This window comes from Limosilactobacillus secundus (assembly GCF_020784695.1).
GTDB classification, from domain to species: domain Bacteria; phylum Bacillota; class Bacilli; order Lactobacillales; family Lactobacillaceae; genus Limosilactobacillus; species Limosilactobacillus reuteri_F.
Window position 1 is genome coordinate 1 of sequence record NZ_JAJGUA010000029.1, and the last position, 57,671, is coordinate 57,671.

General features: G+C 37.7%; 47 protein-coding genes, 1 other RNA gene, 2 pseudogenes and 2 other annotated features (1 of these 52 running past the window's edge). Of the genes and pseudogenes, 33 read left to right on the top strand and 17 right to left on the bottom strand.

From position 1 onward, the window contains the following. Positions 1 to 206 (bottom strand): annotated as a pseudogene (locus LMB57_RS03850) (ISL3 family transposase); the annotation flags it as partial. 256 nt (positions 207 to 462) lie between these two features. On the opposite strand from LMB57_RS03850, the gene LMB57_RS03855 reads away from it, so the two are divergent. Further along, positions 463 to 1,599: a D-alanine--D-alanine ligase family protein gene (locus tag LMB57_RS03855; RefSeq protein WP_003676132.1), complete on the top strand. Its 1,137-nt coding sequence runs from the start codon at positions 463 to 465 to the stop codon at positions 1,597 to 1,599. A gap of 435 nt (positions 1,600 to 2,034) precedes the next feature. Continuing rightward, positions 2,035 to 2,880 carry a helix-turn-helix domain-containing protein gene (locus LMB57_RS03860; protein ID WP_229271244.1) on the top strand — a complete coding sequence of 282 codons (846 nt, stop codon included), beginning with the start codon at positions 2,035 to 2,037 and terminating at the stop codon, positions 2,878 to 2,880. Between the two features lie 74 nt (positions 2,881 to 2,954). Here the strand turns inward: LMB57_RS03860 and LMB57_RS03865 are convergent, their stop codons facing one another. Further along, positions 2,955 to 4,226 (bottom strand): oligosaccharide MFS transporter, encoded by a 1,272-nt coding sequence (locus LMB57_RS03865; protein ID WP_229271245.1) that lies wholly within the window; start codon positions 4,224 to 4,226, stop codon positions 2,955 to 2,957. Between the two features lie 23 nt (positions 4,227 to 4,249). Then, entirely contained in the window at positions 4,250 to 5,221 is a 972-nt protein-coding gene (locus LMB57_RS03870) for a glycoside hydrolase family 43 protein (protein WP_229271246.1), read from the bottom strand. A 282-nt stretch (positions 5,222 to 5,503) separates the two neighbouring features. On the opposite strand from LMB57_RS03870, the gene LMB57_RS03875 reads away from it, so the two are divergent. The 6 genes and pseudogenes from LMB57_RS03875 to LMB57_RS03900 form a co-directional block, all read left to right on the top strand. Further along, the gene (locus LMB57_RS03875) at positions 5,504 to 6,394 is read left to right on the top strand and encodes an ArsR/SmtB family transcription factor (protein ID WP_229271247.1); all 891 of its coding nucleotides are present in this window, start codon (positions 5,504 to 5,506) and stop codon (positions 6,392 to 6,394) included. A gap of 315 nt (positions 6,395 to 6,709) precedes the next feature. Continuing rightward, positions 6,710 to 8,134 (top strand): sugar porter family MFS transporter, encoded by a 1,425-nt coding sequence (locus LMB57_RS03880; RefSeq protein ID WP_418887470.1) that lies wholly within the window; start codon positions 6,710 to 6,712, stop codon positions 8,132 to 8,134. Between the two features lie 12 nt (positions 8,135 to 8,146). Next, positions 8,147 to 9,769 carry a xylulokinase gene (locus tag LMB57_RS03885; RefSeq protein WP_229271249.1) on the top strand — a complete coding sequence of 541 codons (1,623 nt, stop codon included), beginning with the start codon at positions 8,147 to 8,149 and terminating at the stop codon, positions 9,767 to 9,769. A 3-nt stretch (positions 9,770 to 9,772) separates the two neighbouring features. After that, on the top strand, positions 9,773 to 10,501 hold the full coding sequence (locus LMB57_RS03890; RefSeq protein WP_153702654.1) for an L-ribulose-5-phosphate 4-epimerase: 729 nt from the start codon (positions 9,773 to 9,775) through the stop codon (positions 10,499 to 10,501). Positions 10,502 to 10,554: 53 nt separating this feature from the next. Next, the gene (araA, locus tag LMB57_RS03895) at positions 10,555 to 11,976 is read left to right on the top strand and encodes an L-arabinose isomerase (RefSeq protein WP_229271250.1); all 1,422 of its coding nucleotides are present in this window, start codon (positions 10,555 to 10,557) and stop codon (positions 11,974 to 11,976) included. Between the two features lie 84 nt (positions 11,977 to 12,060). Beyond that, positions 12,061 to 12,498 (top strand): annotated as a pseudogene (locus LMB57_RS03900) (sugar O-acetyltransferase); the annotation flags it as partial. Positions 12,499 to 12,548: 50 nt separating this feature from the next. Here the strand turns inward: LMB57_RS03900 and LMB57_RS03905 are convergent. From LMB57_RS03905 to LMB57_RS03935, 8 genes are all read right to left on the bottom strand, one after another. Next, on the bottom strand, positions 12,549 to 13,721 hold the full coding sequence (locus LMB57_RS03905) for an AEC family transporter (protein WP_229271252.1): 1,173 nt from the start codon (positions 13,719 to 13,721) through the stop codon (positions 12,549 to 12,551). Between the two features lie 183 nt (positions 13,722 to 13,904). Further along, the gene (locus LMB57_RS03910; protein ID WP_229271253.1) at positions 13,905 to 14,747 is read right to left on the bottom strand and encodes an aldo/keto reductase; all 843 of its coding nucleotides are present in this window, start codon (positions 14,745 to 14,747) and stop codon (positions 13,905 to 13,907) included. Beyond that, positions 14,740 to 15,837, bottom strand: coding sequence for a GntR family transcriptional regulator (locus LMB57_RS03915; protein WP_229271254.1), 1,098 nt, complete (start codon positions 15,835 to 15,837; stop codon positions 14,740 to 14,742). Before LMB57_RS03915 ends, LMB57_RS03910 begins: the two co-directional genes overlap by 8 nt. Before the next feature lie 111 nt (positions 15,838 to 15,948). Further along, positions 15,949 to 16,437 (bottom strand): universal stress protein, encoded by a 489-nt coding sequence (locus LMB57_RS03920; protein WP_003666602.1) that lies wholly within the window; start codon positions 16,435 to 16,437, stop codon positions 15,949 to 15,951. Positions 16,438 to 16,520: 83 nt separating this feature from the next. Next, positions 16,521 to 16,817, bottom strand: coding sequence for a hypothetical protein (locus LMB57_RS03925; RefSeq protein WP_229271255.1), 297 nt, complete (start codon positions 16,815 to 16,817; stop codon positions 16,521 to 16,523). A 93-nt stretch (positions 16,818 to 16,910) separates the two neighbouring features. Next, positions 16,911 to 17,098: non-coding RNA, 6S RNA (ssrS, locus tag LMB57_RS09925), on the bottom strand. Positions 17,099 to 17,134: 36 nt separating this feature from the next. Next, a complete protein-coding gene (locus LMB57_RS03930; RefSeq protein WP_229271326.1) occupies positions 17,135 to 18,439 on the bottom strand; it encodes a replication-associated recombination protein A in 1,305 nt (434 codons plus the stop codon). Between the two features lie 6 nt (positions 18,440 to 18,445). Beyond that, entirely contained in the window at positions 18,446 to 18,934 is a 489-nt protein-coding gene (locus tag LMB57_RS03935) for a YueI family protein (RefSeq protein ID WP_229271256.1), read from the bottom strand. A 133-nt stretch (positions 18,935 to 19,067) separates the two neighbouring features. Here LMB57_RS03935 and LMB57_RS03940 point away from each other — a divergent pair, with 133 nt between their 5' ends. After that, positions 19,068 to 19,340 carry a hypothetical protein gene (locus LMB57_RS03940; protein WP_094501857.1) on the top strand — a complete coding sequence of 91 codons (273 nt, stop codon included), beginning with the start codon at positions 19,068 to 19,070 and terminating at the stop codon, positions 19,338 to 19,340. A gap of 67 nt (positions 19,341 to 19,407) precedes the next feature. Here LMB57_RS03940 and LMB57_RS03945 read toward each other — a convergent pair whose 3' ends face one another. Beyond that, positions 19,408 to 19,815 carry a VOC family protein gene (locus LMB57_RS03945; protein ID WP_229271257.1) on the bottom strand — a complete coding sequence of 136 codons (408 nt, stop codon included), beginning with the start codon at positions 19,813 to 19,815 and terminating at the stop codon, positions 19,408 to 19,410. Positions 19,816 to 19,838: 23 nt separating this feature from the next. Further along, the gene (locus LMB57_RS03950; RefSeq protein WP_229271258.1) at positions 19,839 to 20,582 is read right to left on the bottom strand and encodes a DUF6198 family protein; all 744 of its coding nucleotides are present in this window, start codon (positions 20,580 to 20,582) and stop codon (positions 19,839 to 19,841) included. Between the two features lie 251 nt (positions 20,583 to 20,833). On the opposite strand from LMB57_RS03950, the gene yaaA reads away from it, so the two are divergent. The 3 genes from yaaA (at position 20,834) to frc (ending at position 24,747) form a co-directional block, all read left to right on the top strand. Then, positions 20,834 to 21,583 (top strand): peroxide stress protein YaaA, encoded by a 750-nt coding sequence (gene yaaA / locus LMB57_RS03955; protein ID WP_229271259.1) that lies wholly within the window; start codon positions 20,834 to 20,836, stop codon positions 21,581 to 21,583. A gap of 109 nt (positions 21,584 to 21,692) precedes the next feature. Next, a complete protein-coding gene (oxc, locus tag LMB57_RS03960) occupies positions 21,693 to 23,423 on the top strand; it encodes an oxalyl-CoA decarboxylase (protein ID WP_229271260.1) in 1,731 nt (576 codons plus the stop codon). Continuing rightward, positions 23,416 to 24,747 carry a formyl-CoA transferase gene (gene frc, locus LMB57_RS03965; protein ID WP_229271261.1) on the top strand — a complete coding sequence of 444 codons (1,332 nt, stop codon included), beginning with the start codon at positions 23,416 to 23,418 and terminating at the stop codon, positions 24,745 to 24,747. The genes oxc and frc overlap by 8 nt, the downstream gene beginning before the upstream one ends. A gap of 95 nt (positions 24,748 to 24,842) precedes the next feature. Here the strand turns inward: frc and murI are convergent, their stop codons facing one another. The 3 genes from murI to gad all read right to left on the bottom strand — a co-directional run bounded on the left by murI (position 24,843) and on the right by gad (position 28,620). Further along, positions 24,843 to 25,631: a glutamate racemase gene (murI, locus tag LMB57_RS03970; protein WP_229271262.1), complete on the bottom strand. Its 789-nt coding sequence runs from the start codon at positions 25,629 to 25,631 to the stop codon at positions 24,843 to 24,845. Between the two features lie 14 nt (positions 25,632 to 25,645). After that, complete coding sequence (gene gadC, locus LMB57_RS03975) at positions 25,646 to 27,106, bottom strand: glutamate/gamma-aminobutyrate antiporter (RefSeq protein WP_229271263.1); 1,461 nt, start codon at positions 27,104 to 27,106, stop codon at positions 25,646 to 25,648. Positions 27,107 to 27,213: 107 nt separating this feature from the next. Continuing rightward, positions 27,214 to 28,620: a glutamate decarboxylase gene (gad, locus tag LMB57_RS03980; protein ID WP_229271264.1), complete on the bottom strand. Its 1,407-nt coding sequence runs from the start codon at positions 28,618 to 28,620 to the stop codon at positions 27,214 to 27,216. A 445-nt stretch (positions 28,621 to 29,065) separates the two neighbouring features. Here gad and LMB57_RS03985 point away from each other — a divergent pair, with 445 nt between their 5' ends. Then, positions 29,066 to 30,400: an NCS2 family permease gene (locus LMB57_RS03985; RefSeq protein WP_418887471.1), complete on the top strand. Its 1,335-nt coding sequence runs from the start codon at positions 29,066 to 29,068 to the stop codon at positions 30,398 to 30,400. 131 nt (positions 30,401 to 30,531) lie between these two features. On the opposite strand, the gene rpsD is transcribed toward LMB57_RS03985, so the two are convergent. After that, positions 30,532 to 31,137 (bottom strand): 30S ribosomal protein S4, encoded by a 606-nt coding sequence (gene rpsD / locus LMB57_RS03990; protein ID WP_003666632.1) that lies wholly within the window; start codon positions 31,135 to 31,137, stop codon positions 30,532 to 30,534. A gap of 390 nt (positions 31,138 to 31,527) precedes the next feature. Here rpsD and ezrA point away from each other — a divergent pair, with 390 nt between their 5' ends. The 20 genes from ezrA to LMB57_RS04090 all read left to right on the top strand — a co-directional run. After that, positions 31,528 to 33,231, top strand: coding sequence for a septation ring formation regulator EzrA (gene ezrA, locus LMB57_RS03995; protein WP_324255225.1), 1,704 nt, complete (start codon positions 31,528 to 31,530; stop codon positions 33,229 to 33,231). Positions 33,232 to 33,498: 267 nt separating this feature from the next. Beyond that, the gene (locus LMB57_RS04000) at positions 33,499 to 34,647 is read left to right on the top strand and encodes a cysteine desulfurase family protein (protein WP_229271267.1); all 1,149 of its coding nucleotides are present in this window, start codon (positions 33,499 to 33,501) and stop codon (positions 34,645 to 34,647) included. 21 nt (positions 34,648 to 34,668) lie between these two features. Further along, a complete protein-coding gene (thiI, locus tag LMB57_RS04005) occupies positions 34,669 to 35,889 on the top strand; it encodes a tRNA uracil 4-sulfurtransferase ThiI (RefSeq protein WP_003666641.1) in 1,221 nt (406 codons plus the stop codon). Positions 35,890 to 35,931: 42 nt separating this feature from the next. Then, positions 35,932 to 36,142: a binding site (T-box leader), on the top strand. A 72-nt stretch (positions 36,143 to 36,214) separates the two neighbouring features. Further along, positions 36,215 to 38,869 carry a valine--tRNA ligase gene (locus tag LMB57_RS04010; protein ID WP_229271268.1) on the top strand — a complete coding sequence of 885 codons (2,655 nt, stop codon included), beginning with the start codon at positions 36,215 to 36,217 and terminating at the stop codon, positions 38,867 to 38,869. Positions 38,870 to 39,249: 380 nt separating this feature from the next. Continuing rightward, entirely contained in the window at positions 39,250 to 40,668 is a 1,419-nt protein-coding gene (locus tag LMB57_RS04015) for a cytochrome ubiquinol oxidase subunit I (RefSeq protein WP_229271269.1), read from the top strand. Then, complete coding sequence (gene cydB, locus LMB57_RS04020) at positions 40,669 to 41,685, top strand: cytochrome d ubiquinol oxidase subunit II (protein WP_229271270.1); 1,017 nt, start codon at positions 40,669 to 40,671, stop codon at positions 41,683 to 41,685. A gap of 6 nt (positions 41,686 to 41,691) precedes the next feature. Continuing rightward, complete coding sequence (gene cydD / locus LMB57_RS04025) at positions 41,692 to 43,422, top strand: thiol reductant ABC exporter subunit CydD (protein ID WP_229271271.1); 1,731 nt, start codon at positions 41,692 to 41,694, stop codon at positions 43,420 to 43,422. Continuing rightward, entirely contained in the window at positions 43,415 to 45,160 is a 1,746-nt protein-coding gene (cydC, locus tag LMB57_RS04030; RefSeq protein ID WP_229271272.1) for a thiol reductant ABC exporter subunit CydC, read from the top strand. The genes cydD and cydC overlap by 8 nt, the downstream gene beginning before the upstream one ends. A gap of 53 nt (positions 45,161 to 45,213) precedes the next feature. Beyond that, positions 45,214 to 46,428 carry an NAD(P)/FAD-dependent oxidoreductase gene (locus LMB57_RS04035; protein WP_229271273.1) on the top strand — a complete coding sequence of 405 codons (1,215 nt, stop codon included), beginning with the start codon at positions 45,214 to 45,216 and terminating at the stop codon, positions 46,426 to 46,428. Between the two features lie 102 nt (positions 46,429 to 46,530). Further along, complete coding sequence (locus LMB57_RS04040; protein ID WP_229271274.1) at positions 46,531 to 47,844, top strand: bifunctional folylpolyglutamate synthase/dihydrofolate synthase; 1,314 nt, start codon at positions 46,531 to 46,533, stop codon at positions 47,842 to 47,844. A 66-nt stretch (positions 47,845 to 47,910) separates the two neighbouring features. Next, positions 47,911 to 48,543 carry a JAB domain-containing protein gene (locus LMB57_RS04045; RefSeq protein ID WP_229271275.1) on the top strand — a complete coding sequence of 211 codons (633 nt, stop codon included), beginning with the start codon at positions 47,911 to 47,913 and terminating at the stop codon, positions 48,541 to 48,543. Positions 48,544 to 48,678: 135 nt separating this feature from the next. Then, positions 48,679 to 49,680: a rod shape-determining protein gene (locus LMB57_RS04050; RefSeq protein WP_003666650.1), complete on the top strand. Its 1,002-nt coding sequence runs from the start codon at positions 48,679 to 48,681 to the stop codon at positions 49,678 to 49,680. A gap of 133 nt (positions 49,681 to 49,813) precedes the next feature. Next, positions 49,814 to 50,671, top strand: coding sequence for a rod shape-determining protein MreC (gene mreC, locus LMB57_RS04055; protein WP_229271276.1), 858 nt, complete (start codon positions 49,814 to 49,816; stop codon positions 50,669 to 50,671). A gap of 6 nt (positions 50,672 to 50,677) precedes the next feature. Continuing rightward, a complete protein-coding gene (mreD, locus tag LMB57_RS04060) occupies positions 50,678 to 51,214 on the top strand; it encodes a rod shape-determining protein MreD (RefSeq protein ID WP_229271277.1) in 537 nt (178 codons plus the stop codon). A gap of 51 nt (positions 51,215 to 51,265) precedes the next feature. Beyond that, positions 51,266 to 51,499, top strand: a binding site (T-box leader). A gap of 183 nt (positions 51,500 to 51,682) precedes the next feature. Further along, positions 51,683 to 52,330, top strand: a complete 648-nt coding sequence (locus tag LMB57_RS04065; RefSeq protein ID WP_003666654.1) for an amino acid ABC transporter permease — start codon at positions 51,683 to 51,685, stop codon at positions 52,328 to 52,330. Between the two features lie 14 nt (positions 52,331 to 52,344). Further along, positions 52,345 to 52,995 carry an amino acid ABC transporter ATP-binding protein gene (locus LMB57_RS04070; protein ID WP_229271278.1) on the top strand — a complete coding sequence of 217 codons (651 nt, stop codon included), beginning with the start codon at positions 52,345 to 52,347 and terminating at the stop codon, positions 52,993 to 52,995. A gap of 17 nt (positions 52,996 to 53,012) precedes the next feature. Further along, on the top strand, positions 53,013 to 53,864 hold the full coding sequence (locus LMB57_RS04075; protein WP_229271279.1) for an amino acid ABC transporter substrate-binding protein: 852 nt from the start codon (positions 53,013 to 53,015) through the stop codon (positions 53,862 to 53,864). A gap of 203 nt (positions 53,865 to 54,067) precedes the next feature. Then, positions 54,068 to 55,315, top strand: coding sequence for an EF-P 5-aminopentanol modification-associated protein YfmF (gene yfmF, locus LMB57_RS04080; RefSeq protein WP_229271280.1), 1,248 nt, complete (start codon positions 54,068 to 54,070; stop codon positions 55,313 to 55,315). A 4-nt stretch (positions 55,316 to 55,319) separates the two neighbouring features. Then, positions 55,320 to 56,618 carry an EF-P 5-aminopentanol modification-associated protein YfmH gene (yfmH, locus tag LMB57_RS04085; protein WP_229271281.1) on the top strand — a complete coding sequence of 433 codons (1,299 nt, stop codon included), beginning with the start codon at positions 55,320 to 55,322 and terminating at the stop codon, positions 56,616 to 56,618. 98 nt (positions 56,619 to 56,716) lie between these two features. Continuing rightward, positions 56,717 to 57,671: the 5' portion of a helix-turn-helix domain-containing protein gene (locus LMB57_RS04090; RefSeq protein WP_229271282.1), read on the top strand. 83 nt of this gene lie beyond the right edge of the window; the window shows 955 of its 1,038 coding nt (coding positions 1–955); it begins with the start codon at positions 56,717 to 56,719; its stop codon lies off the right edge, out of view.

The following is a 57,671-nucleotide window of genomic DNA, read 5'->3' on the forward strand; positions in this document are numbered from 1 at the left end:
ACATGAGTTTTGCGAAAGCCATCCTTATTAACTGTGGGAAAGCCACAGTTACGACAACGATTAATCGGATAAGAAAGAGTAGCTGTTATTAGCGTTATATACTCTTTAACAGAATCATCGTTATGTTCAGCTTCTTCAACAGAAATGATTTTAATATTTTTATCTTTAATTCCAAGAATATTTAAGATAGAATCATTATGGGACATTTGTTTAACCTTCTTTCATGATTTTTGTGGTGAATTGATTGTATAACGAGGGAACAGCAAATGTCCTCTTTTTTGTATAAAAAAATCTGGCATGGAATCTCTATCCATACCAGAAAGTGTATACCCCTTTTTATGAAAGTAACTTAACTCATGTCACAGTCCCTCTTATTTAGTATTAGCGGATCTTTCTAATTCATGTTATACTTAAGGTTCTAGGAAAACGGCTAAGATAAAAATATTTAAGGTGGTATTTATTATGACCAAAAAATTACACATCGCTTTATTATTTGGTGGCAACTCCTCTGAACATGATGTGTCAAAGCGATCAGCACATAATATCTATGATGCTCTTGATAAAGAAAAGTATGATGTAAGTCTTTTTATGTTTACAAAGGATGGAATTCTATTAGGCAATGAGGATTCCCAAAAGATCTTTGATGGCGAACCTGAAGACCAAGTGGTAGCGGAAGCATATCAAAAGATGGATATGAGTAGTCCATTAGCACCAATTATGGCCTTAAACGAACAAAAGGAAATTGATTTCTTCTTCCCTGTTATCCATGGTAATTTAGGTGAAGATGGTACAATTCAAGGTCTCTTTAAGCTTCTTAATAAACCATACGTTGGTTCAAATATTGCAGCTAGTGCAATGTCTTTTGACAAGGATCTTACTAAGAAGATTATTAGTCAAGCTGGTATTCGCAACACCCCTTATGTAGTAGTTACGCCAGAAAACCGGGCTGACTATTCATGGGGACGGATTGAAGAAAAATTAGGCAATCTCACTTTTGTAAAGCCAGCTAAGCAAGGTTCCTCCGTTGGAATTCACCGAGTTACTAACGCCGAAGAATACGAAAAAGCGTTAGACGATGCTTTTAAGTATGACTACAAGATCTTAGTAGAACAAGGAATCGCTAATCCTCAAGAAATTGAGATTTCAATCTTAGGAAATGAACACCCAATTGCCTCTAAGTTAGGAGCTGTTCGTGTACCTAAGGATGATCCATTCTATGATTACGAAAACAAGTTTGTGGATGCCAGTGGGGTTGTTTTTGAACTTCCTGTTAAATTACCACAATACTTGGTTGATGAAATTACAGATATGGCTTTGAAGGCATACAAGGCATTAGGAATGAAGGGAATGGCTCGGATTGACTTTTTAGTTGACAGCAATAATGTCCCTTATCTTGGTGAACCAAACACTTTACCAGGCTTTACTAACATTAGTTTGTATCCTCAAATGTGGGAAGTTTCTGGTATTTCATATTCCGACTTAATTGATCGGTTAATTCAATTAGGATTACAAGAATTTGAACGAAACAGCAAGATTAAATATGATTTCCGTAAGCTTGGTACTGAACGGGTTGGTCAAAAGAAATATAACGAAGACTAAAGAATAGTTATTTAATAGTTAGGATGTTGTGAGGACAATGTGCTAACTATTTTTATTATTAGAATTGTAACAGAAAGTAAATATTATCATAATGGTATAAAATCCGTGGTTTAGTATTGCAGTAAGAAAAATTTATAATATAATGAAGATACGTAGTTTTTGTAAGCGTTAGAGTAACCTACAGTCACGCTACTTATAATACTTTATAACCATTGCGGGGGTGACTGTGAAGATGGTTATAAGCATTTATTTTTTATAAAATTTATTGCATTTTAAGCATAAAAATAGTATTGATTTATTTTTGGTCTATAATAAAAGGCCTAGATAAAACCAAAGTAATTTTTGTTGCTAATGGTGGTATAATACGATTGGCAATGGTACAGTTCATAGAGTACATATTTTATATTCAACAATTATGATTAAGGAAGGTAAACAATGAGACTCCGAGGAGACGTATTAAAACAAATTCGTCGCAAGCGTGGATTGTCCCAAACGGCTTTAGCTGAAGGGATTTGTACTCAAGCGACAATCAGCCTAATGGAAAAACAAAATCGCTTACCCAAAATGGATATTTTAACGGCAATATGTGAACGCTTAAATATTTCTTCTGATCGAATTGTCGAAAATGAAGTTAGTGGAATTAATGAAACATTCAACCAAATTGTTGATAATTTGATTTCCCGCAACTTTGAAGATGCTTCAGCGCTTTTGAAGAAGGTTCATGTAAAAAATCTAGAAAGTGATTTTGATAAACAACGTTACTACTATCTAGTAGGAATGGTTCAAGTTGAAAATAATCAAATTGATGAAGCCATTTTTAATTTTGAACTTGTTTTAACTCAATTTGCTACTACTAGTGCTAATATTTATTTAGCCATGACAACTGCAGGAATGGCGCTTGCTTACTTAAAACGTGGTGATAAAGAACGGGCAGCACGGTTAACTAACCGGTCTGTAAAACTGATTGATAATAAAAAATTAATTGGAAGCCTTCGTCAATGGGCATCAATTGATTGTCAAATTGCAGAATTATATCTTCAACTTGAAGATCCGGATAACGCTATTGAAGTTGCTAATAAAGGAGTTGAACTTTGTCGAGAACATGATTCATTATTTTTATTAGATGAACTATATCTTTGTATAGGTCGTAGCTATATCTTAAAGAACAACAAAGAAGAAGCTAAAAAAGCTTTAAAGATTGCTGAAAGCCTTAGTATTGCTCGTAATGGATCAGTAGTCGAAAATACAATTTTACTAGAGTTAAAGAATCTAGAAATTTAATTAAAATATGTATAACTAAAAAACGAAGTTGAGAGATGGTTGATATATCTCAACTTCGTTTTTTAGTATGAATTTCAATTAGATTTTTCTTTAATTTCACCTGCTTGAACAGGATCTTCTTTAGTAAGTGTAAAGGCACAAATAAGGGTAACAATTCCAACTATAATTCCTAAAATCAAATATGTATGTTGAAAACCAATTTGGTCGTATAATTTTCCTGCAAAAGATGAGAAGAAGAAAACAGAAATTTGTTTAGCAAAGTTTGAGGAAAGCGCATAAACAGTAGCGTAAAGACGAAGGTCAAAAGCTCCAGCAATGTATTTCATAATAGAAACAAGTAAAATAGGCATTTCTAGACCAGCTAATAAACGTAGGATAATAACAAACGTTAAACTAGGTACTAAAGCAGATCCTACAATACGGATTGTTAAGATAACCCCATAGCAAAGTAAGCCGTTACGTGAACCGATTTTATTAATAAGCCATGGCATGGGGATCATTAGTAGAAATTCTAAAGCAGTCTGAGCACTAGTCATATAACTATAAGCAATAGTTCCTTGAGCAGCTGCATGGAAAAATGATTTGAAAAAGATAATAAATTGTTGATCAAAAACATCATAGATAGCAGAAGTTCCCATATAAAATAGGGAAAGAATCCAAAAGTTTCGAAGCTTAAAAATTGATCCAATTTGCTTAACGTTTAATTTATTAGATGTATCTTCTCCGGCAGCTTGAACATTATCTAAATGAATTTTGTCACTAAAAACAAAGCAACAAGTTAAAATAATAGCTGCAATTGTACAAGCCCAAAAGATTGAATTTGGACTCCAAAGGAATAATCGACCACCAACTAATGCAGCAACTGCTCCGGCTAATGAGCCTCCCATTCGTGAATGACCATATTCGAAACCATTAGTTAAACTTGCACGTTGAACGTATTGTTCAATTACAGATACACCACCGTTTAAAATAAAGCTCAAGTAAATCCCAGTGATAAGAGCTGCGAAGAACCGACTAACTGATAGAAAGGGGTTAAATAACCATTGAAAATAAGGTCCAATTAAGATCATTCCAACAGAAATTGTAATGACTAAGTTCTTTTTCATTACTAGTCGGTCTGAAATGATACCAAAAACAGGTTGAAAAATTAGCGAAATTCCAGACATCATTGAGAAAACTAATCCGGCTTCAATTCCATTAAAGTGAGCTTGTTGTTCAAGCCAAAGCGTTAGATATCCAAACACAATTGCCCATGTGAAGAAATAACTAAAGTGGGTAACTGGAAATCCCCAAAAATCTTTACTACGACTTTCAGTAACAACTGCTGAATTTTCTGTTTTATCCATAAATATATACATTCCTTTCTTTATTAAAGATTGCTATATGGAACAGGTTTGCCAAAATTAGGGGTACCATCATTGTTATAGGTAAATGATTTAACGATCGTATGCCGATTAGGATCATATAAGGGGTCACCTTTAATATCTGTATAATTACGGCAGTGATAAACCATTAAATCGGTTTTACCATCTTCTGCAACTGTAAATGAATTATGACCAGGGCCATATTGATGATGAGTAATATCACTTTGGAAGACAGGAGTAGAAGATTTATGCCAATTTTGTGGATTAAGGACATCCTCATTTTCGTCACAGGTTAACATACCCATTGCATAATTTTCATCTGTAGCACTTGCAGAATAAGTGAGAAACAGTTTTCCATTTCGATGTAAAATCGCTGGGCCTTCATTAACCCAGAATACTTTTGTTTCCCAATCATATTCAGGTTTACTAAGCATTACTGGAATAGTTTTTAGTGTCCAAGGATTTTGCATTTCTGCGATATAGAGATTGGAGTTACCTTTAATGTTAGGATCCTTCTGTGCCCAAACATAATATAATTTGCCATTAAGCTTAAAACAGGTTGCATCAAGTGAAAATGAATCTATAGGTGTGTGAACTTGACCATGCTCTATCCAGTCATCTTCACTTTCCATTGGGTTTTCTTTATCACATTCGATACAAAACATTCGATGTTGAAACATTCCGTTTTTATCGAAGGCAGTTGTTTCAGCAGCAGCAAAGTAAATAAACCACTTTCCATTTATAAAGTGTAATTCAGGAGCCCAAATTAATTGACTCATTGGCCCTTGGTCATGCTTACGCCAAATTGTTCGTGGAGCGGCATGAGCTAAGCCTTCTATTGTGCGAGCTCTTCGAATTTCAATTCGATTATAGGATGGGACAGAGGCAGTAAAATAATAATAACCGTCACTATGACGATAAATATAAGGATCTGCACGTTGAATAATTAATGGTGCAGTATAGGTAAGTTTGCTCAAAATCATTCCTCCTTGATAAGAAATATCTTACAATGCAAAGATACTTCCTCCGGAAAGGGCTTTCAATGTAGTGTGTGAAATTTATTCAATAAATTTAGTGAAAATCAACAAATTTATTTATTGTTATTCTTTTGTGAAAGCGATACCATTTGGTTGATGAACAAAAATGTTTAATTTGATGTATAAATGATCAACTAAAAAGTTGTTCTAATTGAATTAAATCATTTTATTTTTAAAACAATTAATGAATATGTTGATGAGAAGAAAGGAACGAATAAAAGGATGGAAACTATGATTTCAGTAGATTATCTTGATGTCTATAAAGCACTAGCTTCACCAGTGCGTTTAAAGTTGATTAAATTATTATCTAAAAAACAGTTGAGTATTATGGAACTTGCAAGTGAAGTTGGATTAAGTTCTACAATCATTTCAAAACATCTGGATAAATTAGCAGATGTACATATTATTGAATTTCATCGTGTTGGACACCATAAAGTTGCTAAATTACGAGTTGATCAAATTAATATTCACTTTCCAAAGACAATTTATGAAAAATATAAAATTCATAAAACAGAAGTGCCGGTAGGACAATTTACTAATTTTTCTGTAAAACCTTCTTGTGGCTTAGCGGGTTCAACTGGATATATTGGCAAGGTAGATAATCCATCTTATTTTGCAGATCCACATCGAATGGAGGCGGGGATGGTTTGGTGGAATGACGGGTATATTGAATATCAACTTCCTAATCATTTACAAAAAAATGATGAGTTAAAAATGCTTGATATTGTGGCAGAATTAGGAAGCGAATTTCCATTTTCTAACAATAATTGGCCTTCTGATATCACTATTTCATTAAATGGAACAGAATTAGGATTTTGGACGAGTCCAGGAGATTTTTCAGATGTTAGAGGAAAATATACGCCATCATGGGTACCTAATAATGTTAACCAATATGGTTTACAAAAAACTTTTAGAATTACTGATCACGGAACATATCTTGATGGTCAACCGTGGTCAGATATATCTCTTAGTGATTTAACATATGACCCTGACAGATTTATTTTACGGTTTGAAGTAAAAAAGACAGCTACTCATAAAGGAGGCTGTACAATTTATGGCCATAATTTTGGAAATTTTCATGAAAGTGTTCAAATGAAGCTATTTTATAAATGACATTAAGATTTATACGTATAAATAATTAATGAAAATTTAATTGATTATTAAAGACTAATTCCAGTTTTTTTACATTAAACGAGAATTAGTCTTTTTTAGTAGTAAAAAATAAAAATATTTTTCACATGCATAACTGCTTCTAACTACAAGATAGACATGAAATTGTTAAATGTATAAAACGCTTTTTCACAATTGGTTATGATCAATTTTAAATAATTCACTTGATTTATACGTACAAATATTTTATAGTAATAATTGTTCAATGAAAGCGCGTTCATGTTCATGAAAAACTATTATTTTTTATTTTTAAGGAGGATGAATGTAATGGCTAAAGCCGAGAAGAAAATATCAAGTGCATTTATCTACTTCTTCGGATCATTTGGGGGCATCCTATTTGGTTACGATATCGGTGTTATGACTGGTGCTTTGCCTTTCTTACAAGCTGATTGGCACCTTGAAAATGCGGCTTCTCTAGTTGGATGGATTACTTCAGCAGTTATGTTTGGGGCGATCTTCGGAGGCGCATTAGCTGGACAACTTTCTGACAAGTTTGGTCGGCGGAAAATGATTTTAATGTCTGCGATTGTATTCATGGTATTCTCCGTTTTATCTGGTGTTTCACCAGACATGGGCGAAGCAAGTGCCTACTATCTGATTATTGTTCGGATGCTTTTAGGTTTAGCGGTAGGGGCTGCATCGGCCTTGGTACCGGCCTATATGTCTGAAATGGCACCAGCTAAAGCGCGTGGACGTTTATCTGGACTTAACCAAACAATGATTGTTTCTGGAATGTTATTGTCGTATATCGTTGACTTCCTATTGAAAGATCTTCCTGGTGAATGGGCATGGCGTCTTATGTTAGGATTAGCTGCTGTTCCTGCTTTAATCCTATTCCTTGGTGTTCTGCGCTTACCAGAATCTCCACGGTTCTTATTACGTAAAGGTGAAGAAGCTCAAGCGCGGAAAGTTCTTTCTTACATTCGTAAAAATCCAGCTGAAATTGATCAAGAATTGGCAAGTATTAAAGAAACTGCTAAAGAAGAACAACAAGCAAATCAAAAGACAAGTTGGTCAACCTTATTCAGTGGCAAGTATCGTTACCTAGTTATTGCTGGGGTTGGGGTTGCAGCCTTCCAACAGTTCCAAGGTGCAAATGCGATCTTCTACTACATTCCATTAATTGTTCAAAAAGCAACTGGCCAAGCTGCATCTTCAAACTTAATGTGGCCAATTGTTCAAGGGGTTATCTTAGTTGTTGGTTCCCTGGTTTACATGTGGATTGCTGATAAATTTAACCGACGGACATTGTTAATGGTTGGTGGTGCTGTCATGGGACTTTCCTTTATTCTTCCAGCCGTTATTAATTGGATGATGCCAAATATGAATCCGATGACAATTGTTGTGTTCTTATGTATCTATGTTGCTTTCTACTCTTTCACATGGGCTCCGTTAACATGGGTGCTTGTTGGTGAAATCTTCCCACTAGCTATCCGGGGTCGTGCATCTGGTTTAGCTTCATCATTTAACTGGATTGGATCATGGTTAGTTGGTCTTATCTTCCCAATTATGACGGCAAGCATGCCACAAGAAGCTGTTTTCGCGATCTTCGGTATTATCTGTATCTTAGGAGTCGTCTTCGTTAAGATTTGTGTTCCAGAAACTCGTGGTCACACTCTTGAAGAAATTGAAGAGCAAGGAACAAATCATGGTCGAGTAAAGGCCAGCAATCCTGAAAACTAGGAGGAATACTCTATGAATTTACGTGAAACAGCGACACAAGTAAAAAATGGTCAGGCTTCACTAGGAATTGAGTTAGGCTCTACCCGAATTAAAGCAGTCTTGATTAATCCAAATTTTGAAACTATTTCTTCTGGGAGCTATACCTGGGAAAACCAATTGAAAGACGGAATCTGGACATACCCGCTGGATCAAGTTTGGGAAGGAATTCAAGCTGCTTATGCCAAGATTAAGGCAGATGTCCAAAGCAAGTACCATGTGAGCTTGGATGAAATTAGTTCAATCGGTGTCAGTGCCATGATGCATGGGTACCTACCATTTGATAAAAATAACCAATTACTTGTTCCGTTTAGAACCTGGCGGAATAATATCACTGAAGAATCAGCTGATAAGTTAACTGATTTATTTGATTTTAATATTCCACAGCGATGGAGTGTCGCTCACCTCTACCAAGCAATTTTGAACAAGGAGCCGCATGTTAAAGATATTGATTTCATTACAACTTTAGCTGGTTATGTTCACTGGAAGCTTTCGGGTGAAAAAGTTTTAGGAATTGGGGATGCCTCAGGAGTATTTCCAATCGATGACCAAACATTAACTTATTGCCAAGACTTTGTTGACAAGTTCAATTCATTACCAGAAGTCGAACAATATCCATGGAAACTTAAGAATATTTTGCCAGCGGTCCTTGTAGCTGGACGCGATGCAGGTCACTTAACTGTGGATGGAGCAAAATTACTTGATCCAAGTGGAACTTTGCAAGCGGGTAGTTTGATGGCTCCTCCAGAAGGGGATGCAGGAACGGGAATGGTTGGAACTAATAGTGTTCGAAAAAGGACAGGAAACATTTCAGTTGGAACTTCAGCCTTCTCAATGAATGTGTTGGATGCTCCATTAAAGAAACTCCACCGTGATATTGACATTGTTACTACGCCAACCGGTGATCCAGTAGCCATGGTTCATATCAATAATTGTTCTTCTGATATCAACGCCTGGGTTGGATTGTTTAGAGATTTTGCTAATGCAATTGGGGCCAAGATCGATACCAATACGCTTTACGAGACTCTCTTTGATTCAACAGTTCACTCCGATCCAGATGCTGGTGGATTAATTAATTATAGTTATCTTTCTGGTGAAAATATTACCAAGATTCAAGAAGGACGTCCCTTATTTGTCCGTACTCCAAATAGTAAGATGAGCCTCGCCAACTTCTTCCTTACTCAACTCTATGCAGCGTTTGCGCCATTGAAGATTGGGATGGATATCTTACTAAATGAAGAACACGTTCAAACCGATGTCATGGTTGCGCAAGGGGGACTCTTTGGGACACCAGTTATTGGGCAACAAGTTTTGGCGAATGCCTTAAATATCCCAATTACAATCATGAATACGGCCAGTGAAGGTGGACCATGGGGAATGGCGGTTCTTGCTAAGTATGCTGAGACGTACGGAAAAGAATCCCTAGCAGATTACCTTGACGAAAAAGTCTTTAAGAATCCAGAAAGCATGACCCTTACACCAGAACCTGCTGGTGTAAAGGGATATGAAAGCTTTATTACTCGTTACCAAGCAGGTTTACCTGTTGAAGCATTGGCTGGTGATGACATTAAAGAACGTGAAGAGAAAGGGAGTAAATAGTACATGTTAGAAGATTTAAAGAAAGAAGTTTATGAAGCCAATATGCGGCTTCCTAAACTAGGTCTTGTTTCCTTTACATGGGGCAATGTTTCAGGAATTGACCGTGAAAAAGGATTGTTTGTTATTAAGCCTTCTGGAGTTCCATATGAAGAGATGAAGCCGGAAGATATGGTTGTTGTCAATTTGGATGGTGAGGTAGTCGAGGGTGACTTGAATCCATCCAGTGATACTCCTACTCACACTTACCTTTATAATCACTTCCCAAAGATTGGTGGAGTCGTTCATACTCATTCACCCTGGGCAGTAGCATTTGCAGCTGCACGGATGGATGTTCCAGCGATGAATACCACGCACGCTGATACTTTCTATACTGATGTCCCAGCCGCTGATGCTTTGACGAAGGAAGAAATTGAAGAAGACTATGAAGGTAATACAGGAAAGGTAATCGTTCGTTCATTCAAGGAACGGGGCTTGGACTATGAAGCAACCCCAGCGGCATTAGTAATGCAACATGGTCCATTTACCTGGGGCCCAACACCTGATAAAGCAGTTTATAATGCCAAGGTGTTAGAAGTTGTGGCAGAAGAAGATTATCATGCAATGCAATTAACGCATCAAGACCTTCACTTACCTCAATACTTGTTGGACAAACACTATTACCGCAAGCATGGTGCGAATGCATATTACGGACAAAATAATGCGCATTCAAAAGATCATGCAGTTCACGCTTAATTAATTTGGTAGCTACATTTAAAAACTTTTTAGGATAAAAGGAGTGTAATCTCATGGATATTAAGAATTACGAATTTTGGTTTGTTACTGGTAGTCAATTCCTTTACGGTGAAGAACAATTAAAGTCAGTTGCTGCTGATGCTGAAGATATTGTTAATAAGTTAAACGAAAGTGGTAAGTTGCCTTACAAGGTTGTCTTCAAGGGTGTGATGACAACTGCTGAAGGAATCACTAAGTTTATGAAGGAAGCTAACTACAATGACAAGGTTGCCGGTGTTATGACGTGGATGCATACCTTCTCACCAGCAAAGAACTGGATTCGAGGAACTAAGCTTTTACAAAAGCCACTCCTTCACTTAGCAACTCAATACTTGAACAAGATTCCATATGACACCATTGACTTTGATTACATGAACTTAAACCAATCAGCTCATGGTGACCGTGAATATGCTTACATTAACGCTCGTTTACAAAAGCATAACAAGATTGTTTACGGCTTCTGGGGTGATGAAGAAGTTCAAGAAGAAATCGCTGACTGGCAAAATGTTGCAGTTGCTTACAACGAAAGCTTTAACATTAAGATTGTTCGTTTTGGCGATACAATGCGGAATGTTGCCGTTACTGAAGGTGACAAAGTTGAAGCCCAGATGTTCCTTGGCTGGACTGTTGACTACTGGCCAGTAAGTGACTTAGTAGAATATGTAAATGGTATCAGTGAAGATGAAATTGATGCTGCTTACAAGGACCTAGCAAGTCGTTACGAAATGGTCCAAGGTGACAATACTAAGGAACACTATGAACACTCAGTTCGTTACCAACTTCGTGAATACCTTGGTTTGAAGAAGTTTATGGATGAAAAAGGCTACACTGGATTTACCACTAACTTTGAAGACTTGCATGGCCTTGAAGAATTACCTGGGTTAGCTGCTCAATTATTGATGCGTGATGGCTACGGCTTTGGTGCTGAAGGTGATTGGAAGTCTGCCGGAATGGACCGCTTATTGAAGATTGCTGCTGATAATGTTGCTACTGCCTTTATGGAAGACTACACATTAGACCTTCGTCCAGGCCACCAAGCAATTCTTGGTTCACACATGCTTGAAGTTGACCCAACAATTGCTTCAGATAAACCACGGGTTGAAGTTCACCCATTAGACATTGGGGGTAAAGATGACCCAGCACGGTTAGTATTTACTGGCCGGGAAGGTAAGGCTGTCGATGTTACCCTTTCATACTTCAACGATGGTTACAAGGTTATTGGTTACTCAGTTGATTGTCACAAGCCAGAAGCTGAAACGCCTCATCTTCCAGTTGCTAAGCAGTTATGGACACCAACTGTTGGCTTAAAGGAAGGTGCTGAACGTTGGATGCACGCTGGTGGCGGTCATCACACAATCTTGAGCTTCAGTTTGAAACCACAACAAATTAAAGATCTTTTCGGAATGTTAGATGTTAAAGTTGATTTTATTGAATAGTCAATTTTAATTAAAAATACAAAAATGGTTCTACTCGGCAAACCTCGAGACGAGTAGAACCATTTTTTATCAGGAGATGGAATAATGAAAACTGAAAAAGAGAAAATGCTAGCAGGGGAAGTTTTTAACGTTTACGATCCCGAATTAGTTAAAGAGCGCCAATATGCCCGTCAATTAGTTGAGCGCTTTAATGCTCTTGGCGAGATGAACCCGACTGCAAGCAATACTGTGATTCGTCAATTATTTGGACACGTTGGCGAAAAGTGTGAAGTTCATCCGCAATTCAAATGTGATTATGGTTATAACATTTATGTAGATGATGATTTTTTCGCTAACTATGATTGTGTAATGCTTGATGTCAGCCCGATTCGGCTTGGGAAGCATTGTTTATTGGGACCGCGAGTGCAGATTTATACTGTCAATCATCCCCTTGACCCACAATTACGATGCAATGGGGCTTATGGCCAAAGTAAGGATGTCACCATTGGGGATGATGCGTGGATTGGGAGTGATTCCATTATTGCTGGTAATTCTGCAAAAGTAATTAAAAAACTGTATTGCTTGAAATATTCTTAAAAGATTCGTGCAAGAATTGGTAATAGCCAGATCCAGAAAATACAACTTCCTGCAAAGACAACGGTTGAAACAGCAACTGAGCTAGCACCTTCTTTAACATAAATATTATAACGACTAGAAATAATGATTCCAGAAAATGCAGGCGGTAATCCAGTTGCGAGGCAGAGCATTGAGATTTTTTCTGGATCTGTTCCCATTCCACAAATATAAGCAACGGCAACAATAATAGCCGGCGTTAGGAAAAGACGGAAGAACGTATTCCATAATACTTCTTTATCGATGGAGAACTTAACTGTTGCCAGGGCAAGTCCAGCGGCTAAAACCGCAACTCCCGCATTTGCTTTAGCAATAAGGTCAAAAGTCGGATCCCATGAAGTTGGAATTTTAATCCCAATAAGAACAAATATAACAGCTAGTAAAGGAGCAGCAGCAACTGGCTGTTTAACTGCATTAAGAATTGACTCGAGCGTTGAATTTTTAAGTGGACGTTCCTTACCAGCATGATCATCAATTTCTGCACGAATAAGGTCGATTTCTCTATCTAATCCCTTTTCTTTTAATGCTTTAGCTTCAGCATCAGTAACTGGAACTCCATCTGGAATTGTTCGTTCAACTAATTTAGTGGTCTTATTATTTCCTTTTCCACTATGTTGTTTAACTTTAACGGTTACTCCTTTCTTTTTCGAAGTTGTTTGTCTTGACTTAGCTTGACCTTTATTAATTAAGGAAAGTCCAAGGGGAATTGTAATGGCATTAACAACAATTGAAACAATTCCAATAACTAAATTAGTTGTTACATTATTACCGTAAATTGGATCAAGGACAGCAAACCCAAGGAATCCAATTGTTGGTGAGCCAGCAATTAAAGCACATACGGCGGCTTGTTGAATATTACGATGAAAAAATAATTTATCAAGAAAGTAACTTACCATAAAAAGACCAGTAACACCAATAATAGAAATTAGCGTCAGCACAACATCTTGTGCAAACATAGCTCGTGTGGCTTTAACAATTGAAATAAATAGTGCAGCAGGAAGAGCAATATCTAGCACTAATTTATTTAGACCTTGTCGTTGATTATTATCAAAAAAACTGAATTTACCACAAAGATATCCTAATAACATAATAATTAAAATTGGTATAACATCATTAACTAATATATTAATCATAATAAACCTCCTTTATTTTATAAAAATATTTATACTTAAAATATAAACAAATCTAAAAAGGAGATAAAGTAAAATGAACTGGAAAAATTTTAATATTAAATTAATTTGGGTCTAGGCTATTTAAGTTTTGGGGGATTTACCTTTATAACATTAATAAAAAATTAGTTTTTCCACCGCTCTTTCTTAATATTTAAGATTATACTCATACACTAATGCTGGTTCTTTACCTACGCGTGTAAAGTTGTTTAAGTTATTAATAGCAGTCATTTCTTCGTCGTTTAATACGAAATCATAAATATTAATATTTTGTTTGATACGAGCTTCATGAACAGATTTTGGAATAAAGGCAACCCCGCTTTGCAAATGCCAGCGGAGGACAACTTGGGCGGCAGACTTATGATGGTTAGCAGCAATCTTATTGAGGGTTGGATTGTCGAGGATGGTTCCACGCCCCAGCGGACTCCACGCTTGGGTAACAATATCATGTTCCTTATCGTATTGGAGCAATGGTTGTTGATTTAGGCGAGGATGACGTTCAATTTGATTGATGACGGGCATCTCGTGCGCTTGGGTAGCAAGATACTGAAGGTGAATCATTTGGTAATTACTAACACCGATTGAACCAGTCAGCCCTTCCCTTTTTAATTCTTCAAGGGCTGCCCAAGTATCAAAGAAAGCTCGCTCAATTGGCCAATGAATAAGAAGAAGGTTAACGTAATCGAGTTTCAATTTTTGCAGTGAGTCTTTAACAGAGGCGATTGTTTGCTTAAACCCTTGATTAGGTTCAGATACCTTAGTAGTTATAAAAAGCTCTTGGCGAGGAAGGTTGAGTTCTCGAAGTGCATTACCAACCTCTGCTTCGTTTTTATATAATTGTGCGGTATCAAAAAGACGATAGCCAGCATCATAGGCATACTTTATCGCGGAGGTAATCGTACTTTGATCAGTAATTTTATATAAGCCAAATCCCTCTTGAGGCATTAATTGACCATCAGCAAGTAATAATTGTTTTATATCATTATTCATTTGACTTCTCCTTTGTAATAAGTGGCGCAGTAGACTGACCTTTGATAATCGAGGGAGGATAGACTTTTGATTCAACTTCTTCGCCAGCAATCATTTTTAAGATCATTTTTCCAGCATCTTCACCTAGTTGACGTTTAGGGTGATTAGCTGTAGTGAGGCTAGGGGAGATAATTTGCGCCATTTCATAGTTATCAAAACCTAGTACTGAAATATCAGTCGGCACTTGTTTTCCCTCTTTCTGAAGATGACTAATAACTCTTGTTGCAAGGCGGTCGTTATAGCAAGCAATAGCAGTGATGTCATTATTACTATTAAGCATCATATCGACTTTTTTGATAATATCTTCGTAGTCTTCACTTGATTGGTACATAATAACATTTGATTTAGTGGTGGGGATATTGTTATCTTGATAGGCTTTGATCATTCCGGCCATGCGGTCAACGCCTTGTTGATCATCTATTTGGAATACTCCTAAAATATTAGTATGACCGAGGTCAAAAAGATACTTTACTAACTCTTCTTCAGCCTCTTGATCTTTTGTTAAAAGAGAAGGGAATGTAAAGCCAGGATAGGTTGAGTGAAATAGGATTGTTGGAATTTTATATTTTTGGACTTGACGATAAAGGTCTAAGTTAGGATTAGGCATGGCGCTTTCAGTCGGCTCAATAATTAACCCAGCAATTTGAAGATCCAACATATTTAAGATTGTTTGGCGTTCGCGTTTATGGTCATTAAGAGTATTTCCAACAATCATTGAGTAACCTTGTTCTGTTACCACACTATCAATTCCAGAAATAATTGGAGGGAAGATATAGTCAGCCATATGAGTGCTGATTACCCCAATGATTTTATTCTTTTCACTTTTTGTCCAATCGCGTTGCCAGTCTTGAACAAACATCCCGCCACCTTGAATACGGTAAATATAGTGCTCGTTTTCAAGGTCACCGACAGCACGACGAATTGTATAACGTGACACATTAAAACGCTTCATTAAGGCACTTTCAGTTGGCAATTTTTCATTAATTTTGTATTTTCCATCAATAATTTCGTTTCGTAAAGTTTGTTTTACTGTTTCATACTTCACTTCCAATGCTTTGCGCTCCTATCTTAATAAAAGTAGTTTTGAATATATAAAAAATGCTCCATATAATTAGCAACCTGCTAACGCTTATGAAGCATTTGATTGATTTTATCTTGATATTTAGAACCGACGCTTCTTTGGATTTTCGATTGGCTTGTTATCCAAATCGGTCCGTACTACTAGAACATCGCAAATTGCTGTTCGGGTAACAAATTCGGTAACAGAACCGATCAAAATTCGTTCAACAGCGTTTAGACCAGTAGCACCAATCATGATTAGGTCAGCACCCATTTCCTTTGGCATATCCCGAGCAATAATTGTCTTTGGAGCACCATATTCAATGGAATAACTAGCATTTTCAACACCGTGCTCTTTAGCGTAGTCGATGTACTTGTCTAAAGTCTTCTTTGCAGTTTCTGTAACTTGTTCAACCATTGAAGTATCGAAACTAGAAATGTTCTGGAATGCACGTGTGTCAACAACGTGAAGTAAACGTAATTCAGTGTCTGCACCATTACGTTTTGCTACAGCAACAGCTTTTTTAAAAGCCAATTCAGCTTCTTTAGAACCGTCAACAGGAACTAAAATGTGTTTGTATTCTTGTGCCATAATTGTAGTGCCCTCCTGAAATCTTTATACTATATATTTATTATACACTTTTTCACTATTGAGCGTAAAGCGCCTACGAAACATTACTTGCGATGATTTATACGAAAATCAGCAGTAATTGCGAAGGCCATTAATGTTTCGCTGACACAGCCAATAATTACCATAATAACTAGAAATCCAGTATTGTTTGTCCATCCAGCAATGATACTCAGGATACCGACGATGGTCATCACAAGCCCCCAATTTTTTAATTGCGGAGCTAAATATTTGCTTTTAGTAGGATCGAAAACAAGAAATGGCTTATGGATGTGGGTTAAAAGAAAGATTCCTTCAAAAAGAGCAATCAAACCAAAAAGAGTCATTAGAAGTGGTAGTAACATAAAAATCTATCCTATCTTAAGTAATGTTGGTATAAATAAAGAGGCTGTTGAAAAAACGAAGTTTTTTCTCAGCCTCCCTCACTAAATATGTACGAAAACTCCGTTGGTGCCGTTAATTGTCATTCAGTGTTGACCTGTGTTTAAGACAGGTGGGACACGGCTGCCTAATATTCAACTACCAAGTGTAAAGGCATGTTGTCCAAAAGGCAATACACTAGTCCCAAAGTAATAAGACTGTAAGGCAAACCTGCGTTTAGACAACGCGTACACTACAGAATTTTCACTTTTATAATAGCATTTTTAAGTGGTTGGTGCAATTATTTGCTCGGATGATGTTTACTCCGTAAAGTGTGTTGCTGGGCCTTCCGTAATTGCCAATATTGTCGGCCTAAACTAGCTTCAAAACGACCATTATTTTTCGGTTGGTAGTATTGAGCATCTTTGATTCGATCGGGCAAGTATTGTTGAGCTACCCAATCTTGGGGATAGTCATGAGGGTAATCATAATCAATCCCGTGACCTAACTTAGCAGCCCCTTTATAATGGGCGTCTTTAAGGTGAGCTGGAACGTCACCAAAGCCACCTTGGCGAACCTGAGCAAGAGCTTCGTCAATTGCATTAATTCCTGAATTGGATTTTGGCGACAGGCATAATTCGATGACAGCATCTGCTAATGGAATTCGTGCCTCTGGGAAGCCAACTCGTTCTGCGGTTTGAACTGCCGTAACAGCTCGTTGCACAGCAGGCATATTCGCAAGCCCAATATCTTCATAGGCTGTGACCATTAAACGTCGTGCAATGATAGGAAGATCACCAGCTTCAATTAAACGAGCAAGATAGTGGAGAGCCGCATCAGTATCTGACCCGCGAATAGACTTTTGAAAGGCTGAGATGACATCATAATGAGCATCGCCATCTTTATCAGCGGATAACGCCTTTTTCTGGACGCTTTCTTCAATAATCGGTAGTGTAAGATGAATTTTCCCATCTTCACCTGGATCAGTTGATTTGGCAGCAAGTTCTAACCCATTTAAGGCACTTCGAAGATCACCGTTGGTTGCTGCTGCTAGTTGGTCCTCAGCATTTTCTTCAAGGACTAATGGTAAACTACCTAAGCCACGTTCTTTATCAACTAATGCATGCTGGATAGCGATCTTCATTTCATCAGTTGAAAGCGAGTGGACTGGAAAAATTTGGGTCCGACTACGGATTGCGGGGTTAATACTAATATATGGATTTTCTGTTGTCGCTCCGATGAGGATAATTCGTCCGTTTTCGAGGTGAGGAAGGAGAAAATCCTGCTTTACTTTATCTAAGCGATGAATTTCGTCGAGTAGTAAGATCACCGTCCCGCTCATCTTAGCTTCTTCTGCGACGATTTGTAAATCCTTTTTTGTATCAGTTGCCGCGTTTAGTTTTCGAAAAGCATATTTAGTTGAACCAGCAATCGCACTAGCAATGCTGGTCTTACCAGTTCCAGGAGGACCGTATAGAATCATTGAAGAAAGCATTTTTGCTTTAACCATACGGGAGATGATTTTACCGGGGCCGACAAGGTGCTGTTGACCGACCACTTCATCTAACGTTCGTGGTCGCATTCGATAAGCAAGTGGTTGTTGCATCATATATTAGCCACGATCCTTTCTATGGAAGAGATGGTGGAAAAAGCCTTGATGTTGATCATTTGTTTTTTCAGCTGTATTATTTTTTGAAATTACCAGATTAGGGTATCGTTTTTTGACATCAACTGGAGATTGGTAGACAGCTGTTTTTGCCGCCACGACAACTGCTAATGAATCTGGGCCTGTTTTATATTCCGGATCAGTTTTTAATGTAAACTGAGCATTATCTTTAGCGGCAGTTTGAATGTATGGATGAATTTCGTCGTGAGGGAGATTACCGTTGATAAAGACAAGGTTGCCAATTCCACGATCTAACTCGGCAGTTAATGCCCTTGTCCAATCTTGTTCGTGTAGTTCTTGAACACTAATTGTTAGACAGACGCGTTCACGGAATGTTCCGAGGTATTTTCGCTGTTCGTCAGGCTTAATTTTTGGTGTACCGTAAACAGCATTGTCAATTCGCTGTTGAGCAGCACTTTTTTCTTGTTCAGACATATTGAACGCCTCCTTATCATGCAATTGTAACACGAAATGCAGAAAACTATATTTCTTGATAACATTATAATTTTTGTTATATCATGATTATGAAGAAACAAAAGTAGGCTAACATATAAGGGAAGTGATTTTTATGTTTAGTGCAGTATTTTGGGTTTTAGCATTTTGGTTTATTGTCAATCTAGTCTGGACAATTGCACGCCTTAATAATCGGATGATGTCAAGAACGTTTGCCTGGATAAATGTAGTGGCAGTAGTAATTGGCTTTTGGACGTTTTATGCTGCCAGCAATGGCGGGGGCGGAATTGCTCCTTGGTTTCGATTGATGAATTGGGCTAACATTGTTCTTGCCATTTTTCAATTTTATAACGGATATCGTCCACATCAATATGGTAAAAAATCATAGCTCTAATTGAGAATTTGTAAAAAGGCGAGGCTGGAAAAAAATTTTTTCCGACCTCGCCTTTGGTGTTTTATTTTACAATTTCACAGAATTCGATTGTTTCACTGTTAGGACCTTCAATGTTGAAGAACTTAATTCCTTTATCCCAGAAGTCAAGGTGTTGAACTTCATTGTCCTTTAGTTTGAAACCTTCAGCCTTAGCAGCCTTGAAAGCCGCATCAGCATCGCTAGTATTAAGAGAAATATGGTTAATAGCACCCGTTTCGTGAACGGCACCGTCACCAGTCCAGATTTCTAAAGTGAGGTGGCCATACTGCATAAAAACAACTTCATTTCCTTGATCATCAGTATCAAATTCGCCAAGCTTCTTGAAACCAAGCTTTTCCCAAAAAGTAATTGTTTTTGCCATATCATCGGTTGGAATCCCAATGTGTTGTACATCGTTAAAGTAACCTGCTAAACTCTTGTTAAATGCCATAATAAATCACTCCTGTATAAATTTTAATTACCAATATCAAGTGCCTGGTGCTTTAATTTAGGGAAGATATAACAGTCTGCCCAACCAGTAATTGCACCTTGGAAGGCAAGGGCAAATAATGTTCCTAATCCAAAGTTGTAAATACCGCCTTGCATGAATGCAGCGATGATTGCCATGATTGTTGGTGGAATGTATGATAACCACATCGCAATCGTTGCGTTACCATGGCAATAACGGAAACGAATTATTTGGAAAAGGTCATCAGCGGGGTGTAACACGAGGTTGACACGCTGATAAATTGAAATGGCGGTCCCAATGAAAGCAACCCCTAAGAAGTTAATGAAAACATATAGGATAATCATCGGTAAGGTAGTGGCGTCCGGCATAATTCGGTTAAAAATGTCAGAGAACCACTGGATAAAAATAGAAAATGGCAACATGAAAATAAAATTACCACCAATTCGTCGCCAGTCCCACTTATGCATCAAAATTGCGTTTAGGACAGAAGTTAACATCCCTAAGACCATGAAAGCCCAGAAAAGGGTCATTGAATTATTCCCTAAAACGGCAATCCCTAGGTTGTTTTCTGCGGCTGTCCAATAAGCGGAGCCAAGAAATTGTGGATGAACGTGTGAACTTGTAACAAGTGTTAGAACGTTCCCCATTGAGTTAATAACAATTGATAGTGCAAAGAATGCCCAACTAGCAGTTAATGAAATTGTTCGCTCGGCAACTTGACCTTGTACTGGAACTTTTTCTTGTTCCATTGTATTCTCCCTTCCAACTTGACCAATCATTTGGTGAAGTTATTCACTTTCTCTCTACGATGAATTAATTTACAACCATCAAAAAAGCTTGTCAAGCGCTTCATAAGTTGAAATGACGGGATTTATCCTATACCAAAATCATTGAAACGATTTACTGAAAGCGTAATCATTGAGCGGGTATAGGAAACATAAATCTAATTAGACCAATTAGCTGAAAAAGCTTACAAAAAAATTTTGAAAGGATGAGATATGTGAAAATAATCATTTCTCCTGCACGAACAATGCGAGTTGATACCGATTCCTTACTTTACAAAGATTTGCCGAAATTTATTCAGCAAACAAAAGATATTTTAGGTTGGATGAGGAGTTTATCTTATGATGAGTTACACAAAGTATGGGGGAATTGCAGCTCGCGTTTAGCAATGAAAAATTATCAATGGCTTCAACAAATGGATCTTCAACGAAAGCTAACGCCCGCAATTATTGCCTTTACTGGTCTGCAATATCAATATATGGCGCCAAGTATTTTTTCGGATGATGGACTGAAATATGTTCAAGACAATTTACGGATATTATCAGGATTTTATGGTATTTTACGGCCGTTTGATGGAATAATACCTTATCGATTAGGGATGGGTGACATGGCGCCAGTGAATGGACATAAGAATCTTTATGACTTTTGGGGAGAACGACTTTATCGGGAACTCTATAAGAATAATGATTTAGTAATTAGCTTAGCCTCGGTCGAATACGAAAAGGCAATTATTCCTTATCTACAAACCCAAAATCGGTTTATCAAATGTATTTTTGGAGAAGAAATAAATGGGAAGATAAAACAAAAAGCAACATTAGCTAAAATGGCTCGTGGGAATATGGTGCGATATTTAGCAGAAAACCAAATTCGAACAATTGAAGACGTCAAACGGTTTAATGTCGGCGGTTACCATTTTCGAGAAGATCTGTCTACTGATGAAAAATTAATTTTCGAACTGGCAAAGTAATCATATTATTTGCCAATCTTTTTGAATTGTCTTATAAAAGAATTGTATACAAAACTATCAACAGTGCACTGATTCTATTAAATTTTTAATGATAGAAGGGAGTAAAATTATGGTAGGCGATTCTTTAAATAAGACAGGTGCCAATTTATTAATCAAGGCCTTGCAAAAGAATAATATTAACCGGATGTATGGAATAGTTGGAATCCCAGTAACTGATTTAGCGCGGCTCGCTGAATTACGCGGAATGAAATATTATGGTTTTCGCCGTGAAGATTCAGCAGTTAATGCCGCCGCCGCCGCTGGTTACTTAACGCAAAAACCTGGCGTTGCATTAACTGTTTCAGCACCCGGTTTTTTGAATGGATTAACAGCTTTAGCTCAAGCTACTAAGAATTGTTTTCCGTTAATTATGATTTCAGGTTCGTCTGAACGACATATTATTGACTTATCACAGGGCGATTATGAAGGTCTCGACCAATATAATGCGGCGAAACCCTTCTGCAAAAAAGCTTATCGGGTTGATCGAGCAGAGGATATGGGATTAGCTGTTGCAAGAGCCATTCGGACAGCAGTTTCAGGCCGTCCTGGTGGTGTTTATCTTGATATCCCAGCTGACACAATCGTTCAAGAAGATGCTGCTGATCAATCTAATTTGGGTGTTTATAAGTTGGTTGATCCGGCTCCTAAACAGATGCCTAATGATGAAGCAATATCACGGGCAGTTGATTTAATCAAGAATGCAAAAAAGCCCCTTATTATTTTAGGGAAAGGGGCTGCCTATGATCGAACCGAAAAACAAGTGCAACAATTAGTAGCAGAGACTAATATTCCATTTTTGCCAATGTCGATGGCAAAAGGGTTAATTCCAGATAATAGTCCTCATTCTGCTGCCGCGGCTCGTTCTCTTTCCCTACGAAATGCTGACGTAGTAATTGTGATTGGTGCACGTTTAAACTGGATGCTTTCATATGGGGATGCACCACAATTTAACCCTCGAGCAAAATTTATTCAGCTAGACATCGATGCCACACAGTTTGATTCCTCACAGCCAATTAGTGCCCCGCTCCAAGGAGATCTTAAGTCGATTTTAGATAAATTGGTTCCAGCGCTATTGGCAACTGGATATCAAGCGCCCGAAGCATGGTTAGAGCAAATTGCGCAAGATACTGAGAAAAATGACAAAAAATTCGCGCAACGAATTGCTAATGGTAAAGTAGCACAAAAATTTGGCTATTATGGAGCAATTGCGCCTATTGCTGAATACTTCCAACAACATCCTGATACTTATCTAGTCAGTGAGGGGGCTAATACGCTTGATATTGGACGAGATATGATTGGAATGCAGCTCCCCCGTCATCGGCTCGACACAGGGACTTGGGGTGTCATGGGTGTCGGTCTTGGTTATGCAATTGCCGCGGCAGTTGAAACAGGAAAACATGTTGTTGCGCTTGATGGCGATAGTGCATTTGGTTTTGATGGGATGGAGATTGAAACGATTTGTCGATATAAGTTGCCAATTACGGTCGTTGTTGTCAATAATGGCGGAATTTATAACGGAATCGGCCAGGTTGTTCCCAATCAACTTGGGCCAACTACTCTTGATCCAACTGCAAGGTATGATTTGATGGCGAAGGCCTTTGGTGGCGATAATTATTTTGTAAGTAATTACGATGAGATGAAAAATGTTTTTGCAAGAGCTGTTGACTCGGGACGCCCCAATATTATTAATGTCCAAATTGCGCCATCAAGAGGAAAAGAATCTGGACATATTGGAAATCTAAATCCAAAGCTTAATTTACAATCACTTGAAGAAAATGAGAGGAGCCATCATAATGACTGAACAAAGTGAAAATGCACCATTAAAGGGAATTAAAGTTGTTGACTGGACACAGGTTCAATCGGGACCATCCTGTACTCAGCTTTTAGCATGGCTAGGAGCGGAAGTTATTAAGATTGAACGTACCAAGACTGGCGATCCTACTCGTAATGAACTGCTTGATATTCAAGATTCATGGAGCCTTTATTATTTACAATTAAATGCAAATAAAAAATCATTAACGCTTGATATTAAAACCCCAGAAGGCCAGAAAATAATGTATGACTTACTCAAGAAAGCCGATATTTTTGTGGAGAATATTAAGCCAGGCGCTGCTACTAGGGCAGGTTTTGGCTGGGAAAAAGTACACGAATTAAATCCGCGTTTAATCATGGCCTCCTTAAAAGGATTTAATAAAGGATCACGTTTTGCCAATGTAAAAGCCTTTGAACCAGTTGCTCAATCTGCTGGCGGTGCTGCTTCGGCAACAGGATGGAATGAAGGTAGCGCTAATATTCCAACTCAATCTGCTGCAGCGTTAGGAGATTCTAACTCTGGAATGCATTTAACGATTGCAATTTTAGCTGCTTTACTACAGCGTGAGCACACTGGTAAGGGAAGCTATGTTTATCAATCAATGCAGGATGCAGTTATTAACCTTTGTCGAATTAAGCTTCGGGATCAATTAATGTTAGACAATCTAGGAGCATTACCATTTTATGCAGTCTATCCGAACTATAAATGGGGTAAGGCAATTCCACGGGCAGAAAATAGTGAAGGTGGACAAGTGATTGGTTGGACTTATAAGGCTAAAGGATGGGAAAAAGATCCGAATGCCTATGTTTATATTGTTATTCAAAATAAAAACGAGAGCTGGGAAACGATTGCTAAAACGATGGGTCATCCTGAATGGGCTACTGATGAACGATTTAAGGATTGGGAACATCGCCAGCTCCATAAGCAAGAAATTTACCCCTTGATTGAATCATATACCAAGAATTACGATAAATATGAGTTGACTAAAAAACTTGGAGAGGCTGGTATACCAGTTGGCCCAGTTTTAGATTGGCATGAACTCGAAAATGATCCAGACTTAAATGAAGATGGTACTCTGGTTAAGATTAATCAGGGAGGGAATCGTGGTGAATTCAAGACTGTAGGGATGCCATTTACGATGTCAAACTATAAACCAACCTATAAGCGAGCTCCAGATCTTGGTGAAAATAATAAAGAAATTCTATCCTCGCTTGGTTACGATCCCGCACAAATTGAAGAATTGGTAGCTAAGGGCGTAATCTCGAAAGTAGAAAAACCACATAATCCACGGACGAAAGTCATTAAAGATTAGCTGTGGTTTATGTTGATAAGAGAAAAGAGATCGGAAATTTGAATTTTCCGGTCTCTTTTCTGTCTTTTAAACGTTGACAAAACTTAGAATTCCTTCTAAAGTTTTAAACTTTCACAAGATGTATAGTTTCCATGGAGCCACTTATTCGCCCCGGCTATTAGTGTATTTTTATTTCCAGTAGAATAAAGATGATAGGTAGCCTTATCATCGCTTAGCATATCTTTGCTTTTTAATAAAGTTTGGATATAATTAATTGTTTCTTTTGCCGGATCAACTAATTTTGTCTTTTCTCCAACTTTATTTTGAATTTGATTTCTTAGAAACGGAAAGTGAGTGCATCCTAAGATTAAAGCATCGACTGGGTGTGTATCAAAAATAGATAGTTGCTCATTGACAGTTTGTTGGGCCTGCGGAGTATTAGTGAGGCCATGTTCAACAATTGAGACTAAAGGTTGGGTTGCTTTACTAATGACGTTGATTGTTGGATCAATTTTATGAATTTCTCTTTCGTAAGCACCATCTTTTATTGTTGAATCGGTTCCAATTACTCCAATTGTATGTGCATTTGTATTAACCGCAGCTTGAGCGCCAGGGTGAATTACCCCTAGTACTGGAATCGATAATTCTTTTTTTGCCATGGCTAACGCTGCTGCTGTAGCTGTATTACATGCGATTACCATTAATTTTACAGGATACTTTTCGAAATATTCACCAATTTTAAGAACAAACTTCCTCACTTCAGCCTGAGGTTTGGTTCCGTATGGGAAATGTCCTTCATCTCCTACAAAGACTATTGATTCATTAGGTAATTGTTGTTGAATAAGCCTAACAACCGATAATCCACCAAGTCCTGAATCCATGACTCCAATAGGCTGATTATTCATTTTCTACTACCTCCCTATTTATGAATTTCTTTTGCATTTTCATCTTCATCTAATAAACCAGTGTGATGCTTTTTTGTTAGCTGAAAAATAATAAATGGAATTGTCAAAACAACAAGGAAGCTTATGATTAAAATCGCCATATACGTTCCATGAGATGAAGCAGGCAGTGACGTAGTTGGGAAAAATGAGATGATAAAAGCAAATAATGTTACTAAGAAACCACAAACAGCAATGATTGTTTTTCCAAAAGTGCCGCCTGGTACATTATAAGTTCTTGGTAAATCTTTCTTTTTATATACTAAAACCAAATAGCTAGTAAAGAATAGGAAGTAAGCGACTAAATAAATAACAACCGTCAAGCCCATTGCAGCAAAGAAAGAAACATTACCGCCGCCACCACCGAGGGTCAAAACGGCATCCCAAATTGAAACGATGATTCCTTGAACGATGATTAGCCGAACAGGAATATCATGTTTATTTATTTTCTTGAAATAGCTAGGAAGAATACCAATTTTGGCGGTATCGTAAATAGCACGAGAAGGTCCTGTTACCCATGAACTAATCTCTGCAATAACACCACAGGCTAACATTAACCCAACAATACGCGTTAGCCAGCCTAATTCACCATGACTTAAATTAACAAATAGATAATTAAATGCTTGTACAACTCCGGCACTTAATGAGAGCTGATTTTGTGGAATAACAGCAGCTACAGTTAAACCGCCTAGTGTATCTAAACAAATTGCTAGGATGACAAGGATAAACATAACCAATGGATAATTCTTATTTGGATTTTTAAGGTCATTGATATAAGAAGCAGAGGCCTCGCCACCCATATAAGCTAAAATAAATGAGACAAACACAACGAGAGTATCAACTTTGGTAAAATCAGGAATAAATTGATGTGGCGTGAAATTAATCAATAATTTTCCGCCAGAGCATAGATACCAAATGGCAAGAATAAATAATAGTCCGGAGGGAATTAAGATACCAATTAGAAAGCCAACTTTTGCAATCTTTTGTGTATATTTGGTTCCACCAAATTGGGAAAATGTGACTAACCAGAAGACTATTAATACTCCCCAGAATTTAACCCATGCGTTATTAGTTAAAGCAGGCCAACTCACAACAAAAGATAATGCTCCTAAAATAAAGTAAATCATTGTACAAAAATTGACTGTAATTTGGAACCACTGAAAGAAGATTGCGGCGAAGCCAAACCTCGTTCCAAGAGTATGACTAACCCAACTGAACTCACCACCACCATTATCATTCCAACCTTTAACAGTAGCCATTTCTGCAGCACATAACGCAACAGGAATAAACCAAAATAGACCTCCTAATATCAGAAAGAATACAAGATGGAGTTTAGAAGTGGCAAAGGTTGGGTATTCATAAACTGTTAAAACCATTGCTGCAGTAATTGAGAAGAACCCCCACATTGTAAGAGTTCTTTTATTTTGTAATGTACCCATAATGACGATATACCTCCTTTTTTATTTCGGTGATATAAAAAATGTTCTACATAATTAAAAAGCTTTCACCAAGGCTTAACTATGTAGAACAAATGTAGTCTTAAAAATTAATGTGCAAAGCCATACTTTTTAAGTTCAGTTGTTTTTTTTCCAACTAAAGTCGAGTTATTTAATGCTTTAATATCACGTTGCATATCATCAATAAATTCATGTGCTCGGCTCATCCCAAAGTCTGCTCGACATACAATTCGTTGCACTTCTACTGTATCTAAGTTCTTTGGTAGAGGGTAGGCAGGAACTTGCCAACCTTGCATTCGTAAACGATCAGCTAAGTCGTATAATGACCAATTTTGGGCAGTTAGATCTTTTAACTTATAACAAATAATTGGAAGTTGTGATCCATCATTAACCATTTCAAACATACCCATTTTTTCAATTTCTGTTGAGAGATAAACGGCTACATCATGAGTGCGTTTTTGAATCTTTTGATAGCCATCGAAGCCAAAACGAACAAAGTTGTAATATTGCCCAATAATTTGAGAAGCACTTCTTGAGAAATTAATTGCCATTGTCGGCAATTCACCGCCCAAGTATTGAACCTTAAAGATTAAGCTTTCAGGTAGGAACTTTTTATCACGCCAAAGAACCCAACCAATTCCTGGATAAACTAATCCGTACTTGTGACCAGAGGAATTGATCGAAACAACATTCTTAAGTTGAAAGTCCCATTTTATATCTGGTTCCATAAATGGAGCATAAAAACCACCGGAAGCTGCATCAACATGGATATATACTTTATAGTCAGTAGTCTTGTTATATTCTTCAACAAGATCATTTAATTTTGCGATATCATCGTAACGACCAGTATAAGTAATACCCATAATGCCAACGATGCCAATGGTGTATTCATCAACATAATCCATTACAGTATTCATATTAAGTGATTGGTGTTCTTCATCCATTGGAACTGTTCTAAGTTCAACATCAAAATAGGTTGCAAATTTTTCCCAACAAACTTGGTAACCGGATGATATTACTAGATTTGGCTTTCGGGCATGAATATCAAGGCCTAACTTTTTAGCACGCTCGCGCCATGCGAATTTCATTGCCAGGCCACCAAGCATACAACCTTCTGAAGAACCAACAGTTGAGGTTCCGATATAATTTTCATCTTTTTGGCCATGCCATAACTTAGCAATAATATTGACACAGCGGTTTTCTAATTCAGCAGTTCTCGGATATTCATCTTTATCGATAGCATTTTTTTGCATCGTTTCTGCCATAATTTCCGTTGCTTTAGGTTCCATGTATGTCTGACAGAAGGTTGCTAGGTTTTCACGAGCGTTACCTTCATCAATTAGTTGATCTTTTACAATGCGATAAGCTACTTCTGGAGCAACAGATTCTTGATTTAATTCATATTTTGATAAAGCATGATCAGAAGTATATGAGCCAAAGATTGGATCTAAAACATCACGCTTTTCCTTATCATTTTTTCCATATAGTCCTGCCATAAATGGTAGCCTCCTTAGTCAATTTACTAATTGTCTCTTTTTGCATTAATATGTAATAACTAAAATGGTTAATTATGGAAGTTGAATACATATTAAAGCGAAGGCAAAAAACAATACACAATAAGCTGTCAGCACTGCAGAAAATTTAATGACATATAAATAATAATTATTATTTACACTTTCAACTATATGCTTTTTTTTTTTTTTTTTTGCAACGATTGTGCTATTAAAAAAATTATAATCAAAGTTAGTTATGCTGGTATAAATGAAATAGATGATAAGGCATGAACGAGCTTGAAAGGTAGATAAAAAACTATATTGTTCGTTATTTAGTGAAAAATATTAATCATCTTTGCTTTATCCGAATTTAAATCAAACATTCACGTTGAATTATTCTTAAATGTATGCGATGATCGCACTATCATATTTATTTGGAGTGTGTATTTTGGAAGAAACACGAACAATTGGTTTTTTAGACCGAACCTTTAATTTGTCAGAGAACGGCACGAATATTAAACAAGAATGTTTAGCTGGACTGACGACTTTTGTTTCAATGGCCTATATTCTTTTTGTTAATCCGAGCGTACTAGGAGTAGCCGGAATGGACAAAGGAGCAGTTTTTACTGCAACTGCTTTATCAGCAATTATTGGATGCTTTTTGATGGGAATTTTGGCTAATTATCCAATTGCGATTGCTCCGGGATTAGGTGATAATGCCTTCTTCACTTATTCGGTTGTATTAGCAATGGGAATTCCGTGGCAAAAGGCAATGGCTGGTGTTTTTGTTGCCTCTGTTTTATTTACGATCTTGTCTTTCCTTAAAGTGCGGGAAATTGTAATTAATGCTATTCCTAAAGACTTGAAATACGCAATGGCTGCGGGGATTGGAATATTTATATCTTTTGTTGGTTTGCAGGGTGGTGGAATCATTGTTTCAAGTAAATCATCACTAGTTGAATTAGGATCTTTGACAGTGCCTACAACCTGGATTACGATTTTTGGGATTTTCTTGATTGCGATTTTAATGGTAAAAAAGGTTCCGGGAGCAATTTTTATCGGCTTAGTTGCAACAACACTTCTTGGTTTGTTAACGGGATTGGTTAAGATGCCGGACCATCTAATTTCAATGGCTCCCAGCTTAGAACCAACTTTTGGGGTGGGAATTAAGTTCTTGCCAACAATGACTGATCCAAAGATGTGGGCTGTTGTCTTAATCTTCTTATTGGTAGCTTTCTTTGACACTGCTGGAACCTTAGTTGGGTTAGCGCAAGAAGCAGGCTTAATGAAGGATAATAAAATGCCCCGGATTGGTCGAGCTTTGATGGCCGATTCGCTTTCGATGTTAGGAGGGGCGGTAATGGGGACGACCCCAACTTCTGCCTATGTTGAATCCTCAGCTGGTATTGCGGTTGGTGGAAAAACTGGCTTGACGGCGATTGTAACGGGAACGCTTTTCATTTTAAGCATGGCTTTCTCTCCTTTACTCGAAGTTGTTACTACTCAAGTGACCGCCGCCGCTTTAATTGTGGTCGGCGTATTGATGGTTTCCGCCTTGAAAGATATCGAATGGGATAAATTTGAAATTGCACTGCCATCGTTCTTGGTTGCTATTGGAATTCCGCTAACCTATAACATTTCTTATGGGATTGCATTTGGTTTTCTTACGTATCCGATCTTAATGGTTGCCGCAGGACGTCGCAAAGAAGTAAATGTTGTAATGTGGAGCATGTTTTTTGTTTTTATTGCATTGCTGTATATTTTGAATGTTTTGCCAAAATAAAAAAACACCCTAAGATTGTTGAACTTAAACGATCTTAGGGCGTTTTTTGTTTAGAGTGATACATAAAAAGGCATTCCCAATTCCTGGAGAATGCCTTTTTTAGAGTTGAACCAACAAGTAATACCTAGTGATTACTTGTTGTAGAATTCAACGATAAGAGCTTCATCAATATCAGCGTTCATATCTTCACGTGCTGGAATGCGGTTAAGCTTACCTTCAAGCTTGTCGGCATCAAAGTCAACGTATGAAGGACGAGAAACAACAGCTTCCACAGCGTTCTTGATGATGTCTAAGTTCTTAGACTTGTCACGAACGGCGATGATTTGACCAACCTTAACTTCGTATGATGGAATGTCAACACGCTTACCATCAACAGTGATGTGACCGTGGTTAACTAATTGACGAGCTTGACGACGAGTAGTGGCTAAACCAAGACGGTAAACCATGTTATCAAGACGACGTTCAAGCAATGCCATAAAGTTAGCACCGTGAGTACCTTCCTTAATCTTACCGGCACGAACGAAAAGGTTTGAGAATTGACGTTCAGTCATACCGTACATAAAACGTAGCTTTTGCTTTTCACGTAATTGTGTACCATATTCTGAAAGCTTACCGCGACGATCGCGACCGTGGTCACCAGGAGCGTAAGCCCGACGTGCTAATTCTTTACCAGTACCTGAAAGTGAAACGCCAAGGCGACGTGAAACACGCCAACTTGGACCAGTGTAACGAGACATAAATAAATTCCTCCAATAATTTTAGTTGGAGTAAAATAATCCGATTGTGAGCTTGGCATTCGTGCAGGCTGATTTGAATCTTTCACCCTAGCAGCCGGGTTACTAAAAACACCGTTTGGGCACCAGTCTGTTGACGAGCTTGCTCCTCACTGCTGCATTATTTTACACAAAGATTAGTGTACAACGGTTCGTAATAATAAGTCAATCATTTCTTTAGAAATCTCGTAACTTTTTGGCAGAATGGTGAACAATATAAAAGTTTATTAAACGTAGATGTTTTTTCACATCTTTTAAAGCACGTTCATTGTGGTATGCTATAATTTTGAATAGGATTATACGGATAATTGTTGTGCAAGAGCAATAAACAATAAAAAGTAGTAGGTGGAAAAAGTGATTTTTCAAGTATTGATTGGTATTTTAATTATTGTCGTAGCAATATTAGCTTGTGTATATTTTTATCAACGACGAGCTGTTAAACAGATCAACGACTTAATGGAAAGCGAAAAAAAGCTAGCAGATCAAAAAGTTGACCAGCAGATCAAAAATGTTGAAGAATTGCAACTAATCGGGGATGCTAAAAAGCAATTCGAAACAATTAAAAACAAGTATGAAAAACAAGTGCGACCAGCAATCACGGCCTTTAATAAACAAGCTCCCCAATTGTTAGCAGATTCACGGACGAGTAAATTACTAACACTTAATACTCAGATTCGTGACCTGCAAGCGGATTTGGCAAAGTTAACGACAACTCTTCAACAGATCCAAAAAGACTTACAACATCTTCGTCAACAACAACATACCCATAAGCAAGCGGTCGAGCAGATTAAAAATAAATATCGTCAATTCCACCGGCAACTAAATGAGAAGAGCTTCGAATATGGAGACAGTGAAAAGCAGTTAAATAGCAGGTTAAATGAATTAGAGGATCAATTTGCTCAATTTACTGATTTAACTAATAAGGGCGATATTGAAGCGGCTCAAGAAATTTTAGGCAATTTGCAATCTGAAAACGACAAATTTGAACAAGACCTTAAGAAGATTCCTCAGCTCTATAAGCCAATTGCAACCGAGTTTCCAGAACAATTATCCGAGCTAAAAAGTGGTTATGAGACACTTGTAAAACAAAATTTCCACTTTACGGAGAAAAATATTGATAAGCAAATTGAACAGCTCCAATCTAAACTGGATCAGACGATTGACCAACTTAACAATTTACAATTAGATGTTGTGGAACAATCTAATAAAGATCTTGGTGACCAGATTGATTACTTATACGAGGTAATGCAAAAAGAAATTGATGCTAAGAATGAAGCTGTTCATTTGATTGAAGTGATGAAAGATTTTACAAAACACGCTCAACGGCAAAATGACGAACTTGGTGTGGAATTAGACCGGTTAAGTTTGAATTACACACTTACTAATCATGAACAAGAAACCGTTCGTGAACTTGGTGAACAAATTAAAGCGATTATTAAACAGTATCGTGATGACGCAGAAGCAATTGCCAATAAAACAGCTGTTTATAGTCAGGTGCTTGATCGACAAAAGTCTAATCAAAAGAATTTGACTGAAATTGAAAAAAGCCAAGAAAAGCTTAACGATGAAGTTGCTAAATTACAGACTGATGAGCAACGCGCTCGTCAAATGCTTCAAAAATATTCCACCCAGATTCGTACAATTCACCGACAAGTAGAACAGTTGAACCTTCCTGGCTTACCTAAAGATTACTTAGATTACTTCTTTGGGGTAAGCGATGAGATTAAAAAGTTAGCTGATGAATTGAATGAGTATAAGATCAATATGGATGAAATTACGAAGCAACTAATTATCGTTGAGTCAGACCTAGATACATTAAATGACAAGACTGATATTCTTCGTGATAGTGCGGAATTAACAGAACGATTCCAACAATATGCGAACCGGTTTAGTGATAACGAAAAGATTGCAGCAGCTGCTAAAAAATCCCAAGAACTTTTTAAGCAATTTAACTACACAGCAAGTTTAGAAGCAATTGCAACCGTTTTAGAGGAAATTGAACCTGGTAGCTACAAACGAATTGAAGATACCTATTATCGTGAAATTGGTAAAAATTAAAAATCAAGGTTAATTTCCACGATATCTTAAACAATGTTCGTATAAATAAAGAGGCTGTTGAAAAAACGAAGTTTTTTCCAGCCTCTTTTCTTATTAAATGATAGTGATAATTAATGCCTAATAGCTAATTTTCTGTTATAATATAAAACCGTTTTAAGAAGAGTCGAAATCTTCAGCAGTAGCCTATCCTATACTGTTGAAATCATAATCAGAGTAGGTTACCCATTTGTAACAACCCTGTGTATTATTTTTAGGAAGGAAATTAGTATGATCTATTTTGATAATAGTGCGACGACAAAGATACTACCGGATGTTTTGTCGACATACGAAACCGTGAGCCAAAAGATTTGGGGGAATCCAAGTAGCTTACATAACTTTGGTGAAAATGCTTGGAACCTCCAAGAACAGGCACGTCAGCAGATCGCAAAGCTATTCGGGGTTAAGCCTAGTGAGATTATTTTTACTAGTGGTGGTTCTGAAGGAGATAACTGGGTAATCAAGGGAACTGCAATGGCTAAGCACCGTTTTGGCAAACACATTATTACGACTAGTGTTGAACATGCGGCCGTAAAAAATGCATTGGAACAACTAAAAGACTTCGGATTTGAGGTTACTTATCTCCCCGTTGATAAAGAAGGACGGATCAATCCCGCTGATGTAAAAGCCGCGATTCGTCCAGATACGATTTTAGTGTCTATTATGGCTGTTAATAATGAAATTGGAACGATTCAGCCAATTAAAGAAGTAGGAGAAATCCTTAAAGATTATCCAAATATTCACTTTATGGTGGATGCTGTTCAGGCAATTGGTAAAGGGTTAGATGACCAAGTATTTAGTGATCGCGTTGATTTTGCTACTTTTTCTGGTCATAAATTTCATGCTCCACGAGGAACCGGTTTTGTTTACTTCAAGAGTGGTCGTAAGTTAGAGCCTTTGATTGCTGGTGGTGGTCAAGAGCGAACACTACGGAATGGAACAGAAAATACACCTGGTAATGTTGCGATGGCAAAAGCAATTCGGCTAGTAAAAGAAAATGAAACAGAATCAGTAAAGCGGGAACAAGCAATCAAAGAACGGATTTACGACCATTTAAGTCAATTCGATCATGTGAAATTGATTTCTGGCCGTGATCAAGGGTTTGCTTCCCATGTCTTGTGCTTTGCAATTGTAGGAGTTCGAGGCGAAACGATTGTTCATGCCTTTGAAGACAAGGATATCTATATCTCAACTACTAGTGCTTGTTCGTCTAAAAAGCATTCTGAAGCCGGAACATTAGCTGCCATGAAAGTTCCGGAAAATATTGCGACAAGTGCAGTTCGGATTAGCCTTGGGGATCAAAATACCCTTGAAGAAGCTGACCAGTTTAATAAAACATTTGATGAATTATACGCTGGCTTTAAGAAAATTATTGAATAAAATCTGAAAGGGGAACATAACGTGCAATATACAGAAATCATGGTTCGTTATGGTGAGCTTTCGACAAAGGGACATAATAAGAAGTCCTTTATTGATCGTTTAGGAGTAAACGTGCGAAAGGCTCTTCATAGCTTTGACCAAGTAAAGGTGCATGCACAACGTGATCGGTTGCATGTTGAATTAAATGGGGCTGACTATGATCAAGTGATGAATCGCTTGAAGTTAGTGTTTGGGATTCAAAACTTCTCTCCATCAATTAAAGTTGATAAGACGTTTGAAGCGACTGCAGAGGCGGCAGCTCAAATGATCGCTGAACAAGTTGATAAACCAATTACCTTTAAAGTAGAAACTCGTCGTTCAGATCACCAATTTGCAATTGATACCTTTGAAATGAACAACAAGCTAGGGGGATATCTCTTAGATAAGTTTCCTGATAAATTAAAAGTTGATGTTCACCATCCAGACCTAACTTTACGGGTTGAGATCCGTCTTAATGGGATTTTCCTTTCAAGTGAAACGATTAAGGGTGCTGGTGGTTTGCCAGTTGGTACTGCTGGTAAAGGAATGATGATGATGTCTGGTGGAATTGATTCACCAGTAGCCGCTTACCTTGGGATGAAACGTGGTGTTTCAATGGAAATGGTTCACTTCTTTAGTCCGCCATATACTAGTCCCCAAGCTTTAGCAAAGGCCAAGCAATTAACTGAACGTCTTGCAAAATATAGCGGAAGTATTAAGTTTATTCAAGTGCCATTTGCTGAAATTCAAGAAACAGTAAAGGAAAAAGTTCCTGAAGGTTACCTAATGACGATTCAACGGCGGATGATGCTTCGGTTGGCAGCTGCCTTAATGATTAAACGTCATGGGTTGGCTATTTTTAATGGTGAATCATTAGGTCAAGTTGCTTCACAGACAATGGAAAGTATGCTAGCGATTAATGATGTAACTTCTTATCCGGTATTACGCCCAGTATTGTCATTTGATAAGACCGAAATCATTAAGATTGCCCAAGACATTGATACTTATGACCTTTCAATTCTTCCATATGAAGACTGTTGTACTGTCTTTACACCGCCATCGCCGAAAACCCGGCCAAATGTTGAGCGGGCTCGTGAATACGAAAAACGACTTGATATTGAAGGATTAATGCAACGAGCTCTTGATGGGATTGAAATTACGGAAATTCATCCTGGTGAAGATTATTTAAACCAAAATGAAGATGTTTTTGCTGAATTACTTTAATTAGGCCTTGACGAGGTTTGATAATTTAGCTATGATACATTTTAATAAGCATTGACCGAAAGAGTAGTAAAGCGGCCCCTAAAAAGCGAGATCCTGATAGTGAGAGAGGATTAGTTAAACTTTATGAAGGTAGTTCGGGAGCTGATATACTGAAATTAATAGTAGGTATGTCCGGTTCATTTACCGTTATGAAATGATAAAGTGGAGTATTTTATACTCAAATTAGGTGGTACCGCGATGATTCGTCCTATCGATTGTGATAGGGCGTTTTTTAGTTAATGCACAAAACAAAAATGAAGTTTGCTTTCTGAAAGGAGTTTCTGCCATGACAGAAAAAGATATGTCAACCAAGTACGATCCAGCGGCGGTTGAAGAAGGCCGTTATCAATGGTGGATTGACCAAGGATTCTTTAAACCAAGTGGGGACAAAAAAGCTCACCCATACTCAATTGTTATCCCACCACCGAATGTTACTGGTAAGTTGCACTTAGGTCACGCTTGGGATACAACTTTACAAGATATGATCATTCGACAAAAACGTATGCAGGGTTACGATGTATTATGGGTTCCTGGAATGGACCACGCTGGTATCGCTACCCAGGCGAAAGTTGAAGCCCGTCTTCGTAAACAAGGAATTTCTCGTTATGATCTTGGTCGTGACAAGTTTGTTCAACAAGTTTGGGACTGGAAAGATGAATATGCTGATATTATTCACCAGCAGTGGGCTAAGATGGGTATTTCTGTAGATTATGACCGCGAACGTTTTACCCTTGATGAAGGATTAAATAAAGCTGTTCGAAAAGTTTTTGTTGATCTCTATAATAAGGGCTTAATTTATCGTGGAACTTACATTATCAACTGGGACCCACAAGCACGGACGGCCTTATCAGATATTGAAGTTATTCATAAGGACGACAAGGGTGCATTCTACCATGTTAAGTATCCATTTACTGATGGGACTACTTTTAACGGTAAGGATTACATCGAAATCGCCACTACTCGTCCAGAAACAATGTTCGGGGATGAAGCGGTTGCTGTTAACCCTAATGATGAACGTTACAAGGACTTAGTTGGTAAGAAAGTCATGGTACCACTTGTCAACCGGGAAATTGAAATTATTGCTGACGACTACGTAACACCTGAATTCGGTACCGGGATGGTTAAGATTACCCCGGCTCATGATCCAAACGACTTCAAGGTAGGTAAGCGTCACAACCTTCCCGAGCTTAATACAATGAATGAAGATGCTTCTATGAATGAAAATGCCGGTAAATACGAAGGTATGGACCGTTTTGAAGCTCGTGAAGCGATTGTTAAGGATCTTCAAGACCAAGGTTACATGTTAAAGATTGACCCAATCGTTCACTCTGTTGGTCACTCAGAACGAACAGGGGTACAAGTTGAAGCACGTCTTTCCACACAATGGTTTGTTAAGATGAAGCCATTAGCCGAAGCAGCTCTTAAGAACCAAGATACTGATGACCGAGTTAATTTCGTTCCAGAACGATTTGAACATACCTTTACGCAATGGATGGAAAATATTCATGATTGGGTTATTTCTCGTCAATTATGGTGGGGTCACCGGATTCCAGCTTGGTATAACAAACAGACTGGCGAAGTTTATGTTGGTATGGAAGCTCCTAAAGATGCCGAAAATTGGGAACAAGATAAGGATGTCCTTGATACATGGTTCTCCAGTGCGCTTTGGCCATTCTCGACGATGGGCTGGCCTAATACTGATTCAGCAGACTTCAAGCGCTACTTCCCAACCAATACTTTAGTTACTGGTTATGACATCATCTTCTTCTGGGTTTCCCGGATGATTTTCCAATCGCTTGAATTTACGGGTCGGGCACCTTTTAAGAATGTCCTTCTCCATGGTTTGATTCGTGATGAACAAGGGCGAAAGATGAGTAAATCCTTGGGGAATGGTATTGACCCAATGGATGTTATCAAGAAGTACGGGGTAGATGCCCTGCGGTGGTTCTTAATTACTGGTTCAACTCCTGGTCAAGATATTCGTTTTAGCTACACTAAGATGGATGCTGCTTGGAACTTTATTAATAAGATTTGGAATGCTAGTCGTTACGTTATTATGAACCTTGGTGAGATGCCTGCGCCTGTCCTTCCTGATAAGAGTAAGTGGGATTTAGCTGATCGGTGGATTTTGAGTCGGTTAAATGCAACTGTAAAGCAGGTTAACGAACAGTTTGACAAGTTTGAATTTGGTGAAGCTGGTCGGGCGCTTTACAACTTCATCTGGAATGATTTCTGTGACTGGTATATCGAAATGACCAAGGAAAAACTCAATAATGGAACTGATGAAGAAAAGACAGATACTAAGAATATTCTTGGTTACGTTCTGGACCAGACCTTGAAGATGTTACATCCAATTATGCCATTCGTTACCGAAAAATTATGGCAATCAATGCCGCATGATGGCGAATCAATTATGGTTGCAGATTACCCAGTTGCCAATGCCGAACTGGATGATCCAGTTGCGACTGAACAAATGAATAGTTTAATTGAATTAATTAAGGCTGTTCGTAACATTCGAAATGAAGCTAATGCACCAATGTCTAAACCAGTCGATATTTTGGTGAAAGTTGATAGTGATCATTTGGCACAGATGTTGAATGATAATCGGGATTACATTGAACGCTTCTGTCATCCAGAAAACTTAACTATTGGTAAGGATGTTGAAGCTCCTAAGCTTGCGATGAGCGGTATTTTGACTGGAGCAGAAGTTTACATCCCGATGGCTGAATTAGTTGATCTTGATGAAGAACGAGATCGGATGGAAAAAGAGATTGCTAAACTTGAAAAAGAAGTAGAACGTTCACAAAAGAAGCTTGGTAATGAAAAGTTTGTTAATAACGCGCCGGAAAAAGTTGTTGAAGCTGAACGACAAAAGGCAGCGGAATGGCAACAAAAATTAGCAGCTGCTAAAGAACGCCTTCAATCACTTCAACAAGCTTAGTGTCGATTTATAGTGGGATAATTAACGTTTCTAATAATAAATAAAAAATATATCATTTTATTAAATAGGCGAGACCACTGTGGAGATGCATTTGCTATAAGATTTATGAATGCATTTTAAAATTAGATTAAAAAGGAATTGGTAATTGCCGATTCCTTTTTAATTAATATGAAAAAATAATCATGTATTATTCAAAAATGTTTATCTAATGATAAGGATTAAATAATCGATAATTAAGCGGTTTATTTAGAAATTATTTCACGTATTTGCCATTTATTTATTGTAATTATTTATCACAAGTATTATGATTAATTGTGGAGAAACGGGAAACGGTTTCAACTATTCTTTTTATTGATATACTTCGGAGGGAGGTATTTATAATGACTATTCTTAGTCTGGCACGTTTCCAATTTGCCATGACGACGGTTTACCACTTCTTTTTTGTTCCATTTTCCATTGGAACAGCTTTTATCGTCGCCATTATGGAAAGTATGTATGTTTCAACTAAAGACGAAACATACAAAAAAATGGCAAAATTTTGGGGAAATATTTTCTTACTTAGTTTTGCGGTCGGTGTTGTTACAGGTTTGATTCAGGAATTCCAATTTGGGATGAACTGGTCGGATTACTCACGGTTTATGGGTGATATCTTTGGTGCTCCATTAGCCCTCGAAGCTTTGCTATCATTCTTTATTGAATCAACATTTATTGGCTTATGGGTATTTACCTGGAAAAAGGTTAAGCCAGGGTTACACCTTTTCTTTATTTGGATGACGAGTTTTGGTTCTTTAACATCCGCTTTGTGGATTTTAACTGCCAACTCATTCATGCAACACCCAGTTGGTTATGAAATTAAGGGTGGCCGTGCAGTAATGGTTAATTTTGGCGCATTGCTTAAAAACCCTCAATTATGGTATGAATTTGGGCATGTTATCCTTAATGCTATCATGATGGGTGGAATTATTATTGCTGGTTTAACTGCATTCCAACTTTTAAAGAATCAAAAACTTTCTGAAGCTAATAAGAAGTTTTACAAGAAGTCAATGCGGTTGGGCCTTTTAATTTCATTGATTTTCTCTATTGGTGGAATTGCGTTAGGGGATGCCCAGATGCAATACTTAATCAAAGAACAACCAATGAAATTTGCAGCTACTGAAGATGTTTTCACAACTACTGGTAAGCATGCACCATGGACAATTGTTGGTATTGCCGATATGAAAGACCATGAAGTAAAGGGCAATATTGACATTCCATATGCCCTAAGTATTTTGTCATACCATAAAACTACTGGTGCAGTTACTGGGATGAATGAACTCAATGCCCAATTTAAGAAAAAATACGGTAAGAATCTTGATTACTACCCACCGGTAAATACATTATTCTATAGTTTCCGGATTATGTGTGCTGTTGGTGCTTGGATTTTCTTAGTTTCATTAGTTGGATTAATTATGACTAGGGAAAAGAGCAAAAAACCACTTGCACAACGACGCTGGGCACTTTGGTGTATTGCAATTACTACTTTCTTACCATTTATTGGGAATACTGCTGGTTGGTTTGTAACAGAATTTGGTCGTATCCCATGGACAGTTTATGGCTTGTTTACAATTGCTGAAAGTGTATCGCCAAATGTTTCAGTTGGATCATTGTTAACATCAAATATTGTTTACTTTATCCTATTTACAACTCTGGCAATTACATTAATTTGGTTAATTGTTCTTGAGTTACATAAAGATCCATCGGAAGCAATTGAACCTAAATTCAAGAAGGTCCTTGACCCATTTGACAAGGAGGCGTTCTAGATGAGTTTTCTTCAATTATTATGGTTTGTATTGATTGGGGTGCTTTTTGCTGGCTTCTTCTTCCTAGATGGATTTGATTATGGGGTAGGAATGGCGGTTGAAACACTTGCTCATAACGAATCAGAGCGTGACCAACTTGTGCGGACAATTGGACCGGTTTGGGATGCAAATGAAGTGTGGTTAATCACGGCTGGTGGTGCGATGTTTGCTTCATTCCCATATTGGTATGCTAGTCTTTTCAGCGGATATTATTTAATCTTAATGATTATCCTAGCTGGCTTAATTGTTCGTGGTGTTTCTTTTGAATTCCGCAAAAATAGTCCAATGCCACAAAAGCGGATTTGGGATTGGGCATTAGCAATTGGTAGTGCGATTGTTCCATTTTTCCTCGGTATTATGTTTGTTAGCATGATTCATGGAATGCCGATTGATGCTAATGGCAATTTTCACGCAGGATTCTTTGATTATTTCAACTGGATTTCAGTTGTTGGTGGGATTGCCTTATTGCTATTAACCTACTTACATGGAATTAATTATATTGCCTTAAAGACGACTGGTCCGGTTCAAGAACGCGCCCGGAACTATGCTGAATTTTTGTACTGGATTCTTTATGCTGGCGAAGTTGTCTTTGCATTATTATTAATCTTTATGACTGACTTTATGGCTGTTCACCCCGTTGGCACAATCATCATGCTTATATTGATTGTTGGTTTCTCGGTCTTAGCTCAAGCAGAAACCTTTGCTGGTCATGAACTAATTGCCTTTATTTCAAGTGGGTTAACCTTAGTATCATTAGTTGTACTGATCTTTATCGGTCTCTTCCCACGGGTACTAATTAGTAGCATTAGTCCGAAGTACAGTATTCTTATTCAAAATGCTTCCTCAACAGAATATACGTTGACAGTGATGACAATTGCTACTTGCTGTCTTTTACCATTTGTTTTGGCATATACAATCTGGGCTTACTGGATTTTCCGTAAACGGATTGCAATGCCAGCTATTCCGGAGGTTAAATAAAAATTTATGATTGATCGACTACTCTTCAAAATCGAGGGGAGCAGACATATCATGATTAAGCTTGTGGGGCTTTATGTCCTGCAAGCTTTTCTTATCCTTGGTCAGGGATTAAGTTTGGCTGCTTTACTAACAGGCTTATGGCAGGGGCATTCTCTTCTAAGTCAAATATATGGCTTAGGTGGATTTATTGTTTGCTACCTTTTGCGTCATGGGCTAACCGAAATTGGGAATGATTGGCTTGATAAGTATTCGGCTAATGCTGCCCAAAACTTTCGTCAGCAATTATTAAAAAAAGTCTTTGCGCTTGGACCAGTAATTGTTCAGCGGGAGGGAACCGGTAATATGGTTACCCTGGCCCTTGATGGAATTAAAGAAGTCGAAAATTATATTCGACTCATCTATAGCAAGGTGATCAGCATGATGATTATTCCAGTCATTATTTTGGTTGTCTGTTTTTGGCTTGATTGGATTTCAGGCATTGTTATGTTGTTAGTTTATCCTTTGATTGTTTTATTCATGATTATTTTAGGTTATGCGGCGAAGGCTAAGGCGGATCGGCAGTTTGCAGCTTTTCAAATATTGTCTAATCACTTTATTGATTCTTTGCGGGGAATTGACACATTGAAGTACTTTGGCCTTAGTAAGAAGTATTCGCAAAGTATTTATCGGTCAAGCGAACGTTTTCGAAAATCAACAATGAACGTGATTAAAGTAGCAATGTTATCAACGTTTGCTCTTGATTTCTTTACTACATTAGCTATTGCAATCTTAGCGGTCTTTCTTGGTTTACGGTTAATTAATGGTCACTTATTGTTATTCCCAGCACTAGCAATTCTGATCTTGGCACCTGAGTATTTTTTGCCTATTAGGAACTTTGCAAGTGATTATCATGCAACATTGAATGGTAAAAATTCATTTCATGCTGTTCGGCGAATTCTTGAGATGCCATTACCCAAGAGGCCGACTGTTGAATTACACCAGTGGACAGGAGACGATGAGTTAAGTTTTAAGAATGTTGAGTTTATGTATCCTCAAAATGGCAGTGAATTAACAAATCTTGATTTAACGGTTAAGGGAAATCGGAAAATTGGTATTATTGGGATGAGTGGAGCCGGAAAGACAACTTTGATTAATCTTTTGAGTGGCTTTTTAGCTCCAACAAGCGGTCAAATTACCATTCAGGGAAAAAAAGTGACGACTTTGGATATTTATGACTGGCAAAAACAGATTCTCTACATTCCACAGACTCCCTATATTTTTGCAGATACGTTAAAAAATAATATTGCCTTTTATACGCCAAATGTCAGTGAAGATAAAATAAAAGAAGCAATTCATGTTGTTGGGTTAGATAATCTTGTTGATGAATTGCCTCAAGGATTAGAGACGATGATTGGCAGTGGTCACCGGGCATTAAGTGGTGGGCAGGCACAGCGAATTGCCTTAGCACGGGCATTTCTTGATCCGGAACGCCGAGTAATGATTTTCGATGAGCCAACCGCCCACCTTGATATTGAGACTGAGCTAGAGTTGAAAAAAAGAATGCTTCCGTTGATGGAAAATAGATTAGTGTTTTTTGCTACCCACCGTTTGCATTGGATGAAGCAGATGGACTACATTTTGGTATTAAAAAATGGCGAGTTAATTGAACAAGGAACATATCAGCAGCTCCTTGATGAACATGGTTACTTTACAGAATTGATGGATCAAACACGGGGGAAGGAGATAACCCATGAATAAGATTCCTTTACTTAAAGCAATGAAACATGATCGGTGGGTAAAACCATTCCTGAAGCGTTACAAGTGGACCTTGGCATTAGCAATTACCCTTGGAATTGTTACCTTTATTTGTGCTAGTGGATTGATGTTCACCGCCGGCTACTTAATCAGTAAGTCCGCGACGATGCCTTTTAATATCTTGTTAGTATATGTTCCTATCGTTCTTACTCGGGCCTTTGGGATTTTCAGACCAGTGACTAATTACTTTGAACGATTGGTTAGTCATAATTGGGTGCTTAAAATGACTTCTGCATTTCGTAAAAAGCTCTATGATTCACTAGAGCAGGATGCCGTTTTCTTTAATAGTAAGTATCGGATTGGAGATATTCTTGGGTTACTTTCAGAAGACGTTGCCCACATTCAAAATTTGTATTTACGAACGATTTTTCCGATGCTAGTTGCATTTGGACTTTATGCCATTATCGTTATTGGAATGGGAATAATTTCTCCATTAATGGGACTTTTAATGTTAGTTCTATTTGGCTTGATTATCATTGCGGTTCCCGTATGGTCAGTGCTTGTTAATGGTGCGCGCCAGCAACTAGAAAAGCAATATACAAATACCTTGTATGCTGATCTTACTGATAATATCATGGGAATTACAGACTGGGTATTTGCAGGGCGAAGTGCGGATTATCTGCAACACTATGAAAAAAGTGAAAAAAACGTATTAGCGTCTCAACAAGCGATGAAACGTTTTGAACATTGGCGTGATTTTATTCTTCAGGTAATGATTTTATTGGTGGTTGTTAGTCTTATTATATGGGGAGCAGCACGTTTCGGCGGACATTGGGGAGGCAGTGCAAATTGGATTGCGGCTTTTGTACTTTGTGTCTTTCCCCTTGATGAAGTGTTGTCTAGTTTACCAGCAGCTGCTCAAGAAACCAATGTATATACAGATTCATTAAAGCGGTTGAATGAATTGCCACAACCGCCAGCTCCTTCTAAAGCTAATATTGATATTGCCGCTCCTTATTATCTTAAAATTACGGATGTTTATTATCGCTATCCTAAGACAGAGAAGATGATCTTGCGGGGAATTAATCTTAATGTTGATCCCGGCGAAAAACTTGCCATTCTTGGTCGCAGTGGGGCTGGAAAGAGTACGTTAGCTAGTTTAATTCGTGGAGATCGGAAGCCTACGTCAGGTACTGTTACTCTTAATAATGTGCCAACAGACGAATTTGGTGATGAGATTTCGAATTATATCGGGATCGTTCACCAATCACCATATTTATTTCATACCACAATTTTAAATAATATCCGTTTGGGGAACGAAGATGCGACAGAGGATCAGGTATGGGATGTCCTTGAACGAGTTGGATTGGCTCCTATGATTAGACGACTGCCAAAAGGGCTTCATACGATGGTTGATGAGGCAGGGTTACGGTTTTCTGGCGGAGAGCGTCACCGATTGTCCCTTGCTCGGATTTTGCTCAAAGATGCGCCCATTATCCTTTTAGATGAACCAACTGTAGGCTTAGACCCGGTAACAGAAGAAAAGATAATTGAGACTTTTATGAAGCAGTTACAAGGCAAAACTTTGATTTGGATTACTCACCATTTACAAGGTATAGAAATGATGGATCAAGTTGTTTTTATCGAGGATGGTAAAATTTCAATGCAAGGCAGCCCTGAAGAATTACAAAAAACAAATGAACATTACCGGGCGTTAAAAATGGCAGATGAGGGTATCTAGCTAGTTTAGAAATGTTATAATAAATAGGACTATTGATGAAGGGATGAATAGTAATGAAAGAAGTTGTTGTACTTGGAGCTGGTTATGCTGGCTTAAAGACGGTCGTATTATTACAAAAAAAGCTAAAAAATAATGTTCATATTACACTAGTCGATCGTAATAATTATCATTATGAAGCTACTGATTTACACGAAGCTGCTGCGGGAACGCAAACTGCTTCCAGGATCACTTATCCAATTAGTGATGTTATTAATCCACAAATTACTACCTTTATCCAAGATGAAGTTGTAAAGATCGATCCTGATAAAAAGACGGTTAAGCTTGCTGGTCATGAAGAACTGCTGCACTATGATTATTGTGTATTAGGGCTTGGTTTTGTTTCAGAAACTTTTGGAATTCCTGGTGCTGAAGAAAATGCATTACCAATGACTAATGTTAAAGAAGCTTTAGCGATTTATGACCACATCATTGCCAAAATGAAAGATTATCGTACCACTCACAATCCTGATGATCTTCAAATTGTTATTTGTGGTGGTGGATTTACTGGAATTGAGTTAGCAGGGGCGCTTGTTGACGCTCGAGCAAGTTATGCAAAAATTGCTGGAGTTTCACCAGATGAAATTAAAATTACGCTGATTGAAGCTTCAACAAGATTACTTCCAATGTTTAGTGAAAAACTTGCTGAATATGGGGTGAACCTTGTTAAGAGCCTTAACGTACAATTACTTGATGGTTCACGAATTAGCAAGATTGAACCTGGCAAAGTCATCTATAAACATGGAGATGATGATGAAGAGTCCCTTAATGCTGGTACAATCATCTGGACAACTGGAGTAAGCGGTAATCCATTGATGGAAGAATGCGGTTTTGATGCTAAGCGTGGCCGGGTAATCGTTACTGACCACTTAACAGACCCTAAGCACGATGATATTTACATCATTGGGGATGTTGCGGCTGTAATGCCACCGGATGGTAAACGCCCATACCCAACCACTGCACAAATTGCCCTAGCAATGGCTGATTACACGGCTGAAGACATTGTTAGCCGCATTAAGACTGGCAAGCATGAAGCTAAGCCATTTACTTACAAGTCATTAGGAACAGTTGCTTCCGTTGGTAATACGCGGGCATTTGGTGAAGCCATGGGACACGAATTACGTGGATATCCTGCTTCAGCAATGAAGAAAATTATTGCTGACCGTTCCTTGTTAGAAACGGGTGGTTTGAAAGAGCTATTTGCTAAAGGTCGCTTTGATTTATATCACTAGAAAACGAATGAGGCTGAGAAAAAACTTTTGTTTTTTCAACAGCCTCGTTTTTATACTTATACGCTAAAAAGGTATGGCTATAATAAATAAAGGATGAAATAAATGATTAAAACTTATGATGAAGCATTATCTTTTATTCATGGACGAACGCAATTCAAGAAAATTCCAACACTCACACGGATGAAACTATTTTTGGCAGAATTAGGAAACCCGCAAGAAGGACTTAAATACATTCACGTTACAGGAACTAATGGTAAAGGATCAACTGTTGCAATGATGCGGTCTGCTTTACTAGAAAGTGGTCTCAACGTTGGAAGTTTTACATCGCCTTTTATTACGCGGTTTAATGAACGGATTGAGTACAATGGAATCCCAATTAGCGATGATGATCTTTTAAGATTAGTTCAAAAAATCGCTCCAGTTGTCAAAAAACTTGATGATACATTGGAAACAGGTGGACCAACTGAATTTGAAATTGATACAGCATTAATGTTTTGCTATATGGCTGAAAAGAAGCCTAATGTTGTATTGCTTGAAGTAGGAATTGGGGGGCTATACGATTCTACCAATGTAATTACGCCAGTTGTTAGCGTGATCACGACAGTTGGCTGGGATCATATGAAGTATTTAGGTGATACTTTGGCTAAGATTGCAGCTCAAAAAGCGGGAATAATCAAAAAAGGCGTCCCCGTTGTTTTAGGTGCCCTTCCAACTGAAGCGCGCAAAACTATTCTTGCAGATGCAAAGGAGAAAACTTCCTCGGTTTTTGAATTAGAAAAAGATTTTACTGTTCACAAGCTTAATGGTCATCAATTCCACGCGAAAATTCGGTATCAAGGAAAAAAACTGCAAAAAATAGAAATAATTCTTGGCTTGCCAGGCGATTATCAGATAGAAAACGCAGCAGTTGCTTTGATGGCTCTTGAGCTTTTTATGGGAAAGTGTGGACTGGCAATTGATCGCCGTGCTTTGATAGCAGGATTAGAAAATGCTGCTTGGCCGGGCCGGTTAGAAGAAATAAATACTACGCCCCTCATCTTATTAGACGGCGCTCATAATCTCCCTGGTATTCAGGCCCTAGTCCATACTATTAAGAATGATTTTGCCGAGCGGGAAGTTTATCTCTTAGTAGCGATTCTGGCTGATAAACAATATGAATTAATGCTTGGTGAATTAGCAAGCTTGGGAAATATTCACTTAACTGTTACTCACTTTACTGGCCCCGGTCCTAAAAGGCCAAGTGCAGACTTGGCAAAAGCAGTTGCTGATATTCCAACTAAATATCCCATCCAGATTATTAACGACTGGCGCTTGGGGATCGGACAGGTGGCAAGTCAAATGAGTGCGGACGATGTAATGATTATTACTGGTTCTCTTTATTTTGTTTCAGATGTTCGTAAATTCTTTTTAAATTAAAAAGTGTAAAAGTACAAATTTTCCGTATTTAAATATATAGAGTGTAAAAAGGAGAATTATTTATTTATGGAAAATGAAGTGATTAACGAATATACAAAATTAGTCTGGACGGCTATTCCTGATAAATTGGGAACAAAGAAGCAGAAATTATGTCAACGTTTCTTACGTAAGTGTCCTAATCCCCTAGCAATTAAACGGCTTTCACGTATTGAAAAAAATGAGATAAATGAATGGGCGCCAGAAATGTTTAACTTTTTTGCTGCAATTGAATTAGGGAAGATAGTAACTAAAAGTCACGAAGAAATCATTGGCCATGCTTATTCGAGTATCGAATTAGGCCGTAAGATGGTTGATCATTTTCAAAGTGAGGAGCAAGAAAGTGTTTGTATTGCCTGTACAGATATCCATAATGAGATAATTGATTGGAAAATTTTATTTGTAGGCGGTGGATGTGAATGTATTCTTTATCCTGATAAGATTTTTCAATATGCGCTCCGGTGTTCAGCTCAAGGAATTATTATGATCCACAATCATCCGACGGGAGATATCCATCCTTCTAAGCAAGATGAATCTTTTACTCGCCGCTTAGAACGAGGATGCGAGATTATTGGACTTCATTTAGTTGACTTTATGATTGTTGGTCGTGATACATACCATAGTTGGCGTGAAGCTAGTCTCGTTAATGAGCTTAAAAAGTAAAGAAACTTTTAATTTATTGCAATAATTACGCTTTCTTTGTTCGTATTAATGTATATTAATGTTCGTATGTACCGAGTGGCTATGGTATAATATGCACGATATTAATTTGATTTTAAGACGAAGGGAAGAAGCAGATTGCTAGGTATTGGAACAAAAAATCTTGGCATTGACCTTGGAACTGCTAATACAATTGTCTACCTTGAAGGTAAGGGTATTGTATTAAGAGAACCATCAGTTGTTGCTCGTAATTCTAAGACTAACGAAGTAATCGCTGTTGGTAGTGATGCCCGTGATATGATCGGACGAACGCCAGAAAGCATTGTGGCTATCCGTCCAATGAAAGACGGTGTTATTGCTGATTACGACACAACAGTTGCAATGATGAAGTATTACATTGATAAAGCACTAGGAAATAATGGTAAGCCATATGTTATGGTATGTGTTCCTAGTGGGATCACGGAAGTTGAAAAACGGGCAGTGATTGATGCTACTCGAGTTGCAGGTGCTCGTGATGCTTATGTTATTGAAGAACCATTTGCAGCAGCCATTGGAGCTGGATTGCCGGTTATGGATCCAACTGGTAGTATGGTTGTTGATATTGGTGGTGGTACTACTGATGTTGCTACCATTTCGTTAGGTGGTATTGTCTCAAGCCGGTCCATTCGAATGGCAGGAGATAAGATGAATGATGCAATTGTTCAATATGTTCGTCAACATATGAATTTATTAATTGGTGAACGAACAGCTGAAAAGCTTAAGTGGGATATTGGGTCTGCGTCTGTTGAAGCTGCTGAAGAAATGGGAACAACACAAGTTCGCGGTCGTGATCTTGTAACTGGATTACCAAAGACAATGCAAGTATCGGCAAAAGATGTTTCAACGGCCCTCCAAGATGTTGTTGACAGTATTATTACGGCAATTAAAGGAACACTTGAAGAAACTTCCCCAGAAATTGCTGCTGATGTTATTGATCACGGGATTGTATTAACTGGTGGCGGCGCACTATTAAAGCATTTACCAGATGTTATTGCAGATGCAACCAAAGTGCCAGTATTTATTGCTAATGATCCCCTTGACTGTGTTGCTATTGGTACCGGCGAGTCATTAAAGAGTATTGATGTAATGAAGAAAAAGTAAAATGATTCTCTGACAGTGACGTCAGCGATGAATCATCATTAGTACTAACTAATGATTGACGGGGCTGGTTGCCAAGCAGGATTGTTTGGCAGGCCCCGTCTTAATTACCTTGTGTATGCATTGGAGGGTCATAATGCAGAAATTTTTTTCCAATCGCCGATTAGTTATTGCTGTGATAATTCTAGTTGTCTGTTTTGGACTAATGGCAGGTTCTGTTTCTTTACGGAATAGACGAAATACACCACCGATTATCCAACAATTTGGAAATGATATTGTTGGCTTTGTTGATAGTGCAGTTGCTCTCCCTGTAAATTGGGCACAGACAAGTGTGAGTTCAATAAATGGGTTGATGAATACTTATTCTGAAAACCGTGAACTTAAACAGCAAGTAACTGAATTAGCACAAACTAAAGTCCGTGATCAGACCTTAGCTCATGAAAATAAACAATTAAAACAGCAGTTAAAACTTAATAATTCAATGACCGACTATAATACAGTTACAGCGGCTGTGTTAATGCGCACACCATCTTCATGGCAACAACAACTTGTAATTAATAAAGGTCAATCTAGTGGCATTAAGAAGAATATGCCCGTTATGAGTGGTAGTGGGTTAATTGGTCGGATTACAGAAGTGAATAAAACTAATAGTAAAGTTGAATTATTGAGTGATACTAGTGAATCATCAAACCGTTTTGCAATTACCCTTAATGGGCAAAGTGGGAAGGTGGTTAATGGGATTATCACCGGATATAATGCAAGAAATAACGAGCTTGAAATGGGACAAGTAACTTCTAAAGCTAAAATAAAAAAGGGTACCCGAGTAGTAACCAGTGGAATGGGTGGTGTGACACCAAAGGGACTTTACGTTGGTCGCGTGTCACGTGTCGGTAAAGATGATTATGGCTTAGCCCAGAAAATCTATATTACTCCAGCAACGGACTTTAATGATATTAATATTGTTACAGTTGCTGAAGCAGTTTCACAGGAGTGATAAATTATGTATCGTTTATCACGCTTAAAATATATATTCCCAATTGGTTTATTTGTATGTCTGTTTTTGGACGGAGCCTTAAGCCATGTGTGGGCACCATTATTTTTCAGTTATCCCTATTCAATGGTAAGTGAACTTGTCTTACTATGGTTAGTTTTATCATATTTCTTTCAAGATGATATTGAGATTCCATTAATTCCATTTGCAATTGCTGCCGGTGCAGTTTATGATTTATACTTTTCAGGAATTTTAGGATTATATATTTTCTTGTATCCATTAGTGGTAGAAATAACTAAAATTTTATCTCGTTATTTTAGTTCATCATTTCTTTCGATGATTATGATTTTCTTTGTTGATATTGTCATTTTTGAGACCTTTAATTATTGGGCATATTATTTAGTAAATATTACTAATGTTGGTTTTGGCGACTATCTTATTTATACGCTTGCTCCAACGTTAGCATTAAATTTAATTTATTTTGTTGTCCTCTTCTGGCCAATTCGCGCAATATATCGCTGGGCATTAAACGATGATCAAATTTAAAATTAGTGCTTGACACAATAGATATTCCAGTATAGGATATTTACAATATCATAAATGACAGGGAACAGACTAGTAGAGCTTTAAGCATTGCAAAGAGAGTCCTTAATGATGGGAAGGGATCGATGCTTTGGTTTGAATCACATCTGTGAGTTGGCCTTCTGAAAGCCATAGTAGGAAGACCCGGGGAAGCCCGTTACAGCGCGGAGTTTATTTTAATGAACTCACTAAGGCTATTATTCGTGAGAAAATAGCAAGATGAGGTGGAACCGCGGAAACGCCCTCGTAGCCAGTTTAGGCTCGAGGGTGTTTTTTTGTTTCATTAAAATAGACTTATTAAGGCAAATATTGTGAAATATTTGTAAACATGAGGTGGAACCACGATGTACTCGTCCTCTAGGAGGTATCTCCTAGAGGATTTTTCTTTTCCTGTTATTTCTATTACTCAATAATTTAAGGAGGCAATAGTAAATGTCAATGCAATATATAAGTGAAATTCTACCTTCATTATTTCAAGGGGCTGCTCTTACATTACAAATTTTCTTCTGGACATTAGTTGGATCTTTGCCATTAGGGATTTTGGTTAGCTTAGGGCTTACTTCTAAAATTAAGCCTTTGAAGTGGATATTAGAAATTTATGTTTGGTTAATGCGGGGAACGCCTTTACTGCTTCAACTAATCTTTGTATTCTATGGATTACCAATTATTGGCATTGTTTTTGAACGTTACGATGCCGCCCTAGTTGCTTTTATTTTGAACTATGCAGCTTATTTTGCTGAAATTTTCCGTGGTGGTTTTCAATCTGTTGATCAAGGTCAGTTTGAAGCAGCTCGTGTTTTACGACTAAGCTACTGGCAAACCCTTCGTAAAATCATCATTCCTCAGGTAATAAAAATCGTTATTCCATCAATTGGAAATGAAGTTATTAACTTAGTAAAAGATTCATCGTTAGTTTACGTAATTGGTCTCGGCGATTTACTTCGAGCAGGAAACGTTGCAACTTCACGGGATGTCACGCTTGTCCCATTGATGTTAGTCGGATTAATCTACTTGATCCTTGTAGGAATTTGTACATTAATTCTACGGCAAGTTGAAAAATGTTATGCATACTTCAAGTAAAGGAGGGAATCTGAATGTTAGAAGTTCGAGATTTAAAAAAGAGTTTTGGCGATCGGCAAATTTTAGATGGGGTTAATTTAACTGTTAAAGATGGTGAGATTCTTTGTATTGTTGGTCCATCAGGTGCTGGGAAAACGACCTTACTTCGTTGTATTACTGGACTGGAAACTCCCGATAGTGGTGAGTTTTTCATTAACGGTCATCGATTTGACCCTCAGGGAACAGATGCAGTTGACCGGGTAATTGGTGTGGTTTTTCAAGACTTTAAGCTTTTCCCAAATCTTTCAGTAATGGAAAATATCACGTTAGCGCCGATGATGGTATTGAAAAAGGATAAACAAGAAGCCATTGCTGATGCGCAAAAACTGCTTGAAGAATTAGGGCTTAATACAAAAGGGAAATTGTACCCCTACCAACTTTCAGGTGGCCAAAAGCAACGGGTTGCAATTGCCCGTGCATTAGCAATGAAGCCTAAAATTTTGTGTTATGATGAACCGACATCAGCGCTTGATCCAAACCTCCGAAAAGATGTGGCTAATATTATTTTGGGATTAAAGAAGGACGGAATGACTCAATTAATTGTTACTCACGATTTAGAGTTTGCCGAGGATATTGCTGATGATATTTTACGAGTACAACCACTTGATCAACGTCAGAATAAATAGTGAGAGGAGAAATACTGATGAAAAAAGCGAAAGCAATTTGGTTACTTATTTTGTTAGTAGTACCTGTTCTCCTTCTTAGTGGCTGTGAAAGTGTAACAAAGCGTGCTGATACGCAAGATACATGGAACCGGATCGAGCGCCGAAAAAGAGTGATTGTTGGTCTTGATGATAGCTTTGTGCCAATGGGTTTTCGTCAAAAGAATGGGAAGCTAGTTGGTTATGATGTTGATCTTGCACGCGCTGTTTTTAAGCAGTATGGGATAAAGGTTGATTTTCAGCCAATTGATTGGTCAATGAAAGAGACTGAGCTAAAAAACGGTACGATTGACTTGCTATGGAATGGTTATTCTGTTAATCCTAGCCGCGCCAAAAAAGTTGCCTTTAGTCGTTACTATTTAGAAAATCGGCAGGTATTAGTAACTAAAAAGAAGAGTAACATTAAAAATTTGAACGGAATGACGGGCAAAACACTCGGGGTACAGAATGGTTCTACCGGAGTTACCGTTTTGGATGAGAAGCCAAAATTGTTAAAAGATAAAATAAAGAATCATACACCAGTACTTTATGATACGTTTCCTAATGCATTCATTGATTTAAATGCAAATCGAATTCAAGGGATTTTAATGGATGAGGTTTATGCTAATTACTATATCAAGCACCAACCAAATAGCAATTCATATCGTACATATCTTAGTAAAGAGTTGCCAATGGAACATTTTGCGGTGGGAATGCGAAAAGGTGACAAGACCTTAAAGAAGAAAATTAATCAAGGGTTAGGTAATCTGCAGAAAAACGGTGAATTACGGAAGCTTAATGAAAAATGGTTCGGTCAAGATAGTAACTACTTGGGACCAGATAACACTAAATAAGAAGAGCAGGGACTTGGAAAATAGTCTCTGCCCTTTATTATTTCCTACAAACAGATTAATAAAAATAGGATGAATTTACGTAATCGGTTTGTAATTTAGTCTTATTTAACGTATCATTATTCAGTACGATAATTCGAATGTAACTAGGTTGCAGCTAGTGGAACCCCTCTTGCTGCATTTTATATTGAAGGGAGAAAGAGAACGTGGATTTTAATCTTGCTCGTGGCGTGGACTTGCACATTATACCCACAAAACAATTTAAGATGAATCACGTCTTAATAGATTTTGCGACTCCGCAAACACCAACAAATGCTACTGCACGAAATTTATTGGCAAACCTATTAGAGACCAGCACGCATCGCTATCCAACACAGACGGCTTTGGCTCGTCAATTGGCATCTTTATATGGTGCTTATGTTAATTTATATGTTAACCGGCTGGGGACATTGCATACGGTTCGATTACGAGCAAGTTTTGTTAATGATCACTTTGTTGGTGAAGATTTATTTGAAAAGATTAGTGGCTTAATAAATGAGATCATTTTCCATCCTCTAATCGATGATGGAGAATTTGATGGTCCTACTTTTAGGATTCAATCTAATAATTTAAAAAGTGCGATAAAGTCGCTTTATGACGACAAACAATTTTTGGCTAATCAACGTCTTATGGACTTGTACTACCAAAATGATTCTGTAATGAAGGTTCCTAGTTTTGGGCAAATTGCCGATCTTGAGAACCTAAATGCTAAAAGTTTAGTTTCAACGTATCATTCAATGATTAATGAAGATAAAATTGATATTTTTGTGTTAGGTGACATCGATTCGATGCGTGCTCAGCAAGTTATTGCTAAGTTGCCTTTTAAGGATCGCGATATTGTTAATAATTCACCTTTATATCATCAAGCATTGTATGACCAAGTTCAAAGAAAAACAGAACACCAACAAGTAAATCAGGCAAAGTTAAATTTGGCATATTCTTTACCTGTCTATTATCATGACGCAGATTACTATGCTGGTTTAGTTTTCAATGGGCTTTTTGGTGGCACGCCATATTCAAAACTTTTTACGAATGTCCGTGAAAAAGCTAGTTTAGCTTATTATGCTTCTAGTCGGTTTCTTCCATTCAATGGGATTATAAGTGTTCAAACGGGAATTCAAGCGAGTGACCAAGAAAAAGTTCAAAATATGATCCAGGAACAATTGACTGCCTTACAAAATGGTGATTTTAATATTGAGACGCTAAGTGAAGTTCAAGATAGTTTGATTAACCAATACCGGGCAGGTCATGATTTGGCAAGTAATGTTTTAGAACAACAATTAGTTACCAAATTAGTTAATGAATCAGATAAGAACTTTATTACCGAAATAAAAAAAGTAACCGTAGCTGACGTCATGCGTGTTGCTAAACAAATGAAACTTCAGGCAGTTTATTTATTAAGTGGTGAGAAATAATTATATGGATAGAGAAGTTTATCAAAAATTTAACCAGTCCATTTACCGTGAACAATTATCAAATGGTTTGAAAGTCCAGCTCTTACCAATGGAAGACTACCATAAGACATATGCTATTTTAACAGCTGATTTTGGCTCCATTGATAATCATTTTATCCCGTACCATCAAAAGGAGGCTATTACTATTCCGGATGGGGTTGCCCACTTTCTTGAGCATAAAATGTTTGAGAAAAAAGATCATGATGCCTTTGACTTGTTTGGTAAACTAGGAGCTGATTCAAATGCCTTTACTAGTTTTACCCAAACAAGCTATCTTTTTTCGACGACTAGTAACCTCCATGAGAATTTAGATGTTCTATTGGATTTTGTTCAAGAGCCATACTTTACTGCAGAAACTGTGAAGAAAGAGCAGGGGATTATTGGCCAAGAGATTCAAATGTATGAAGATGATCCAAGTTGGCGGCTTTACCTAGGTATTTTAGGCAACTTGTATCCCAAAGATCCAATGCGGATTGATATCGCAGGAACTGTTGAATCAATCAGTCATATTACACCAGAAATTTTGATGGATAGTTACCGGACTTTTTATCAACCGACCAATATGAACCTTTTTCTTGTAGGACGCTTAGATCCAGAAGAAACAATGGTGTGGATCAAGCAAAATCAAGAACAAAAGATTTTCGCTCCTGCAGAGACACCACAACGGTTATTTAGCTTGAACGATTCAACTGCTCATGATGTAATTCCATTTCGTTCATTAACGATGGATATTGTTCGTCCCAAAGTGATGGTAGGGTTACGAGGGACCAAGCAATTTGATGATGGTAAAGAACGGCTTCACTACAAATTAGCAATTGATCTTTTGTTAGATGTTTTGTTTGATGACACTTCAGATAATTATTTACGTTTGTATAATAATGAAACATTAGATGACACGTTTAGCTACAACTTCGAAATGCAACGGGGCTTTCACTTTGCGTACTTTAGCTCTGATACTGATCAGATGGAACGCTTTGCAGATGAAATCATTGATATTCTTGAAAGTGCTGACCAACAAATTGAAGCGGCGCGGACAAGGTTTGAGGGAATTAAAAAAGCAGAACTAGGGCGATTAATTGGTTTATTAGATTCGCCAGAAGCAATTGCTAATCGTTATGCTGGGGAGCTCTTTGCTGGTGCTAGCTTGATGGATGAGATAGCGACCTTGGAAACTATTACGATTGATGATCTTTATCAAGTTGCAAAAGAGTTTATTACTCCTCAAGGTATTTCAGTATACCAAGTTGTTCCGCAACATCAATAAACTAAACTTTTCCTATAGATTTATTCCGATAAGCTAATATATAATTGAGCATGATATAATATCCAAGAGTAAAGATAAATGAAAATGGAGATAGAATAATGAGTGAGAACGAGAACGATCAAAAACGACTTGAAATCGGTAAAATTTTACGAAAAGCACGGGAAGAAAAGGGCTATACCCTTGATGATCTTCAACAAATGACTAAGATTCAAAAGCGGTATTTAATCGCGATTGAAGATGAAAATTTTGACGAACTTCCTGGTGACTTTTATGTTCGTGCGTTCATTAAGCAATATGCCAATACGGTGGGCTTAGATGGTAATGAATTATTGCAAAAATATGATGATCAATTGCCACAGACTAAAACGGAAGAGTATTCCGATCACTTGGCTCAAGCAGTTGAAACTCGTGCAAATCAACGAAAAACTGTTAGTGGGAGTGTAGACAAGGTGCGTAACTACATGCCAACGATTATTATTGCTTGCGTGATTATTTTAGTGTTGGCAGCTATTTGGATTACGGCCATTGCTCGCAATCATCGCGATTCTTCTACACGAATTGATAATAGTTCGGTATCCGTTTCTGGAGAGAGTCGTAAGAAGGCCTCTACTTCTGCTAAAAAGGCAAGTACAAAGGAAAGTAAATCAACGGCAATTAAGCTTCAAGAAGCACCTAATCGGAATGATACAAGCGTTACTTATACAGCAGGTCAACTTACTAAAGACACAACGCTACAAATTGAACCAAGTGATCGTTCTTGGATGCAAGTAAGAGCAAATAATAATGACTTATTAAATAAAACATTGAACAATAATGAAAAAACCAATATAAAAATAAGTCGTGACACAACTTCATTAGTAATTACGGTTGGCAACGCTCGAGCAACAAAATTAAAACTCGGTAATCAAGAAATCGACTTTACTAATAATGGCCGTTATCAAAACACGCGGAATGTAACGATTAACTTTGGGCGTACCCAAACAAGCAGCAGTTCAGCAAGTCAGCCGTCAAATAGTTCAAGCCAAGCTTCGTCATCCTCGGCACGTCCTAATA

Coding starts and splice junctions, on each gene's coding strand:
- LMB57_RS03855 (WP_003676132.1), top strand. CDS start 463: ATGACCAAAAAATTACACATCGCTTTATTATTTGGTGGCAACTCCTCT.
- LMB57_RS03860 (WP_229271244.1), top strand. CDS start 2,035: ATGAGACTCCGAGGAGACGTATTAAAACAAATTCGTCGCAAGCGTGGA.
- LMB57_RS03865 (WP_229271245.1), bottom strand. CDS start 4,226: ATGGATAAAACAGAAAATTCAGCAGTTGTTACTGAAAGTCGTAGTAAA.
- LMB57_RS03875 (WP_229271247.1), top strand. CDS start 5,504: ATGGAAACTATGATTTCAGTAGATTATCTTGATGTCTATAAAGCACTA.
- LMB57_RS03880 (WP_418887470.1), top strand. CDS start 6,710: ATGAATGTAATGGCTAAAGCCGAGAAGAAAATATCAAGTGCATTTATC.
- LMB57_RS03885 (WP_229271249.1), top strand. CDS start 8,147: ATGAATTTACGTGAAACAGCGACACAAGTAAAAAATGGTCAGGCTTCA.
- LMB57_RS03890 (WP_153702654.1), top strand. CDS start 9,773: ATGTTAGAAGATTTAAAGAAAGAAGTTTATGAAGCCAATATGCGGCTT.
- araA (WP_229271250.1), top strand. CDS start 10,555: ATGGATATTAAGAATTACGAATTTTGGTTTGTTACTGGTAGTCAATTC.
- LMB57_RS03905 (WP_229271252.1), bottom strand. CDS start 13,721: ATGATTAATATATTAGTTAATGATGTTATACCAATTTTAATTATTATG.
- LMB57_RS03910 (WP_229271253.1), bottom strand. CDS start 14,747: ATGAATAATGATATAAAACAATTATTACTTGCTGATGGTCAATTAATG.
- LMB57_RS03920 (WP_003666602.1), bottom strand. CDS start 16,437: ATGGCACAAGAATACAAACACATTTTAGTTCCTGTTGACGGTTCTAAA.
- LMB57_RS03925 (WP_229271255.1), bottom strand. CDS start 16,817: ATGTTACTACCACTTCTAATGACTCTTTTTGGTTTGATTGCTCTTTTT.
- LMB57_RS03930 (WP_229271326.1), bottom strand. CDS start 18,439: ATGCAACAACCACTTGCTTATCGAATGCGACCACGAACGTTAGATGAA.
- LMB57_RS03935 (WP_229271256.1), bottom strand. CDS start 18,934: ATGTCTGAACAAGAAAAAAGTGCTGCTCAACAGCGAATTGACAATGCT.
- LMB57_RS03940 (WP_094501857.1), top strand. CDS start 19,068: ATGTTTAGTGCAGTATTTTGGGTTTTAGCATTTTGGTTTATTGTCAAT.
- LMB57_RS03945 (WP_229271257.1), bottom strand. CDS start 19,815: ATGGCATTTAACAAGAGTTTAGCAGGTTACTTTAACGATGTACAACAC.
- LMB57_RS03950 (WP_229271258.1), bottom strand. CDS start 20,582: ATGGAACAAGAAAAAGTTCCAGTACAAGGTCAAGTTGCCGAGCGAACA.
- oxc (WP_229271260.1), top strand. CDS start 21,693: ATGGTAGGCGATTCTTTAAATAAGACAGGTGCCAATTTATTAATCAAG.
- frc (WP_229271261.1), top strand. CDS start 23,416: ATGACTGAACAAAGTGAAAATGCACCATTAAAGGGAATTAAAGTTGTT.
- murI (WP_229271262.1), bottom strand. CDS start 25,631: ATGAATAATCAGCCTATTGGAGTCATGGATTCAGGACTTGGTGGATTA.
- gadC (WP_229271263.1), bottom strand. CDS start 27,106: ATGGGTACATTACAAAATAAAAGAACTCTTACAATGTGGGGGTTCTTC.
- gad (WP_229271264.1), bottom strand. CDS start 28,620: ATGGCAGGACTATATGGAAAAAATGATAAGGAAAAGCGTGATGTTTTA.
- rpsD (WP_003666632.1), bottom strand. CDS start 31,137: ATGTCTCGTTACACTGGTCCAAGTTGGCGTGTTTCACGTCGCCTTGGC.
- LMB57_RS04000 (WP_229271267.1), top strand. CDS start 33,499: ATGATCTATTTTGATAATAGTGCGACGACAAAGATACTACCGGATGTT.
- LMB57_RS04010 (WP_229271268.1), top strand. CDS start 36,215: ATGACAGAAAAAGATATGTCAACCAAGTACGATCCAGCGGCGGTTGAA.
- LMB57_RS04015 (WP_229271269.1), top strand. CDS start 39,250: ATGACTATTCTTAGTCTGGCACGTTTCCAATTTGCCATGACGACGGTT.
- cydB (WP_229271270.1), top strand. CDS start 40,669: ATGAGTTTTCTTCAATTATTATGGTTTGTATTGATTGGGGTGCTTTTT.
- cydD (WP_229271271.1), top strand. CDS start 41,692: ATGATTGATCGACTACTCTTCAAAATCGAGGGGAGCAGACATATCATG.
- cydC (WP_229271272.1), top strand. CDS start 43,415: ATGAATAAGATTCCTTTACTTAAAGCAATGAAACATGATCGGTGGGTA.
- LMB57_RS04035 (WP_229271273.1), top strand. CDS start 45,214: ATGAAAGAAGTTGTTGTACTTGGAGCTGGTTATGCTGGCTTAAAGACG.
- LMB57_RS04040 (WP_229271274.1), top strand. CDS start 46,531: ATGATTAAAACTTATGATGAAGCATTATCTTTTATTCATGGACGAACG.
- LMB57_RS04045 (WP_229271275.1), top strand. CDS start 47,911: ATGGAAAATGAAGTGATTAACGAATATACAAAATTAGTCTGGACGGCT.
- mreC (WP_229271276.1), top strand. CDS start 49,814: ATGCAGAAATTTTTTTCCAATCGCCGATTAGTTATTGCTGTGATAATT.
- mreD (WP_229271277.1), top strand. CDS start 50,678: ATGTATCGTTTATCACGCTTAAAATATATATTCCCAATTGGTTTATTT.
- LMB57_RS04065 (WP_003666654.1), top strand. CDS start 51,683: ATGTCAATGCAATATATAAGTGAAATTCTACCTTCATTATTTCAAGGG.
- LMB57_RS04070 (WP_229271278.1), top strand. CDS start 52,345: ATGTTAGAAGTTCGAGATTTAAAAAAGAGTTTTGGCGATCGGCAAATT.
- LMB57_RS04075 (WP_229271279.1), top strand. CDS start 53,013: ATGAAAAAAGCGAAAGCAATTTGGTTACTTATTTTGTTAGTAGTACCT.
- yfmH (WP_229271281.1), top strand. CDS start 55,320: ATGGATAGAGAAGTTTATCAAAAATTTAACCAGTCCATTTACCGTGAA.